The organism is Pseudomonas sp. PAMC 25886, from assembly GCF_000242655.1.
In the GTDB taxonomy this organism is placed as follows: Bacteria; Pseudomonadota; Gammaproteobacteria; order Pseudomonadales; family Pseudomonadaceae; genus Aquipseudomonas.
Window position 1 is genome coordinate 112,585 of sequence record NZ_AHHC01000093.1, and the last position, 53,601, is coordinate 166,185.

Sequence of the window (53,601 nt, forward strand, 5' to 3'; positions counted from 1 at the left end):
CGTATTGCAGGCAATCACAAAGGCTTTGGCGCCTTTTTCGCGGAAAAACTCCGCCACCCGTCGCGAGCGATCCAGGATGAATGCCGGGGTTTTCTCGCCGTAGGGGATATTCCCGCCATCCGCCACGTACAGCAGCGACTCATGGGGCAGCAGCCGCTGGATTTCGTCCAGCACCGACAGGCCGCCGACACCGGAGTCGAACACACCGATTGGCGCGTCCTTAACCATGTTGGCTACCGCAGACGCTGCAACCGGGATCGCGCTTGACCCGCAACTCGCGAAAACGCGTGGTCAGGGCGTCGATCAACAACAGCCGCCCCACCAGTGGCTCGCCGAAACCGGCCAGCAACTTCAAGGCTTCCAGGGCTTGCAGGCTGCCGACCAAACCCACTAGCGGGCCGATGACGCCGGCTTCGCTGCAGGTCAGTTCGGCCTCGCTGCCATGCCCGTATAAACAGTGGTAGCACGGGCTTTCGGCGCGGCGCGGGTCGAACACCGACAGCTGGCCTTCCAGGCGAATCGCGGCGCCGCTGACCAGAGGTTTGCCGGCAGCGACACACGCCGCGTTGACCGCTTCGCGGGTGGAGAAGTTATCGCTGCAATCCAGTACGACGTCGACCGCCGTCACGGCGGCCGCGAGGGAATCCTCATCCAGCGAGCTGCGATGGGCAACCAACTGTATTTCAGGATTGATCGCGCTCAGGCGGCGAATCGCCGAGTCGACCTTGCTCAGGCCGACACTGTCGGTGTCATGGATGATCTGGCGTTGCAGGTTGGTCAGGTCGACGCTGTCAAAGTCCGCCAGATGCAACTCACCCACGCCCGCCGCCGCCAGGTACAGCGCCACCGGGGAACCGAGGCCACCGAGCCCGACGATCAGCGCGCGGCTGTTTTTCAGGCGCAACTGGCCTTCAATGTCGACATGCTGCAACAGAATCTGCCGGCTATAGCGCAACAGCTCCTGATCATTCATCACGGCCGGCGTCCCAGAGTGATGCGTTCGTGGCCGCCCAGGTCGATGCGGCTGTGAACCTCTTCGAAACCTTCGCCCAGCAGCAGGTCGCGCACGGCGGACGCCTGGTCGTAACCGTGTTCCAGCAACAACCAGCCCGCGGCGTCGAGGTGCACAGGCGCCTGGGCGATGATCAACCGCAGGTCGTCCAGGCCATCGTGCCCGGCCACCAGCGCACTGGCGGGTTCAAAGCGCACGTCACCGGCCACCAGATGGGGGTCGGTGTCGGCTATATAAGGCGGGTTGCTGATGATCAGGTTGTAGGTGCGGCCTTCGAGGGCGCTGAACCAATGGCTGTTCAGCACGGTGGCGTTGTTCAGGTGCAGGCGCTGACGGTTGCGTTCGGCCAGCGCCACGGCTTCCAGCACGCGGTCGACGGCGGTGACTTGCCAGGCCGGGCGTTCGCTGGCCAGGGCCAGGGCAATCGCGCCGCTGCCGGTGCCCAGGTCGAGGACCTTGGCCGGGGTGGCCGGAAGCAATTCCAGCGCGGCTTCCACCAGCATCTCGGTTTCCGGACGCGGGATCAGCGTGTGAGGTGCCACTTCCAGGTCGAGCTTCCAGAAGCCTTGCTGGCCGAGGATGTAGGCCACGGGCTCGCCGGTGCGGCGGCGTTGCAGGTAGTCGGCGAAGGTCAGTGCGTCTTCGCTGCTGACGATTTTTTCCGGCCAGGTGTGCAGGTAGCTGCGGGACTTGCCCAGGGCCGCGGCCAGCAACAACTCCACGTCCAGGCGCGCAGTGGGCGAGTCCGGCAGGTCGGCGGCGCGTAACAGGCTGGCAATAATGGTCATTTATTCACCTATCGCCGCCAACTGGTCGGCCTGGTACTCGGCCAACAACGGCTCGATCACCGCATCAACGCCACCGGCAAGGATTTCATCCAGGGAGTACAGCGTCAGGTTGACGCGGTGGTCGGTGACCCGGCCCTGGGCAAAGTTGTACGTACGGATACGCTCGGAACGGTCGCCCGAGCCCACCAGCAATTTACGCTCGCTGGCAATTGCGTTGGCGGCGGCGCTGGTCTGCTGGTCGTTGAGCTTGGCCGACAGCCAGGACATGGCCCGCGCACGGTTCTTGTGCTGGGAACGTTCTTCCTGGCACTCCACCACGATGCCCGAAGGCAAGTGGGTGATGCGAATCGCGGAGTCGGTCTTGTTGACGTGCTGGCCACCGGCGCCCGATGAACGGTAGGTGTCGACCCGCAGGTCTGCCGGGTTGATCTCGATGGCTTCCTGCTCGTCGGGCTCGGGCAACACGGCCACGGTGCACGCGGAGGTGTGGATACGGCCCTGGGATTCGGTGGCCGGCACCCGCTGCACGCGGTGTACGCCAGACTCGAACTTCAGCTTGCCGTATACATTTTCGCCTTCGACCCGGGCGATGACTTCTTTATAACCGCCGTGTTCGCCTTCGTTCTCGGACAGGATCTCGACCCGCCAGCCACGACGCTCGGCATAGCGCGAGTACATGCGGAACAGGTCGCCGGAGAAAATCGCCGCCTCGTCACCGCCGGTGCCGGCGCGGATTTCAAGGAACACGTTGCGCCCGTCATTGGGGTCCTTGGGCAGCAGCATGCGTTGCAGGTCGCCTTCAAGTTCGATCAGCTTGTCCTTGGCTTCACGCACTTCTTCAACGGCCATTTCGCGCATGTCCGGGTCACTGTCCTTGAGCAGCGCCTGGGCGCCTTCGAGGTCAGCCTGAACCTTGAGCAACTGTGTATAGGCGGCCACAATCGGTTCAACTTCCGCGTACTCCTTGGAATAGGTGCGGAACTTGGTCTGATCGGAGATGACCTCGCCGTCGCCGAGCAAGGCGGTCAGTTCTTCGAAACGGTCCTGAAGGACGTCCAGTTTATTGAGCAGTGACGCTTTCATTGCGGTTTTTTATCCGAAGAGCTTTCTGTCGCGCCCTCACCGAGGGCAAAGAGTTCCTGGGCCATGGCCAGCGCATCGAGGCGGCCTTCGGCGGTAAGCTTTTTCAACTGAACACTGGGGGCATGCAGCAATTTGTTGGTCAGGCCGCGCGCCAGTTGCATCAGCACGTCTTCGGCGCTGCTGCCGTTGGCGAGCATACGCTGGGCCTTGATCAATTCCTCGTCCCGCATGCGTTCGCCCTGCTGACGATAGGCCTTGAGCACGTCCACCGCCGCCAGTTCACGCAGGCGCACCATGAAATCGTCGGCACCGGTGCTGACCATTTCCTCGGCGGCCTGGGCTGCGCCCTGGCGACTTTTGAGATTTTCGGCGACCACTTCGTGCAGGTCGTCGACGCTGTAGAGGTAAACGTCGTCCAACTCGCCGACTTCAGGCTCGATATCCCGAGGAACGGCGATGTCCACCATGAAGATCGGCTTGTGCTTGCGCAGTTTCAGGGCGCTTTCCACCGCGCCTTTACCCAGGATCGGCAACTGGCTGGCGGTGGAACTGATGACGATGTCGCTGCGCACCAGTTCTGCCGGGATGTCGGAGAGCAACACCGCGTGGGCCCCGAACTGCTCGGCAAGGATGCTCGCACGCTCCAGGGTACGGTTGGCGACGACGATGCGCTTCACACCCAGCTCGTGCAGATGGCGGGCGACCAGGGTGATGGTCTCGCCGGCGCCGATCAGCAGGGCCTGGCTGCGTTGCAAGTCACTGAAAATCTGTTTGGCCAGGCTGACGGCGGCAAACGCCACGGACACCGGGTTTTCACCGATGGCGGTGTCGGTGCGCACCTGCTTGGCCGAATTGAAGGTGGCCTGGAACAGGCGCCCCAGCAACGGGCCGATCGTGCCGGCCTCGCGAGCCACGGCGTAGGCCGATTTCATCTGGCCGAGGATCTGCGGTTCGCCCAACACCAGCGAGTCGAGCCCGGAAGCGACGCGCATCATGTGACGAACTGCCGCATCCTCTTCGTGCACATATGAGCTTTGGCGCAGCTCATCGAGGCTCAAATGGTGGTAATCGGCCAGCCAGCGCAGCACCACATCCGCTGAAAGATGTTCCTGCTCTATATAGAGCTCGCTGCGATTGCAGGTCGAAAGGATCGCAGCTTCGCGACTGTCGGTAAGCCGGCAGAGCTGCTGCAAGGCCTCAACCAACTGCTCTGGAGTAAAAGCCACGCGCTCGCGGACGTCTACAGAAGCAGTCTTGTGGTTAATACCGAGTGCAAGGAAGGCCATTCAATATCGCTGATGATGTCGGGAAGCCGACAATTGTCCTACTTCGAATGATTCAGAACAACCACCGTAGGCTATTGTCCTAGTAGCTTACGCCTATAAAGGCCATCTGTAGGAGCGAGCTTGCTCGCGATGGTCGTTAACGATAACGCTGGCTTACGGGATAAAACGCGTTGTCCTCTGGTTCTTCGCGAGCAAGCTCGCTCCTACACGGTTATGTTTGGCCGAAGGCTTGTGTCATGATGATCCGACCGCAGGTTAGTCGTCCTCTTCCTATATGAATAGATCTTCCGCGTTGCTCCTTGCTTTTGTCTTCCTCAGCGGCTGCCAGGCCTTGGCACCCGTGTCGCCGGACGGTACGCCGCCGGTAGAAGACAGCACCCCCGCCCCTGAAAAGCCCAAGGTTTATTCCTCGTTCAGTGAAGAGACGGTCTTCAGTCTGCTGAGCGCGGAGCTGGCCGGCCAGCGCAATCGTTTCGACATTGCCCTGGATAACTACGTGACCCAGGCCATCAATACTCAGGATCCGGGGATTTCGGAGCGGGCGTTTCGCATCGCCGAGTACCTGGGCGCCGACCAGGCGGCCCTGGACACCTCGCTGATCTGGGCGAGAAACGCCCCGGACGATCTCGAAGCACAGCGGGCAGCGGCCATTCAACTGGCCCGCGCCGGGCGCTATGACGACTCCATGGTGTATATGGAGAAAGTCCTGCTGGGCAAGGGCGACACGCATTTCGACTTCCTCGCGCTGTCGGCCGCCGACACCGATCAGGACACCCGCAACGGCCTGATGAAGAGTTTCGACCGCCTGCTGCAAAAACACCCGAACAACAGCCAGCTGATTTTCGGCAAGGCGCTGTTGCTGCAACAGGATGATGAGCCCGAGGCAGCCTTGAAGCTGCTGGAGCAACACCCGCCGGAAGACGGCGAGATAGCGCCGATCCTGCTGCGTGCGCGCCTGCTGCAAAACCTCAACCGCGGCAAGGAAGCGATTCCGCTGCTGGAAAAAAGCATCAAGAAGTACCCGGGCGACAAGCGTCTGCTGCTGACCTATGCGCGCACGCTGGTTGAACAGGACCGCATGGAAGACGCCAAGGTGCAGTTCGCCAACCTCGTCCAGCAATACCCGGACGACGACGAATTGCGTTACTCCCTGGCGCTGGTGTGCCTGGAAGCCAAGGCGTGGGATGAAGCCAAGGGTTACCTGGAAGACCTGATCGCCCGCGAGAGCCACGTTGATTCGGCGCACCTGAACCTGGGCCGTATCGCTGAAGAGCGCAACGATCCGCAGGCCGCGCTGCTTGAGTACGCCCAGGTCGGCCCCGGCAACGACTACCTGCCGGCGCAACTGCGCCAGGCCGATATCCTGATGAACAACGGCCGCACCGACGAGGCCGAAAAACGCCTGGCCGCCGCACGGGATGCCGAACCGGACTACGCGATCCAGCTGTACCTGATCCAGGCCGAGACCTTGTCGGCCAACAAGCAGGGCGATCGCGCCTGGAAAATCCTGCAGCAAGCCTTGCTGCAATACCCGGACGACTTGAACCTGCTGTACACCCGCGCCATGCAGGCGGAAAAACGCAATGACCTGGCGCAGATGGAAAAAGACCTGCGCCTGATCATCAAGCGCGACCCGGACAACGCCATGGCACTGAACGCCCTGGGTTACACCTTGTCCGACCGTACAACGCGTTACGCCGAAGCCAAGGAGCTGATTGAAAAGGCTCACCAGCTCAACCCGGAAGACCCGGCCGTACTCGACAGCCTCGGCTGGGTGAACTACCGCCTGGGCAACCTGGATGAAGCCGAACGCTTGCTGCGCCAGGCGCTGGAGCGCTTTCCCGATCAGGAAGTGGCCGCGCACCTGGGCGAAGTGCTCTGGGCCAATGGCAAGCAACGCGAAGCGCGACAAATCTGGGAGAAGTTCCTCAAGGAACAACCCGAAAGCCCAATCCTGCGCAGCACCATCAAGCGCCTGACCGGATCCGAGACCCTTTAATTTTATGTTTTTGCGCCACGTCATCGTTTTCAGCTTTATCGCCCTGCTCGCCGGCTGTTCGGGCCTTGGCACCCGTGAATCTGTCGAAGGCCCGGGCAACCCGGCGCAATGGCAGCAACACAAGGATCAACTGAGCAGCCTCGATGGCTGGCAGATTGAAGGTAAGGTCGGCATTCGCGCCCCGAAAGATTCGGGCAGCGGCACCTTGTTCTGGCTGCAACGCCAGGACTATTACGATATTCGCCTGTCTGGCCCGCTGGGCCGCGGTGCAGCACGCCTGACCGGCCGACCGGGGCAAGTCAGCCTGGAAGTGGCCAATCAGGGCCGCTATGAGGCCCCGACGCCGGAAGCCCTGCTGGAAGAACAGATGGGTTGGAAACTGCCCGTCTCGCACCTGGTGTGGTGGGTACGTGGCCTGCCCGCACCGGACAGCAAGAGCCGCCTGAGCCTCAACGGCGACAGCCGCCTGGCCTCGCTGGAACAGGATGGCTGGCAGGTCGAGTACCTGAGTTATGTGCAACAGAACGGTTACTGGCTGCCCGAGCGCATCAAGCTGCATGGCACCGACCTTGACGTCACGCTGGTGATCAAGGACTGGCAACCTCGCAAACTGGGGCAGTGACATGACCGCGCAACGCTTGACCCTGCCCTCCCCGGCCAAACTCAATTTGATGCTGCACATTCTCGGTCGCCGTGATGACGGCTATCACGAGTTGCAGACGATTTTTCAGTTTCTCGACTACGGCGATGAGCTGACCTTCGCCGTTCGCGATGACGGCGTGATCCGACTGCACACCGAATTCGAAGGCGTGCCTCACGACAGCAACCTGATTGTGAAGGCCGCGAAAAAACTTCAGGAACAATCCGGCTGCCCACTGGGCATCGACATCTGGATCGAAAAAATCCTGCCCATGGGCGGCGGCATCGGTGGCGGCAGCTCGAATGCCGCGACGACGTTGCTCGGCCTGAATCACTTGTGGCAGCTGGGCTGGGACCACGATCGCCTGGCGGCGCTGGGCCTGACGCTCGGCGCCGACGTCCCGGTTTTCGTGCGTGGGCACGCCGCTTTTGCCGAGGGCGTGGGGGAGAAACTCACCCCTGTAGACCCCGAAGAGCCGTGGTATGTCGTGCTTGTTCCGCAAGTATCTGTAAGTACAGCAGAAATTTTTTCAGATCCACTGTTGACACGTAACTCTCCTCCCATTAAAGTGCGCCCCGTTCCCAAGGGAAACAGTCGAAATGACTGCTTACCGGTTGTAGCAAGGCGTTATCCAGATGTACGTAACGCTTTGAATTTGTTAGGTAATTTTACCGAAGCAAAATTAACCGGAACTGGAAGTTGTGTGTTTGGGGGCTTCCCAAGCAAAGCTGAAGCTGATAAAGTCTCGGCCCTTCTTACAGAGACCCTTACAGGGTTTGTAGCAAAGGGAAGCAACGTTTCGATGTTGCATCGCAAGCTGCAAAGTCTGCTCTAAAGGAACCGAGTACTGGGTACTCGTTGCAACAGATACAGGGGCGTCGCCAAGCGGTAAGGCAGCAGGTTTTGATCCTGCCATGCGTTGGTTCGAATCCAGCCGCCCCTGCCATTTTCTATACTCATCCAGGTTACCCTCAGCCTCTAGGTACTGCGCGTGTCCAAGATGATGGTCTTTACGGGGAATGCTAACCCCGATCTGGCTCGGCGTGTTGTACGTCAGCTGCATATCCCTCTCGGTGACATCTCTGTCGGTAAGTTCTCCGACGGCGAAATTACAGCCGAGATCAATGAAAACGTCCGCGGTAAAGACGTCTTCATTATTCAGCCGACTTGCGCTCCGACCAACGATAACCTGATGGAACTCGTCGTGATGGCTGATGCCTTCCGCCGCTCCTCAGCGACTCGAATCACAGCTGTAATCCCTTACTTTGGTTATGCCCGTCAGGATCGCCGTCCGCGTTCCGCACGTGTGGCTATCAGCGCGAAAGTCGTTGCTGACATGCTGACCGTGGTAGGCATCGACCGTGTTCTCACGGTTGACCTGCACGCTGACCAAATCCAGGGGTTCTTCGATATTCCGGTAGATAACATCTACGGCTCCCCCGTCCTGGTGGATGACATCGAAGACCAGCGCTTTGAAAACCTGATGATCGTGTCCCCGGACATTGGTGGCGTCGTGCGTGCACGGGCTGTTGCCAAATCCCTGGGCGTTGATCTCGGGATCATCGACAAACGCCGTGAGAAAGCCAATCACTCTGAAGTGATGCATATCATCGGTGATGTCGAAGGGCGTACCTGTATTCTGGTTGATGACATGGTCGACACCGCCGGCACCCTGTGCCACGCGGCGAAAGCCCTGAAAGAGCACGGTGCAGCAAAAGTCTTCGCCTACTGCACACACCCTGTGCTGTCGGGCCGAGCGATCGAGAACATCGAGAACTCAATGCTGGACGAACTGGTGGTGACCAACACCATCCCGTTGTCCGCTGCAGCTCAAGCCTGTTCGCGTATCCGTCAACTGGATATCGCACCGGTAGTTGCCGAAGCGGTTCGCCGCATCAGCAACGAAGAATCGATCAGCGCGATGTTCCGTTAAGGGTCAGACCTTAGCGACATCAACCTGACGAAAAGCGCCCCGCCCCAGCATTCTGTTGGGGCGGGGCTTTTTTGCCCATATCGCCTTTAGCGCTGGTCGCAAACGCTAGGGCGAATGTGGTTATTTTGGAGATACAACATGAACGATTTTACTTTGAATGCTGAACTGCGTTCCGACCTGGGGAAAGGTGCGAGCCGCCGCCTGCGTCGTCTCGCAAGCCTGGTTCCAGCTGTAGTTTACGGTGGCGAAAAAGCCCCTGAATCCATCAGCATGCTGGCTAAAGAAATCGCCAAACTGCTCGAAAACGATGCGGCCTACAGCCACATCATCGAGCTGAACGTTGGTGGCACCAAGCAGAACGTCATCATCAAGGCACTGCAACGTCACCCAGCTAAAGGCCACGTGCTGCACGCTGACTTCGTTCGCGTAGTTGCCGGTCAGAAACTGACCGCTGTCGTGCCTGTGCACTTCGTTGGCGAAGCTGCTCCGATCAAGAAAGGCGGCGAAATCTCGCACGTTGTAGCCGAGATCGAAGTGACCTGCCTGCCGAAAGACCTGCCTGAGTTCATCGAAGTCGACCTGTCGGCTGCTGAAATCGGCGACATCATCCACCTGTCCGACCTCAAAGCCCCTAAAGGCGTTGAGTTTGTTGCACTGGCTCACGGTGATGACAAAGCTGTTGCAAACGTACACGCTCCACGCGTTGCACCAGAAGCTGAAGAAGGCGCTGCAGAGTAATTCACTCTGTAATGCCGGAGCTTGAGGAAACATCGCGGACCGGAACGTAGCGAGAAAGCGGGCGAGAATGCGAAGTTGGCCTCTAACGGTTAATCAGCGTTTGTCGTCCACTTTCGCCGCACCAACGGCGATGTTATCCACAACTCCAAAGGAAGGGCCCCTGTCGTGACTGCCATTAAACTGATCGTTGGCCTGGGAAATCCAGGCGCCGAATACGAACAGACCCGGCATAACGCGGGGGCCCTTTTTGTTGAGCGTATCGCCCACGCCCAAGGCGTCAATCTTGTGGCCGATCGCAAATATTTCGGCCTGACCGGGCGCTTTTCGCACCAGGGTCAGGATGTTCGTCTGTTGATTCCCACCACCTACATGAACCGCAGCGGCCAGGCTGTCGCGGCGCTTGCGGGCTTCTTCCGGATCAAACCCGAAGAAATCCTGGTGGCCCATGACGAACTTGACCTGCCACCCGGCGTTGCCAAGCTCAAGCAAGGCGGCGGCCATGGCGGGCATAATGGCCTGCGCGACATCATCGCGCAGTTGGGCAATCAGAATACGTTCTACCGCTTGCGGCTTGGCATTGGCCACCCGGGCGTTGCCAGTATGGTTTCAAATTTCGTCCTGGGTCGTGCGCCACGCGCCGAACAGGAAAAACTCGATGCCAGCATCGATTTTGCCCTCGGCGTGCTGCCGGATATCTTCGCCGGTGAATGGAACCGTGCGATGAAAAACCTGCACAGCCAGAAGGCCTGACTCTTTACCCGAGGGGAAACACCATGGGATTCAATTGCGGCATCGTCGGCCTACCTAACGTCGGCAAGTCCACCCTGTTCAACGCCCTGACCAAGTCCGGCATTGCGGCGGAGAACTTCCCCTTCTGCACCATCGAACCGAACACCGGTATCGTGCCGATGCCCGATACACGCCTGGACGCCCTGGCGGCCATCGTGAATCCAAAGCGCATCCTGCCGACCACCATGGAGTTCGTCGACATCGCAGGCCTGGTAGCCGGCGCGTCGAAAGGTGAAGGCCTGGGCAACAAGTTCCTCGCCAACATCCGTGAGACCGATGCCATCGCTCACGTGGTCCGCTGCTTCGAAGACGAGAACGTGATTCACGTCTCCAACAGCGTCGACCCGAAACGCGACATCGAGATCATCGACCTGGAACTGATCTTCGCCGACCTCGACAGCTGCGAGAAGCAACTGCAAAAGGTCACGCGTAACGCCAAGGGCGGCGACAAGGACGCAGTGGTCCAGAAAGCCTTGCTGGAGCAGTTGATTGCTCACTTCACCCTGGGCAAGCCGGCACGCAGCCTGATGAAGAACATGAGCACCGACGAAAAGGCGGTGATCAAGGGCTTCCACCTGCTGACCACCAAGCCGGTGATGTACATCGCCAACGTGGCTGAAGACGGTTTCGAGAACAACCCGCTGCTCGACGTGGTCATGGCCATTGCCGAAGAAGAAGGCGCGATGGTTGTTCCAGTGTGCAACAAGATCGAAGCGGAAATCGCCGAGCTGGAAGACGGCGAAGAGAAAGACATGTTCCTTGAGGCCCTGGGCCTGGAAGAGCCTGGCCTGAACCGCGTGATCCGTGCCGGCTACGAAATGCTGCACCTGCAGACCTACTTCACCGCCGGTGTTGAAGAAGTACGCGCCTGGACCGTCAAGGTCGGTGCCACTGCCCCGCAAGCGGCTGGCGTGATCCACACCGACTTCGAAAAAGGCTTTATCCGCGCCGAAGTCATCGCCTACAACGACTTCATCCAGTTCAAGGGTGAAGCCGGTGCCAAGGAAGCCGGTAAATGGCGCCTGGAAGGCAAGGAATACATCGTCAAGGATGGCGACGTGATGCACTTCCGTTTCAACGTGTAAGCGTCATCTGCGGCCCATGCCGCAAAACAAAAAGCCGATGCAGTGCATCGGCTTTTTTGTGGGCGACGATTTGCCCCAACAAACGACCCGCAACATCCGCTAAAGATATATACCCACAACTAAAAATAAATAACACACAACTATCTACACAAAATAAACGGCAAAACCACAAAAACCACAAGATTTTAAGATTATTCCCAAGCATAAAAGGGCAATTACAAACCTTCGACACTTGAACACTATTCAAGTTTACCAACTTGATTTTTCTCTCACCGCATACATCTATTTCATACTTTCCGGAACAATGACAAACCCGAAAAATTCCGATTTACTTGCCGACATTCGCAAGGACGTCGACGTCCAGTAAAGTGCTACGACACAGCAGGAGCAACAGTAACATGTCGGTTTCCTATCAGGACGAGTTTGGGGCGGATGATCCGTTCACTGAATGCCCGACCATTGAAACCACTATCAATAACACTGCGATATTGAACATCGATATTCTTTTGCTGGGAGAAACAGGGACAGGTAAAGATACCGTAGCCCAGCGAATCCATCGGTTGTCCGGCCGGCGTGGAAACTTTATTGCCGTTAACTGTGCAGCGATTCCAGAAACTCTTGCAGAAAGCCAGCTGTTCGGCGTCAACAGCGGTGCCTATACCGGCGCGATGCAATCGCGGGCAGGTTTTGTCGAGGCTGCCCACTTGGGGACGTTGTACCTTGACGAAATAGACAGCATGCCCCTCACGCTGCAAGCCAAACTGCTGCGGGTACTGGAGTCCCGAGGCGTTGAGCGATTGGGTTCGACCCGGTTTATCCCGGTGGACATGCGCGTTATCGCGTCCGCCCAGCAGTCGCTGCACGAAATGGTAGAGCAAGGGTTATTCAGGCGCGATTTATATTTTCGCCTGAACGTGATCAGCATCAGCCTCCCTCCCCTGCGCGAACGTCGTGAGCAGATTATCCCCTTGTTCCTGAACATCGTCCGCCAGGAAGCCGAACACTTTAAATACCCGATACCCCTGGCATCCAGCTCGCTGCTGCAACAATTGCTATGCCATTCCTGGCCGGGCAACGTCCGCGAACTGCGCTCGACAGCCAAGCGCTTTGTGTTGGACCTTCCGCCGCTTTCAGCGTCGATGAGGGACCACCAGGCTATAGAGATGAACCTCAAGACGCGGCTACAGCAAATCGAGAAATCGCTGATTGAAGAGTCGCTGCGCCGTCACGGGTGCAATGTGGATGTGGTGGCCGGGGAATTGGGGGTTGCCAAGCGCACGCTGTACTACAGGATGAAACAATTGGAGATATCACTGAGCGGAACCGGTTAAACGCAGAACCAGCATTTTTTTCTGGAACTGAACTCTTGATTTGGCCACTCAAGGAAAGGCCATCTACATGATCATCAATGTCGCCGATCGAGCCACCCTCAAACGGTGTTGCCATGTGTTTGATTCAAATACCTGACAGGCAGCGATGGATCTATGTTTCTGGCTAAGCATCAGCGCTTAAAAGCAAACACACAATTTAAATCAAGCAACCCAGAGGTGATGTTATGAGTTCTATCGGTGTTAACACTCCGCCTAGCTCCGGCTCCAGCGGTTTCGGTGGCGGCGACAATTCCGACATTGACGCGGCAAAAAAAGCTGAAATGCGTCGACTAAAAATAGAAGAGGTTAAAAATGAAATATTGACAAAAGAACTCGAAAACATAAACAAACTAAGGTTTTAAACCTTTGCTTCCTCTATTAAACATAGAGGAAGCAACCTGTTTACTCGCATGCCGCATGCTGAACAGTCGAAAAAAAAAACCAACATCTCTCCCAACCCAACAAGAACGTTAATAGCGTCTTGCCGGAGGCCTACATGCGTGTGCTCGCTGACAATTTCACAGACCACCTGGTTTCACGAGCCGATAAGTCGCCAGGTATTAATACCTCTGCTTCCGACATGAATTTTTTCCAGGCCAGCCTGGTTGATCGCGCGCCTTCCCCGGGTGGCCAAAACTCAATCGTCGGTACGAATGCGCTATCCGAACAGTCTTCTCATTTAACGACGCTATCAAAACGTGCGACCAAAGGTTTGCGTGACCTGAGCATTAATAAAAAATCAGCGGAGATGCATCAAATTGCCAAGTCACTTTCAGACGCTCATCGGCAGCTGTCCATGTCAGTCAAGGTAATCAGCAAAACCGTGCAATGTTGCGAGAAAATAACCAACCTGCAGTAGGTAAGTCATGCTCCGCTGGATCACCACCCCATTAGTTTTATCATTAGCATTGCTGCTGGCCGGTTGCGGTGAAAAAGTAGAACTCCATAGCCGACTGTCGGAACAGGAGGCTAATGAGGTTGTTGCGGAACTCGCGGATAAACAAATCCGGGCCCAAAAAGTGCCAACCAAAGACGGTGTCGTTGTGCGCGTCAACGCGTCGGACATTAGCAGGGCGGTCCGAACCCTCGAAGCCGCTGGCCTGCCAAAACTGGCCCGGTCGACCCTAGGTGATATCTTTCGCAAAGAAGGCGTTATCTCAACACCGCTGGAAGAACGTGCCCGCTATATCTATGCATTGTCTCAGGAGCTGGAGGCAACCTTGTCGAACATCGACGGGGTCATCGTCGCTCGAGTCCATGTCGTCCTTCCCGAACGGGTTGCGCCGGGTGAACCCGTACAACCGGCATCAGCCTCGGTCTTCATCAAACATGATCCACGACTTGAGCCTGACAATATCCGCCCCCGAGTGCGCAGGATGGTGGCCAGTAGTATCCCCGGCATGGCAGCCGCTGTAGAAAACACTCAAAAACTAACCGTAGTCTTTGTTCCCGCCGCGCCGTATCTGGAGCAGCAACGCCTGACCTATTTTGGTCCGTTCCTGGTTCAAGATAACGATCTCGGTTTCTGGCGGATGAGTCTTACGGTACTCCTCATGATAATGACGCTTGCGGGGGTTGGCGCGATTATCTGGCGCAAACGGGGGATGAATCGACAACACGACTCATCTGTCGTACCGGCTCGTGCACCACTAAACCCGCCTGTTCATGAGTGATCAGCTGGCGTGGGTTCGATGGTGGGCCCGTCCGTGGGAAACGCCAGAGTGTGACTGGGAGGTCCTCGGCCCATATATCGCCTCGACCGATCTATGTCGCAGCCGGCATGGACGAGTGAGCACCGCCTTGGCTATCCGCCCCTGCCTGCCACCTTCACCCTCCCCTGCCTTGCTGCATCTGGTGCAGGCCTCCCCACAACAGCGCGACCGCATGCTGACGCTGATCGGCAGTGTCTGCCAGCCTGTACGCGACCACTTACTGGAGGAGGATGAATACCTCTGGTGTCAGCGCCTTGCCAAAGCGCTCCCTCCCGACTCACTGATGCTGAAAATAGAGGACCCTCTGCAGTACCTGCGCGCCTGGGTTGAGCCTGCGGTATGGCAACGCCTACGAATTGGCTTTGCGCATCAACGGGTAGTCAACCTGGAGAAATACTCCCACCTGCCCGACAGCCATGGTCGGCTGGACACTTTGTGGCGAGCAGTCATCTGGCGAGCTACCGCCATTACGAATGATCACGCGTGGCCCGAATCGGGAGCAAACAATCTGCATGTTATGCCGACGCAAAATTGAGCTGAACAAAGGCCAAGACCTACCACAAACCCTGATTGCCCGAGAAATGCTTATCGACAGTGCTCAGGCGGGCACATTACTTATTCGCGCCAAAGCCGAGGCGCGCGAACTACTATGCCAGGCCGAAGAGCAGCGCGAAATACTGTACGCAAATGCCTGCCGTGAGTTCTGGGAACGCGCCAACACTCAGCTGCAACGCTGGGAGATTGAGCGCCAGGCCATCTGCGACAACATTGAACCCATTGCCGCCTCCATCACCAGTCTGGCCATTCGGAGCCTGCTGCAGGAAACAGTTCCCCCCCAACGCCTAAGCGCCCTGCTTAAACAATTACTGGCCACCCAAGTCCCGCGAATCGAAGCCACTTTGCTCTGCAATCCATTGGACCGTAAAAACGTAGACCAGTGGCTGAGCAGACACACAGACCTTCCCTGGATCCTGCGCGCAGAGGAGAACATCGCACCTCAAATGCTCATTCTGGAAACGGCCGAAGGTGGATTTCGGATCGACTGGGACTCGATGGTGGAAACCTTATCGAGCTCCGGCACGTCGAGTTCAACCCAATAACACGGAGGGGCCACGGTTCAACGAGCGCTGACATTTAACGAAATACCCGTGGAACTGGAATCACGCGTCGAGCCACACAGAACGTAACATCCTCTGGAGCAAAACCAATGAGCTTTGATTATCGCCTGCAAGCGAATCTCTACAGGCAACTGGAAAATTCGCAAAAGCGCTTTGAAAAGATAGAACGCGACGGATTGAACGACGACGAAGCCATGGCGGCAATGAATGACGAAAAACTCTTCCTCGCGGCCACTTTATCGGCCAGCTCAACCTACACCAATTACATGAGCGAAACAGCCAAGACCGTTATCGAAGGCATACAGTGAGTGGAAGCGTTACTCGTTCGTTGGTTGAGTAGCAGCGAACCGCTGATCTCGTTGTTTGAAGATAATGACGAAATCAACGTGCGGCGCGACCAACAAGCTTTTTTGATCAGTATTCAACTGACCCACTATCGGGTCGACAAAAAAACCTTGGAGGCGTGGATGCGCCTTGGACAAGAAAGTCTGAGGCATTTCCAGGGAGCTTTGGCGCAAGAAGCAATAACTGGCCATCTCTGGCTGCTTCAAAAACTCCCTGGCGACTGTGCCCTGCCCCACCTGCTCGGCGAACTCGAAACCCTGCTCAACCAGCGTGATACCTGGCGGGGCATGGTTGAGCACCTTGCCAGCCCAGCCCGGAAACTCACTCCTACTTCGCTTCGGTCGCTGCGTCACTAAAACAGAGAATTCTCCATGCCTAACAAGATCGACAAGCACATCCGCTTGCGCGTCAATTCGCCTGCCGCCGCCATAAAGCCAGCCCGTTGGCGCTACCTGATCCTCATGCCCTGGTTGTTGGCGCCCCTGGAAAGCACCCTGGCCGCCGTCCCTGTCGAATGGAAAAACACTGCCTACGCCTATGAGGCCGAGCATAAGCCCCTGCGGGATGTACTGGAGGACTTCGCCCAGACCTTCGGTACCCAACTGCAAATCGATGGCCTCCTTGAAGGTACCGTCAACGGCAAGATACGCGCCAATACCCCACAGTCGTTGCTGGACAGGCTCGGCGTAGAGCACCGTTTCCAGTGGTACCTGTACAACAACACGCTGTACATCAGCACCCTGGACCAACAGGAATCGGCACGCCTGGAAGTTTCTTCCGAAACCATCGCCGACCTGAAGCAGGCACTGACCGATATCGGCCTGCTCGATAGCCGTTTTGGCTGGGGTGAATTACCGGAAGACGGCGTCGTACTGGTTTCTGGCCCTAAGCGCTATATTGAACAAATCAAGCAATTCAGCAGCCAGCGCAAGTCGCCGGATGAAAAGCAAAGCGTGCTCAGCTATCCACTGAAGTTCGCCAACGCGGCGGATCGTCAGATTGATTATCGCGGCGAAAACCTCACCATCCCCGGGGTTGCCAGCATGCTGAGAGGATTGCTGGAACCTCGCACCGCCTCGACGCTTTCGGGGATGAGCCCGCGCCCTGCCGCCCACTCACAACCCTCCCCTATAACCCCCACCTTTCCCCGCTTGAACAACCCGATGCTGGGGCAAATGCTCGGCCCGGCAATAAACCCGGGGCAGTTGGACAACGGCATGTCGCTCACGCCCCGGGCACCGGTGCCGACAAGCAAAATCCGCGTCGAAGCCGACATGCGCAACAACGCCATCCTGATCTATGATCTGCCGGAACGGCATGCGATGTACCGCGAGCTGATCGCCCAACTCGACGTGGCGCGAAAGCTGGTGGAGATCGACGCGATCATCCTTGATATCGAGCGCACTCAATTGCGCGAGTTCGGCGTCAACTGGGGCTTCCAAAACAGTCGTTTCCGTGGCGGTGTCAACATGGCACCCGGGACCTCTTCACAACTGTCGATCGAAAATCGCGATCGTTTCTATGCCGATGTACGCGCCCTGGAGCAACGTGGCCTGGCGACCATGGTGTCCAACCCGTCGGTGCTCACCCTGGAAAACCAACCAGCGGTGATCGACTTCAACCGCACGCAGTACCTGACTGCCGGCTCCGAGAACGCAACCATCCTGCCCATCACCGTAGGCACCAGTTTCCAGGTGGTACCCAGGGTGATCACCACCCGCGGCACTCACCAGATCCATCTGGTGGTGGACATCGAGGACGGTAACTTCGATGAGTCCAACCCCGAGCGCATCGGCCCGGATGTACGCCGCGGCAAGGTCAGTACCCAAGCGGTGATGGCGGAAAAACGTTCGCTGGTGGTCGGTGGCTTCCATGTCACCGAAAGCGCCGACAAGCACAGTAAGATCCCTTTGCTGGGGGACATCCCGTTACTTGGCAAAACGTTGTTTTCCTCCACCGAACGCCAGAACAATCGCCGTGAACGGCTGTTCATCCTGACGCCGAGGGTAATCGGTGACCAGGCCGATCCCTCACGTTACCTGCCCCAGGCTGATCAGGAGGAGTTGCAGGCCGCACTCAAACCCTTGGCCCGGCGCTATGCCGAACACGCGCCAGTGATCAAGCGCAGCGACATCACCAGCACCCTGGCGCATCTCGTCACCGGCCATGTGCCTACCGCCTTCAAGGCCGCGCCGATGCCCCTGGGCATCGATACGCTGTGTTCCACCCGTGAGCTGCTGGCGATGAATACCGAGCGCAGCCAATGGTATTCCGGCCCACAGTTCAACGTGGCAGTGGTGGTGCTGCGCAACCAGTTCAATCGCAACGTGCGCATTGATGAAAAAGAATGCAGTAATTCGCAGACCCTTGCCGTGAGCGTCTGGCCACGTGCCTGGCTCAAGCCGGGGGAAGAAGCCGAGGTATTCATCGCCATGCGCCCCGTGGTCAAAGATGAACACATCGGTGTGCCCCGTCCCTCCCTGCTCACCCCTACCAGGAAGACCGCGCAATGAAACGGCTACTCACCCTCCTAGGCATTACCCTGCTTATCGTTGGTTGCACGCCGACGTGCAAGGGCGACTCCTGCTCACGCCCGCAATCGGGCGCCGACAAGCTGGTGGTCTGGTGGCCACCGCAAATGCGCGTAGAACCCGGCCCTGCCGGCGAGCGCTCGGACTATCAAACGATATCGCTGGAACGTTGAGCGCCATGGGACTGCCCAACCATGCTTCGCATCGCCAGGTATTCCTGGATGACCTGGTGGGCGGCAAGGACGCCCACCTGTCCCTCTGCCCGGGCATAGGCGTGTGCCGAATAAAAGCCGGCGGCAACCCTGGGCTGGCGTTGCAGGTCGACCGTGGTGCGCTGAAAGCCGGACAGTTGGAGCAGCTACTGGAGCGGCGTTTTGAACAAGCGCTGGCGTTCGATGGCTGCTTTGTCTACCTCGATGCCAAAGGCGCCCTGGTGATCTGGCACGCGCTGACGGCGGGTGAAGAGGCGGCGGATGACATCATCAGCAAGTTGCTTTCACTGGCTAACCTGGAAGCGCTGGACGTACACCGCCACCGCTAACGCCGCTCAAGCTCCGGCAATTCCAGCGTTTCGCGCTTGGCCTCATCATCGAGTTCACGCAGGGTGCGGTAGATGAACGCCACGGCCTGCAACGCCTCCCGAGGAATGTTCGCCCCGAGCTTTTTCTCGTACAGCATGCGCGCCAGCCACACACACTGGATCACCGGTACATCGGCTGCCTTGGCCCGGTCAATCAGTTTACGGGCCTCGGCATCCGTGCCTTTATCCACCAGCAGCGGCAGCGGCGTTTTACCCGGCCGGTAGTACAGCGCGACGGCAAAGTGCGTGGGGTTGACCACCAGCATGTCGGACTCTTCAAGCTTGGGCAGCTTGACCTTCGGCTCTTCCTGGGCCAATTGATAAGCCAGTTGACGCCGCTGGCCCTTGACGTGTGGGTCGCCTTCCATGTCCTTGTATTCCTTCATCACCTCCACCTGGGTCATGCGCATGCGCTTGGCGAAGAAGTGTTTTTGCAACGTCATGTCAATCAGCGCCAGCACCAGCAGCAACCCAAGGGTGGCGTGCAGCAAATGCCGGAACAAGGTGATCAGCGCCAGGATATAGCTCTGCAGGTCGCTCGTGGCCAGGTTGATCAACGCCGCCAACGACGGCCCGATCACCACATACAACACCAGGGTCAGCAGCAGCGCCTTGCCCAGCCCCATCAAGAGGTTCATCACCGACTGTGCGGAAAACATCTGCTTGACCTGGCTCAAAGGGTTAAGACGGCTAAAGTTCGGCTTCAAGCTTTCCGGTGCGAACAGGAACCCGAACTGCAACCAACCGCTGATCAACTTCACAGCAATGGCTACCCCCGCCATCAACAGGGCGAACGAGAAAAACATCACCAGGCCCTCCAACAGCACTTCCTCCAGGGCACGCACAAAGGGCCGGCCAATGCCCGACATCGCCAGCATCATCAATTGCTGGAGACGCTGCATGCTGGTTTCAGCGGTGAACAGGGCGATTTCACTCAAGGCGGTCAGCACCAATAACTTGCCGACGTCCTGGCTTTGGGCGACCTGGCCTTTCTTGCGCTGATCCTTGAGCTTCTTGGGGGTGGCGGCGTGTTTTTTCTCCCCCGAATCACTCATGGTGCAGCGCCCTGAAACATCAGGCCAATGGCGTGTTTGAGGTCTGCCAACTGTGCCATGCGGGTGACGATCAAATCCTGCAACAGTGGAAAGTACAGCAACAGGATTCCCAGCCCGGCGAGGCTCTTGATCGGCGTTGCCAAAGTCGAGACTTGCAGCTGCGGGCTGTACAGGCCCAACACCGCGAAGCCAAATTCCAGAAACAGCAGCACCGCGATAAACGGCGCGGCGTACAGCATCATGTGGGTAAAGGTGTCGCCCAACACGCCGAGGAAAACACTGAAGCCATTGACCGCCGGCAGCGGCACCCAGGCGGTCGCCGGCCAGATCAGGTAGCTGTCCCAGATTACCTGGGTCAACACGCTCAACCCCAGGACTGCGATCAGTAAGTAAATCACCAACTGTTTGAACAGGTGGCCGATGGGCGTGGCGTCCGGGCCCAGCGAAGGGTTGAGTTGGCCACCCGCCAATGCCCCACGCTGGTTATCCAGCAGCGCGCCCACCGACTCGAACATCCAGAACGGCATGGCCAACAGGGTCCCCAGCAAAAAACCCAGGGCAGCTTCCTTGAGTACCAGGCCGCTGATCATCAGCGCGGAGTAATCCTGGCCTGCCAGTACAGCATGAATACCGGGCGCCGGGATCAGCGCCATGACCATCACGATGACGTGCCGAAGCATGCCTTTTATGTGCTGGAAACAAAACGCCGGCACCAGAATCGCGACAGGATAAATGCGCGCCATGGCCACCAGCAGGCTGGGCAGATATTCAAGATAAAGCAGCACGCGCAGTCCCTCAGTTCAATGCCGAACGGGCAATCATGTCGAACATCAGGTTGATCAGCTGGATCAACTCCAGGCCGATCCAGCGGCCGGTCAATACCAGCGTAATGCCCACCGCCACCAGTTTGATGCCGAAGGGCAGCGTCTGGTCCTGTATCTGCATCAGGGCCTGCACCAGGGACGTCAACACGCCGACGATCACCGCCACGATCAGCGGAGGCGCCGACAACACCACCACCAACAACATGCCCTGCTTGAACAGCACGATCGGTTCCATAGGGCACTCAGAGGTAGGAAAGGAACAGGCTGTCGAGCAACCGCGACCACCCGGACACCATCACGAACAACAGCAGTTTGAGGGGCAGGGAAATGGTCATGGGCGAGACCATCTGCATGCCGAGGGCCAACAGCAGGTTGGACACGATCAGGTCGATGACGATGAACGGAATGTAGATCAGGAAGCCAATCTCGAACCCCGCCTGCAGTTGCGACAGCACAAAGGCCGGGACCAGCAGGACCAAGTCTTCCCGCTGAGTGCTCTGCGCCATTTCGGGCGGCCACATGCGCGCACTGTTTTCCAGCAGGTGGGTCAATACATCGGCGTCGGTGTTGCGCAGCATGAACGCGCGCAACGGCTGTATGGCCTCCTGCCCTGTTTCCAGAAGCGTCTGGACGCTACTCATGTCCACGGGCGATGCCTTGACGTTCTGGGCAATCTGGTAGCCCACGGGCGCCATGATGAACAGTGTTGCGGCCAGCGCTATTCCGTTGATGGCCATGCTCGGCGGCACCTGCTGCACGCCGATGGCGTTGCGGGTGATCATCAGCACAATCACGATCTTCAAAAAGGACGTGCAGATGATCAACAGCATCGGCATCAACGACAATGCGCCGAGGAAAACAGCAAGGACAAGGGGGTCAAGCCCCTGGAGAATCATCGGGAAAAGATCACGCGAGACAACTGCAACCCGAGTCGCCCGTCCACCTCGACCAACTGCCCCTGGCCGATGGGACGGTCGCCGTAATAGAGCCCGGCCATGCCGGGCGCGTACCCGGCGATGCCCAACACCGCACCGGGGGCGAGGTTGCGCAGCTCTCCCAGGGTCAAGGCAAGGGTTCCACACCGCACATTCAGCGCCATGCTCAACTCGTCAAACGGCTCGTGGCCAAAGACATCCACTACCGGTTCATCCAACTCAGACCCTGCATCCCCTGAGTAATCCTGTGTTGCAAAATCCTCGTCCACAGACGTTTCCTCGATTGAAACAAGCGTCAGGCACAACGGCCCGGATTCATCATCAATACATCCGTGCAGCCGGTGCTTGCCCACGTGCAAGCGACCATTACCCTGCACATCGAAAAATGGCTGCTCAAGCATCACCACGTCACCGGCACGTACGCCGCGCAATTGGGTGATGGGTAACGTCAAGCGGCCCAGGGTCACCGCCACTGCCAACTGGAACGAAGCCGGCAAGGGTCCCGCAATCGGCTGCCAGGGACCGGCCTCGCACAGTGCCAGCAAGCTCTCTGGCGTCAGCCACAGATAACCCACGACACGGGACGGTCCCAACGTCACCGTGAAGCGACAACCGAAGTTCATTTTCCGGGGCAGCGGCAGCAACCGCAGGAAGCCGAACAGCGCGCGCACCTGCGGGCTCAGGTGGTGCTGGAACAACTCCCAGAACCATGAGTCCGGATCGTTGCCAGCCTCGGCCAGCGTCACTGGGCACTCCCCCAGCAGGCTGAACAGCGGCCCGGGTTCGGCGAACGCCAGCACCCCGCAGGCGCTCTCGAAAAACAGCGGCTTGACACCTGCCGGGGCGCGGCCCGGCTCCATCAACAACTCCCCGCCCTGCCCCGCGACCTGAAACGCCATGCGCAAGCCGCGACCCAGCCTGCGCCGCGCTGCGACGTTGGCGCCGCTGACCACCGGCAAGGTTAAAACCGGCATGATCATGCCGGGTCCACATAGACCAGGTGCACCTTGACTGGCTGCGACAACGCACCGGCCAGCCCGTCCTCAAGGTGCTGACGCACGCCAGGCAGCCAGCGCGCAGTGCGCTCTTCCTCCGCATCCAGTTCAACGTTCCAGGCACCCTGCTCGCGGCGCACACTGGCGTTGATCCGCCCCAAACGCGGCAGGTAAAGCACGGCCTGCAAAGGCCACTGAACAGCGGCGTTTATCCGCGGTGCCAACTGCTCGGTCATGGCCGCGATCATCGCGGCCTGCGTTGACGCGGGGGCTCCCGGCAGGGAAGAGCCGTAACCGCCCCCCTCATCATCATTGCCAAATATCTGGGCAAATAACCGCCCGTGCTCCCATGGCACGATCGCCCCCGGGCCGGCTTCACGCTCATCCCGTGGTTCACGCAAAGGCGGACGCTCAGGCTTGCTCACTGGGACCTGCGTCATATTTCTTCCTGCGCCGTGTCTTCCTGTACCAACAAAAGGGATAACTCCTGGAGTTTTTCAACCTCACGCAAGCACTGGGTAACGTGCTTCTGCGCGCTGTCGATGTGGGTCAACTGCTCGTCGCGCTGTCCGTGCAGGTCGTGTAACTGTCCTTCTTCGCGGCGGGTGTCGGCGGACAACGTGCGCTCCTCGGTATTCCAGGACTTGAGTTCGCCGAACGAAATCACCTGGCCTTGATGCTTGCCCAACAGCTCGGCGGTCTTGCGGGCTTCGTCCAACCGGGTTTGTTCAAGGGCCTCTGCGGCCTGTCCGATTTGCACCAGCAGCGCTTGCTGTTGCCTTTTGGCTGCACGCAACGCGCGCTCGGCCCGGTCGGCGCGATGTTTGCGCAAACGCCGCAAGGTATCGATTTCAGAAAGGGACATTGGTGGTCAACTCCATCAGTTGGTCCAGGGTCATCGCCATCGGTGCGGGCTCTCGCAGGTCCTGGCGCAGAAACCCGTCGACCGCCTGGCGGCTGTCCACCGCCAGGTCGGTCAGGGCATCACTGCCGGGCTGGTACTCACCCAGCTTGAGCATCAGCTCGATCTGCTGGTAGGCCGACAACAAGCGGCGCAAGGCCGTGCCGGCCTGGATATGCTCGGGCGACGCGACGTTGCTCAGAATCCGCGAAAGGCTGGCCAAAACGTCAACCGCCGGGTAATGGCCACGCTCGGCCAGCTTACGGGACAACACGATATGGCCATCGAGCAGTGAGCGGACTTCATCCGCCACCGGGTCATTCATCGAGTCCTGCTCGATCAGTACGGTATAGATGGCGGTGATGACGCCGTCGCGGGTCAAGCCGGCCCGTTCCACCAGGCGGGGCATCAGGCTGTAGACCGACGGAGGCAAGCCGCCACGCCCCAGGGGCTCACCGGCGGCCAAGCCGATTTCACGCTGGGCCCGGGCAAATCGGGTCAAGGAGTCAATCAGCAGTAATACCCGCTTGCCCTTGCGCCGGAATCCCTCGGCCAGCGCGGTCGCGGTGAAGGCCGCGCGGGCGCGCTCCATGCTTGAGCGATCGGAGGTTGCACATACCAGTACCGCCTTGGCCCGCAGTTGATCATCCAGCTCATGATCGAGAAACTCCCGCAGCTCACGGCCACGCTCGCCAATCAGCCCGAACACGATCACATCACACTCGACGTTACGCGCGATCTCTGCCAACAAGGTGGTCTTGCCACAGCCGGCACCCGCGAACAGGCCGACACGCTGCCCTTCTCCGAGCGTGATCAGCCCATCGATGGAGCGCACACCGGTGGACAGCGCCCGGTTGATCCTGGGCCGTTCGGTAGGCAACGGCGCCTCGCACAACACAGTGCTCGCCTCCGGTGTGTCGTCCTCCACAAAGGCGCTGGGGCCGTCACCCGCAATCGGTCGCCCAAAGCCATCGAGTACCTGGCCCAACAATTCATCGCTGACCCGTACCCGATGGGGTACACCCAGCCGTTGCACACTGGCGCCCACGCGCACGCCTTCAAGATTGCCCAGGGCACTGAGCACGGCATCCTGCTGGTCGAAACCGATGATCTCGGCCAGCATATATTCGCCGGCGGATTTTTCGACCTGGCACAAATCACCGATGCGCGCCTGAGGCAGACGGCATTGCAACAACATGCCGTTCACCCGCTGGATACGACCGCGCACCGACACCGGTGCGAAGCTGGCCAGCGCACTCGACTGGCGCTGCTCCCAGACCTCAAGGCGGGCTTGCAGGTCCTGGGTCACCAGCGCACCTCAAAGCGTTGCAGGCCGTCGAAAACCACCTTGGTGTTATCGATCAGCACCAGCCGCAAGCCATCCACTTCATCGCCGACAAACAGCCGGTTGCCCTGTTCCAGAACCACGTGACCGTTGGGCCCGCCGACAATCTGCAGAATCTTGAAAGGCAGCGTCGAGTCACGCATCTTGACCCGACTGATCACCGGCACTGCCGTATCAAACTGTTCGCCAAAGCGGCTGAGCATGCGCGATACCAGCTCCACGTCGTCCTGGGAAACATTGCCGTCGAGCAGCACCTGACCATTGATCAACTGAAGGCTGATGCGGTTGATCAACTCGCGCTCATTGAGCATCTTCAGCAATTGCTGGCGAACGTCGTAAGACGAACCCAGCTCGTTTTTCCGGATCACCGGTGACATCAGCGATGCCTGAGCCTTGCGTTCCCCGGTAGAGACCATACCCAGCGCCGTGAGGATGACGGCAACCACCACCACGAGGCTTATCAAGCGTTTCTGCTGCGTTCCCGAAATGGACGACAGCTTCAGCGTGGCGGGCGCCTCGACCGCCGGCGTGGGCGCTTGATGCACAGGCGCCGGCGCCAGGGGCCAGGGCTGATCGGCGCGGGTGATGCAGAGCCGAACGTTGCCAATCGAAAACGTTGCGTTAAGCTCCAGGTCAGCGATCTGTGCCAGGATCAGCCCGGTGGCATCCTGCATCACCCCTTCTTCGGCCTGCACCGACCAGCGCTGCTCGATGCACTGCAGCCGCACATGGCGCTCGGCAATGCCTGGATCGTATAGCGCGAGGTCGGCGTCAGGGTGTGCGCCTATGCTCCACTGCTCGCCGAACAACGGCAACGCCGCCCCCTGGTGCAAGCCATCGAGTACGCGTAGCTCAAACATCGTCAGGCCTCATTACCGCGGGAGGCCGCCGGCCCCACGCAGCAGCGTCCGATGCAAGCCCGCGAACAATCGCCAAAAGAGGGGTCATGCAACGGCCCCACGCAGCAAGTCGTCCTGGCTCAGGTCAAACCGTCCCAGCACCTTGACCCTGGATGAACTGCCCAATTCGGCAAACGACAACACCGGCACATGGTTGAACTCTTCCAGCAGCAATGTGCGCAAAGGGCTGCGTAAGTCTTGCGCCACCAGCAGCACACTTTTGCTCTTGGCGCGCACGCTGAAGGCCTGCTTGAGCAAACTCACCAGTACAGCGCTGCTGTCGTTGTCGAGGGAAAAGAACACCCCGGTCTGAGTCTGTCGCAGCGCTTCGCGCAGGGTATTTTCGCTATGGGGTGACAGCAGCCAGGCATGCAGGCCGTCGGCCTCGCTGTACTGGTGCAGGATCTGCGACTTGAGGGCAATTCGCGCGTAGTCGGCCAGGGCGTCCGGCTCACGCTCATGCTGGCCGTACTCGATCAACGACTCGACAATCAACCGCACGGCCCGCAGCGGAACGCCCTCGCTGGCCAGGCGCTGCAACACGGCCGAAAAGCGCGAAAGCGGCATGATCCGCTGCAGTTCCTGAACCAGTTCCGGCTGGTTGAACTCGAGCCAGCTGAGAATCGACTTGCTCTCCTGGATCCCGAGAAACTGCGGCCCGCTCAGCATCATCGCCCGCTCCATACGCTCGATGATCAAGTCATAGGCGGTATAGCGTTCAAGCTGCACATCGTCGAGCAACGGATCATCGGGGGCCAGCCATACCCAGTCCTGCTCGTCACGCTCCGCCAACCCCTGGGTCCCATCTTGCGGCTCACCGCCCAGTGCAGCCCATTCAACCGCCACCCGGTCACCGAATGTGGCCTTGATCATCGGCACTTCATGCACGCAAAAGCGCAGTTCATCGTCGGCCAGGCCGGGCGCGAACTCGACCTCAAACGGCGGCAGCGTCAAGCCAACCTGGGCAACCAGGCGATTACGGACCTGGCGAATCCCATGGATGATTTCCTCCACCTTGCCACTGCCCTGCAAGTGCGGTGGGAACTGCAACAGATAAGGTCTCGACGGGTCAAAACCGCGCAGGTCCTCTTCACCGTTTTTTTCCGGGGGGACGACATCGGCCGTATTGTCGGCAGGCGCATCCTGTCGCTGGCGCTGACGAATGAGGTAATAGCCGAGGGAACCGGTCATCAGGGAAATGAGGATAAAGACCAGCGTCGGCATCCCAGGAAGCGCTGCGAAAGCCAGCATGCCAATCGAAGCAATCACCCAGCTCTTGGGCTCGCTGGTCATTTGCCGGGCGATCTCGGCGCCCATATTGTTGGCACCCTTGTTGCGCCCGGACGGCGCCACGCGGGTGATGATCATCCCGGCGGTCAAGGAAATCAGCAGCGCGGGAATCTGTGCAATCAGGCCGTCACCGATGGTCAACACCGAGTACAGCGCCATGGAATCGCCGGCGCTCATGCCATGCTGGAACATGCCGGTGGAGAACCCGCCCAGCAAGTTGATCACCACGATAATCAGCCCGGCAACGGCGTCGCCCTTGACGAACTTCATCGCCCCGTCCATTGCCCCGAACAACTGGCTTTCGCGGGACAACTGCTCGCGTTTATCCCGGGCTTGCTCGCCATCAATCAGGCCGGCGCGCAAATCACTGTCGATGGACATTTGCTTGCCGGGCATGGCATCCAGGCTGAAGCGCGCCGCCACTTCGGCCACACGCTCCGAGCCCTTGGTAATCACCAGGAAGTTGACGATGGTCAGGATCATGAAGATCACCAACCCCACCGCCAGGTTGCCCCCCACCACGAAGTTGCCGAAGGCCTCCACAATGTCGCCGGCGTCCTGCTCCAGCAGGATCAGACGCGTGGTCGCAATCGACAACGCCAGGCGAAACATGGTGGTCAACAGCAGGATCGACGGAAACGAGGAAAACGCCAGCGGCCCTGGCAGGTACAGCGCCAGCACGATCAGCAGGCACGAAATGCAAATGTTGACGGCAATCAGGATATCGACCAGCCAGGTCGGCAACGGCACGATAAAGATAAACACAATGCCCATGATCACGACCGCACCCAGTACCTCGGCGCGTTGTGCAACCTTGAGCAGCACTGTGTTGATTGCCCGCAATGCACTCATGGATGGTGTCTCGGCGACGCGCCGACATTCCGGGTGCCTCGCTCACTGAGCGCGTATTCATCCATGGCCACCATAAAAGCGTGCAGCGCTTCCTGGCGACCCTTGCTGTCACGCCACAATGCCAGGGGCAAGCTCCCGAACACGGGATAGAGGGCATTGAGCGAGACCAACTGGTCGGATAGCGCCCCACCCCCCAGTTCACTGGCCAGGCGCTGAATCTCGGCAGACGCGATGCCCGTACTCACGTAGCCCAACAAACGCTGCAGCAGCGCGACGGCGTCCCGATCAATGCCTGGATGCACAGCGGCCAGTCGATCAATCAACCCATGGCAACTCGACAACACACTGCCCAGTTGACCGCAACTGCGCAGGCCCATCAGCAAGGTGCGCAACTGAGCAGTAGGCAACGAAGGGCTATGCGCCGCAATGTCGTCAGCCAGGGCCCTGCGCATCAACTTCAACCCGTGGCCAAATTCATTGCCACCGAATAACCCCAACAACGCATTCATCATGCCGGCCAGCGATTGCCGGGCGACCACGCTGGCGTAATACACATGGCGTACCGCCTGACGCAGGTTCGGGTCATCACTGCTCGCCTGCAAGGCCAGCGCGATGTTCAAGCCCGCCTGGATTTGCGGCTTGAAGCGGATCTCCAGCCGGGCAAGGGCGTCGTTGGCCAGAGCCGCCTCGTTAGTGCGCGCTTGCGCTAGCGCCTGCGCAGCCACCTGCTTGAGCACAACAAAGGTACGGGCCGGGTCGTTTCCTGTCAGGTCCAGCAGCTTGTCGACGCTGGGCTTGAGCAACAGTTGAACCCTGACGTTACGGGCGATAGTCGCCAGTGTCGTTTGTGCCGGATGGCCCAGTTGCTCATAGAGTTGGGTCAACTGCTCCACAGGCGTCACGCGCGTACCCAATTGACGCCGGCTCAAGCCTTTGCTGTTGAGTTCGACCTCCTGGCTGAACAGCGCAGCAAGATCATCAACGCCCGATGCAGCGGGCGCCTGGCGAACTGGCTGGCTATCAATACTCGCTGGAACAGGCTGATCCGGGCGCTGGCTTTTTTGCACATCAATGTTGGGATCGAGTTTCATGAAGATGCCTGCACAGGAAGTTTCGTTTCCGTGTGTGGCAGGCAACCCCGTTACGGTTCCATCTTTATCGGCGATACCGGGGCCTATGAAAAGATCGGCGCAAACCCGCGATGCTTTGTGCAAACACTTGCACAAAAAAGCACTGAAACAAGATATTTACCTATTATTATCAATGGCTTATGAGTTTTTTTCGTTTGGCACAAGCAGTGCTAACAGGGTTCCCGTCGAAATCATTTCGACCGTCTACCCTGAGGAGAAAATCATGGATATTCCTATCGATGTTTTAGTTCACCTTACACCTGACCCGCACCGCTCCATCCAGAACCTGTCGGAAGACCACCACAAGAAACTCCGACGATTCATTCATAAACGCGTGCTCAACCCGGAAGATGCAGACGATATTCTGCAGCTGACGTACCTGGAAGCCTGGCGCAACCGGGACCGCTTCAGCGGCCAGGCCACACTCAGCACCTGGATGTGCGGGATTGCCCAGAACCTGATCCGCAATCACTTTCGGCGCATGTACGCCAAACCCGTGCATTGCGAGTTCGATGAAGCCCTGTGGCATGGGCAGGAAGACAACAACAACCTGGACTGGCAGTTCGAGGTCAACCGCAAGCTCGAAAGAACCCTGCGGGCGATCACGCATTTGCCGGTGGAAATGCGCAAAACACTCTACGCCTCGCTGGAGACCGACGGCAGTTACCAGGACACCGCCGACGCCATGGACATCCCCATTGGCACCGTGCGCTCACGGTTGTCCCGTGCACGCGAACAGTTGAAGCGAGCCACCTACAACCCACTGCAGCCGTAAATCAGGGCACCGACGTAACGCCGATACCCTTTGCAGGAGCAACTGATTTACCCGTTTGATGCAAGCGTTGGGCAGCAAGGATACCTGCCCGACTCGATTGGCTTGAAGTCAGGCCTTTTTGGTACGCGGCAACAGAATCGCCAACACCCCGAACAGCGGCAGGAACGAGCACAGCGTGTACACGTACTCGATGCCGTGGATGTCTGCCAGGTGCCCCAGCAGCGCCGCACCAATCCCGCCAAAACCAAACATCAAACCGAAGAACACCCCGGCGATCATCCCCACATTGCCCGGCACCAACTCCTGCGCGTACACCACAATCGCCGAGAACGCCGAGGCCAGGATAAAGCCGATCACCACACTCAGGATGCTGGTCCAGAACAGGTCCACATGGGGCAAGATCAGGGTGAACGGTGCAACGCCGAGGATCGAGAACCAGATCACCGCCTTACGGCCGATCTTGTCGCCAATCGGCCCGCCAAAGAACGTCCCCGCCGCCACCGCGCCCAGGAACAGGAACAGATGCAGCTGGGAACTGGCCACCGACAGGTCGAACTTCTCGATCAAGTAGAAGGTGAAGTAACTGGTGAAACTGGCCATGTAGAAGTACTTGGAAAACACCAGCAGGCCCAGCACCACCAGCGCACTCAGCACCCGCCCCCTGGACAGGCCATGAGTGGCCGCCTGGCCTTGCTTGAGCTTGAACAGGTTCAAGTGGTTGGCGTACCAACGGCTGATCGCATACAGCACAAACAACGCAAACACCGCGAACAGGCCGAACCAGGCCACATTGCCCTGGCCGAACGGAATGATGATCGCCGCCGCCAGCAACGGGCCAAAGGCCGAGCCGGCGTTACCGCCCACCTGGAAGGTCGACTGCGCCAGACCATAACGACCGCCCGACGCCAGGCGCGCCACGCGGGAGGCTTCCGGGTGGAAGGTCGACGACCCGATACCAATCAACCCCGCCGCCAGCAGGATCAACGGGAAGCTGCCCACCTGGGACATCATCAAGATGCCCACCAGCGTGCAGATCATCCCGCAGGGCAACAGGTACGGCTTGGGATGGCGGTCGGTGTAATAACCCACCCATGGCTGCAACAGGGATGCGGTGAGCTGGAACGTGAGGGTGATCAGGCCGACCTGGGTGAACGTCAGGCCGTAATTGGCCTTGAGCATCGGGTAGATCGAGGGCAGTACCGACTGGATCAAGTCATTGATCAAATGCGCCAGCGCCACCGCGCCGATCACACGCATCACCAACGGGCTGGTTTGCCCGGCAGCAGGCGTCGTAGCCACGGAGGGCTGGGAATTGCTCAGAGCCATGGGAGGTTTTCCGTACAGCAGATGGATGCACAGGTGCAGGTGCGACAATGTGCCACTTTTGGGGGCAGGAAGGCTATCCCGTTAGCAGGCTAACGACTAGATGAATCGATGCAGCGGTCATGGTTTGTAAAGGGCCAGCAAGATGAATCCCTTTAATTTGCGGGACGTTTCCTAGAGAATCTTTCGGCCTTGTGCCTGGGGGAGTCGGTGGCTAGTCTTCGGTCCGTCGCTGGTTTTCAGTGATCGGGTTTAGCAGCCTGAACTCAATAGGCACACGCTTTACGCCCCAGTTTATGGTGGCTGTGCGTGGGGCACCTTCGGGTGCGCCGGTTTTCCTATTGACTGGTCTGCTAACCCGCGTACAGCCGCCACCCTTCTCGTTTAGCAGCGACGGTGGCAGCTTCTTCAGGTCAATAGGAGCTACACCATGTTCAAGATCGTCCCCGATCCACCCCGTGACCAAGCCAAAGACCGCGCCGCCTTCAACCGAGCGCTCGACCACTACCTGCCGACCGACCCGCCGCAACCGTCGACGAACTTCTACGCCATCAGCGACGACATCAGCTTCGAAGACTCGCTGCTCTACACCGCCGACCTGCTGCACAGCGCCTCGGCCACCGCGCTCGACTGCGGCGAACAGCTGCAAAGCCCCGAGCGTGCCAAAGTCCTCGCCGTGTGGCACCTGCTGGAGATCGCCAAAGCCATGGTCGACCGCTCGATAGAGTGCCTGCACCCGCGCAAAACCTGACGACCAACACCGAACAAATGTGGGAGCCGGCTTGCCGGCGATAACATCACCTCGGTATCAGGGATACACCGAGGTGCCTGTATCGCCGGCAAGCCAGCTCCTACAGAAGATTTTTGTGAGGCCGGGACCCACGCAAACCCCAACCGCTCGTCACCAAACCCGGTGTTTCCCGTTAAACAGTTGATAGCGTAGATAAATTTTCAAAAAAAGCGCTTGACGCATTCCCGTTCTCCGCGAATAATGCGCGCCACTTGGCTACATAGCTCAGTTGGTTAGAGCATAGCATTCATAATGCTGGGGTCCGGGGTTCAAGTCCCTGTGTAGCCACCAAGTACTAAAAACGGCTTACCGAAAGGTAGGCCGTTTTTTTATGCCTGAAGAAAAGTACACTGCCCCACCACATGGAGGTGACGCATGACATTCCCCGCCACCGGCATCCACACCGACCGGCTTTTACTGCTCCCCGCCCACCCTTCCCACGCACGCGCCGTGCAAGCGTACCTGCTGGAAAATCGCGATTTCCTCCAGCCTTGGGAACCGTCGCGTGATGAAGCCTTTTTCGAACTGACAGCCATCACCGAACGCCTCGAAACCCTGGCCGACAAAACCGCCAGCGATGACGCGTTGCACCTGCTGATATTCAGCCACGGCAACATCATCGGCGCCTGCAACTTCAGCAATGTCGTACGCGGTGCGTTCCAGGCCTGTCACCTGGGTTATGCGCTGAGCGAGTCCGCCCAAGGCAAGGGTCTGATGCAGGAAGCGCTGACGGCGGCGATTGCCCATGTGTTCGACGCAATGCAACTGCACCGAATCATGGCCAACTACCGCCCGGAGAATGAGCGCAGCGCGCGCCTGTTGGCGCGGCTGGGGTTTGAGCGGGAGGGTGAAGCGCGGGCGTATCTCAAGATCAACGGGGTTTGGGCCGACCATGTTCTGACCGCCCTGATCAACCCCAACGATATTTAAACCACTCAGTCGCTGTGGGCGGCATCGCTTGGTGCACCCGGACAAGGATTCACCAACTCCGAATACTCAAACTCCGTGAAGTACGGAATCTTTGTCCCCGGGATCATCCCTCCGCCGTACTTCTTCTTGCCGCTCGGCCTGACTGCTTTCGCGCCGGCACCAATCAACAACGGCTGACCATCAGCCAGCAAATAATCCACCATCTCCCGGTGCAGCGTGCCGTTCCATTGCTTGTCGGCATTCAGCGGCAGCAACACGAAGTTGGAGTCCGCCGTGAACATGTTCAGCGCTTCCGCCGCTTCCCGGGAGGTGGCGGTATGGCCGCACAGCACTTCGGCGGTTTTCAGGGTGTAGGCCGGCACGTACCGGCTGCTTTGGTACTTGCTCAGGATCAGCCCTTTGCGGGTCAGCACCGCTATGCCTTGCTCGGCATGGCAGATCGCCTCGTCGCCATACTTCAGTTTGCAGAAGTTGGTGTAGGAGATGTCGATGATGTCACTGCCGGAAACGCCCAGGTCCTGCTGTATCTGCGCGCGGGCTTCAGGGGTTTGGTAGGGGATGCTGCAGCCGCTCAACAGCAGTGCGGCAACGACGAAAACCAGCGGTAAAGTACGCATGAAAACTCCAAAAAAGATGAGGCGTGGCAATCCATTAAATCTCTACCGGTAAAACCAGGTCCTTTTGCCCCTCCACTGTCACGTCATAAATCTTCTCGCTGCACACCGAGAAGCCCTGCAAATCAAACTCCACCAGATAGGTTTTGTTAGCCTTCGGCAGGAAGCTGCGGGATAACGGTCCGCACTTTTCCAGGGTATAGGACGTGCCGCGATCGTTGCGCCAGTTCGCAACGCCCTCTACCACGGTCACCTGATCCGCCGGCACCAGCGTCTCCCGGAACGGCCGGACCTGATAGAGCCCGTGGGCCAGCCCCTTGTACAACCCGCGGGCAAACGCCGGCATTTGTTGCTCTTGGGCATCATTGTAAACATTCCCCACGCTGCTCAGGTTCCCCGCCGGGCCCACGCTGAAATGCACCTGTGATTCAGTGCTGAGCATTCTGAAAATGACTTTCGCATGATGGTCGTCTGCCGTCAGTACGACCGGCTTGGGTTTGGCCGGCGGTGGGCCTTTATGAGAAGAACACCCCGCTCCAACAGCAGCCACCAGGCACAACGGAATGACCCACGCAAAGGAACGACCCATAGATAAATTCAAACCCGATTAAATGTCAGAAAGGTTAAGCGGCAGATAGCTTAATGCCACTACCCCGGGAAAGTCTCTCTCAACCGTTAGTGTGCCGTCTATTGCAGGGCGAAGTTTGAAACCACTAGAATGGGATTAATTCTCACTTACGAATTTATCTCATGAAGTTGGTTTCGCCCACCGATGCGCCTACGCTCGATGCGCTGTACCGCGGCTACCACGGTTGGTTGTTGACCTGGTTGCGGCGGCGTGTGCAGTGCTCCCATCAGGCGGCCGACGTGGCGCAAGATACGTTCGTACGCTTGCTGGCATCGGGCACGTATGTCGCGCCGGGTGAGCCACGGGCTTACCTGGCCACCATCGCGCGCAGGTTGCTGATGGACAATGGCCGCCGTCGGCGCCTGGAACAGGCCTACCGCGAAGAGCTGGAACGCTGCGCCGCGTACCTTGAACAGGCGCCTTCACCGGAGCAGATCCTGCAAGCTGCGCAACTGCTTGAGGCGATTGACCGGGCCTTGGCACGCATGAACAAGCGGATCCGCGACACCTTCATCCTGCGCTACCTCGAAGGCCTGGACCAGGCGCAGATTGCCCAGCGCCTGGGCGTTTCGGTGCGCACGGTGCAGAACGATCTGGTGGAGGCCTTGCTGGCGTGCGATGCGTGCGCCCAGCCATGAGTCAGCCTCTGCCCCACTCAGTGTTGCGCCAGGCCGCCGAATGGCTGGTGCGGCTGGATCACGAAGGCAATGCCGCCAACGAACAGGCGTTTCGCGCCTGGCTGGCCGCCGACCCGCAGCACCCGCAAGCCATTGCCCGCCTTCAGGGCCACTTGCAGCCGCTCAAACAAGCGCCGGCCCGCGCTGCGTTACGTCGCGCCCGACAGCCTCGCCATGGGGCAACGCTGGTCAAATGCCTGGCCCTGGCGCTGCTGCTGGCGGGTGTGCCGGCGTACCAGTACGAGCAACGTGGCTACCTGTTCGCCGACCTGAGCACCGACCGTGGCGAATGGCAGCAGACGCTGCTGGCCGACGGCAGTGACCTGCAACTGGAAGGCAACTCCGCCGTGAACCTGCACCTGGACGCCACCCAGCGCCGCGTGCAACTGCTGCACGGTGAGATCCTGGTGACGGTGGCCAAGGACGCCCAGCGACCGTTCTATGTCGACACCCCCCAAGGCAGCATTCGCGCCCTGGGCACGCGTTTTATCGTCGAACTGAGCGACAGCGCCACGGTGGTCAAGATGCTCGAATCTTCCACCCGCATCGAGAGTGCCGGGCACACGATCACCCTCGCCCCCGGCCAGCAAGTGCGCCTGGATGCAAACGGGCCGGGCACGCCGAAAGGCGTCGACGTGCAGGCGCAGCAACACGCCTGGACGGCCCATCAATTGCTGGCCAACGATGAGCCACTGGCGGACGTGCTTGAGCGCCTGGCGCGGTATCGGCCGGGCGTGCTGATGTTCGACCGCAAGGCCCTGCAAGGCATACGCGTGACCGTGATGCTGCCCACGGACGACAGCGACCGCGCGCTGCGCCTGCTCACGCGCACCCTGCCGATTGAGGTCAGCACCTACACCCCTTGGCTCACACGTGTGTCGTTGAAAACGCCGGCCAAATAATTTTTGCCTGGCGTTGCGTGTTTTCGGTTTCGCCGCGTCCTTCCCTTGGCCAACATCCAAAGGAGCACCGATAACATGTCTTCAACCCCCACTCGCGGCGGCCTGTTGCTGGCCAGTCGACTGTTGCTTGGCTGCCTGCCGCTGGCGTTGCCCGGCCTGGCCTACGCGCAACAGCAGGTGCAGGCGTTCGACGTCGCCCCAGGCCCACTCGGCGATGTGCTGACGCGTTTCGCCCAGGCCTGCGGCGTGCCGATTTCCTTCCTGTCGCAACAGGTGGCCGGGTTGAACAGCCCCGGCGTGCGCGGCAGCTACAGCGTGGCGGACGGGTTCGCGCAGGTGCTGGCCGGCACCGGTTTCGCAGCACGCGGCAATGCCGATGGCTACCAGCTGGAAAGCTTGCCGGTGGCCGGCGGCACGCTGTCGCTGGGCGCAACCGAGATCACCGCCAACCAGTTGGGCACCATCACTGAAGGCACCGGTTCCTACACCCCGGGCACTATCGCCACCGCCACGCGCATGGTGCTGACCCCACGGGAAACCCCGCAGTCGATCACCGTGATCACACGCCAGCATATGGATGACTTCGCGCTCACTTCGATCGACGACGTGATGCGCCATACACCGGGCATCACCGTGTCGACCTTCGACAGCGAACGTAACAATTACTACGCTCGCGGTTTCTCGGTGGAGAACTTCCAGTACGACGGCATCCCGACCCTGCGCAACTCCGCCTACTCGTCCAGCCAGACCCTCAGCGACATGGCGATCTATGACCGCGTGGAAATCCTCAAGGGTGCCACCGGCCTGCTGACGGGCGCCGGCGCCCCTGGCGCGACGATCAACCTGATCCGCAAAAAGCCCACGCGGGACTTCAAGGCCAGCGTCGAACTCGGCGCCGGCAGTTGGGACAACTATCGCTCCCAGATCGACGTGAGTGGCCCGCTGACCGACAGCGGCAACGTGCGCGGGCGTGCGGTGGCGGCGTACCAGGACAAGCACTCGTTCATGGACCACTACCAGCGCAGCACCACTGTGTATTTCGGCACGCTGGAAGCCGACCTGACCGACGACACTTTGCTCACCGTCGGTTTCGATTACCTGGACAGCGACCCGCAAGGCTCGGGCTGGTCCGGCAGCCGCGCGCTGTTTGATCGCAACGGCAACCGCATCGACGTGAAACGCTCCTACAACAACGGCGCCAAGTGGAGCCGCTGGGAGCAGTATTCTCGCAGCGCGTTCTCCACCCTGGAACACAGCTTCGACAATGGCTGGGTGATCAAGGGCCAATACACCCACCAACTCATGGGCTACGACGCGCCCCTGGGCTCGATCATGAGCGGGCCGTTCCCCGCCACCGGCCTGTCGTCCCTGTACGCGAACAAGTTCACCGGCAACACCCGCGCCGACTCGGGCGATATCTACGCCAGCGGCCCGTTCAGCCTGCTGGGCCGTACCCATGAACTGGTGATTGGCGCGTCGGCCTCCAACTCCCACTGGACCGGAAAAGACTACGGCGCCCCCGCTTACGTCGGTAATAACCAGATCGATTTCTGGAATTTCGACGGCAACGCTCCGGAGCCGAACTGGGGCGCGCCGACCCGGACCATCGATGCCACCACCCGGCAATCCGCCGGCTATATGGCGGCACGGTTCAACCTCACCGATGACTTGAACCTGTTCCTCGGCAGCCGCGTGGCCAACTACAAATTGCGCGGTGACGACGACTCCACCGAGACCGGCAAGCTGGTGCCCTACGCCGGGGTCACCTACGACCTGAACGACAACTTCACCGCGTATGCCAGCTACACCGACATCTTCATGCCGTCGAGCGACAACCGCGATCGCCACAACAAATTGCTGGAACCGGATGAAGGCAAGAACTACGAAACCGGCCTCAAGGGTGAGTTTTTCGAGGGCAGGCTCAACACCAGCATGGCCTACTTCGAAGTGCATGAAACCAACCGCGCGGAGCCGGACGCCGAATACAACGCCGCCCCGACCAACCCGTCCCTTGGGTATGCCGAGAAAGGCATCAAGGCCAAGACCAAGGGTTTCGAGGCCGAGATGTCCGGCGAGCTGGCGCCGGGCTGGCAGGCCCAGGCCGGCTACACCCACAAGATCCTGCGGGATGAACATGGCGACAAGGCCTCGACCTGGGAGCCGGAGGACCAGTTCAGTTTCTTCACCTCGTACAAACTCAAGGGCCCGCTGGACCGCCTGACCGTCGGCGGCGGCGCACGCTGGCAGAGCAGAAGCTGGCAAGTGGTGTACAACCGGCCCAAGGCGCAAAACGAAGAGTTCTCGCAGGAAGCGTATTGGGTGGTGGACGCGATGGCCAAGTATCAGGTCAGCGAACATCTTTCCGCGACGCTGAACGTCAACAACCTGTTCGACAAGCAGTACTACACCAACATCGGCTTCTATAACACGGCCTATTACGGCACCCCGCGCAATGTGATGCTCACCACGCGCTGGGACTTCTAACCGGCCAGGCGCCAGCGCCCCGTTGTGTGGGGCGCTGTTGCATCAAACCCCTTGCCGCACAAAACACTGCTCCACCACCGACTTGCCCCACTGCTGCCCTTCCTGCTCCGACACCAGCACAAAGCCCGCGTTTTCATACAGCTTGCGCGCCACGTCCAGGCCCTTGAATGTCCACAACCGCACCGCCGGGAACCGGTGTTCATCGCAGAAATCCAGCGCTGCTTTCAGCAGCCGTTTACCCAACCCCTGACCATGGGCCGACGGGTCCAACATAAAGCAGCGCAGGATCGCCTCGCCGTTTTCGCCTTCGCCATCAATGGCAATCGAGCCGACGATCTGCGCGCCATCCAGCACCGTCCACACTTCGTTGCGCGGGTTGGCCAGGCGCCCCATCAGCTCGGCCATGTCCGCCGCCACCAGGCTTTCGAATGGCTGGCCAAAATTGGCGTGTTTGGCGTAGTACTCGGCATGCATCTGCGCGATGCGCCCGATTACGCCCGGCCGGTAGCCACGGGCAATGCGGTAGTGCCGGGGTTGCCGGGCGCCGGTGCGCTGGGTTTGCAGCGCGCCGGCGTATTGATCCAGCCCACGGCTGACCGCCTGTTGCTGCTCACTGGACAGGTCGGCAATCGCCTCGCCCACCTGGCGCCGGGCAAACGCTTCGATCTCGCCCAGCGTCTTTTGGCCTCGCGCGGTGAGCCGCAGTTTTTTCGAGCGGGCATCGTCCTCGTTGGCAAACTCTTCCAGTTCGCCCGCCTCGATCAGCTTGCGCACCATACGGCTCACGGACGACTTTTCCAGCCCCAGCAAGGTGACCAGTTCCGCCGCCGTCAGCGCGCCGCGCTCGCCGATTTCAACCAGGGTGTGAACGGAGGAAGGCGGGTAGCTGCTGGCCGCCAACTTCGGCTGCATAAAGCCCAGCTCTCGCACCATAAGGCGCGAGGCACAGCGGATCTGATCGATAAGGTCTGGCATTGAACGGTTCACGGGGACACCCTTTTCCCGAATGAAGAGACAAGTAGTTGTATAGCACAACCAAAGTCAATGCAACGGGTTCGCGACCTTCGGGGCGCGAGGCGTCCGGACTCGCTGGTCCGCCAGATCAATGGTCAATTCAGCGGGCGGTGGGCTTTCCAGCGTATCGTTCAACTTCATCCTCAGAGGCTTATTCTCATCGGCCCCGTACTCAAGTTCGGCATTGACGCGTTTATGGGTATGGCCAAGTGAGGCGTTGCTCGAAAACCCGATATTAGTCATTGAGGGGACCGAGAGGGCATGGGACTGGCTCGCGGTGTAACTGAGGCTCATGGTTTTGAGGCGCAAGTTCTCACGCTTGCCCAAGGCCGTTTTGATCAGCAATTCCGGGTTTTCACCGTCAAGGATTTTGCTCTCGATGGTGCGCACCACATCCGGCTTAAGCTCCAGGCCGATTCCCACCGAAGTCCCCTCGCCGTTCTGCAACTGGTCAAGCACCTGCGCAAACTGCGGGTCATCCTTGAGCCACTGCACAATGTCAGCCTTGTTGGCGGGTGCAACATCGTTCAACCAGGCATGCTGTCCATCATCACGCAAACCGACGTAAGTGGCAGACGCCGTCACCGACACCAATTGGCGAAGCCCCTTCTCTACCAGATTCTGCTGGTGAACGAGCTTATCCAGTGAGTCGTTGAGTGTGTGGTAAGCCTCGGGTTTCGTTGCTGTCGCGGGATGCGTTTCCAGAAACCGTTGCAGCGTGGCCAGTTGTTCTGCCACCGGTTTGCCCTCCAGCTTCAGGGCGCCAAGGTCGCCTTTGAATCCGGGAGCGTAGCGAGAAAGGTCACTGACAAGGCTGTCGATCGCTGACTGAGCCACAGGCTCTGGCCGCTTGAATGAGAAGCTGAACCCCCGGGATTGCCCGCGATCAAACTTCACCATGAACGACACCTCCGGCAGTGCGAACGCTGCGGTGCCCGGGCCTGGACCTCCCGGCATACCTAACCCCACCACATTAACCGGGGCGACGTTGACACCCACACCACCCTGGCGCAGGAGTTGCCCATTCGCCCCGCCCCCCTGAGTGGTGCCTGAGGTGCTGCGACTGGTTGACTGGCTTTGATCCAAATGCACCAGATTGACGTTGCCGACAAGTCCAATGCCCGACCGAAGTACCGAAGCCAGCTCGGCAATGTCTTCTTGCGGGTTGTAGAGCATGCGCAATTGCGCGAGCGCGTCCAAGCTGAGATCAGCGTTGTTTTTCGAGCTTTCACCCGCACTGTGTGCCGAGCCCAGTCGCATCAGGTCAAAGATATTGCCCTGCTCCCCCGTAAGGATCGACATCATCTTGGGAAAGTCAGCTTCCTTCACCTCGAAACCAATACTCGCCCCTTTGCTATTGGCCAGCGCAGCGGTCATTTCCGCCGCCACCCTCAGGCCCGGTCCCACGGCTCCCGTGCCTCGCCCAAGGGTTACCCCCGAAGCCACCGAGGCGGCCAGTCGACGGGTGTCATCCATGCTGATCTCAACCCTGGCACCCTTATCGGTGCGACTGACGCTGACACCGTTGGTGTGGGACTTGGAAACCCCGACAAAGAACTCCACCGGCGCCACCGGTTGTATTCCAGTCACCATAAGGCCCAGGCTTTTGCCCTGGGCACGGCTCGGCGACAGCGTCTGGCTGCTGCCCATCTGTTGGATCTCTTGTGTCAGCGCCTCCTTGATACTCGCATCGGCGGGCAGCCCCAGCAATCGCGAGAGGTGCCAATGCAGGGCCGATCCCGGCGTTCCGAGGTCCTTCGCCAGCAGCTTGAAGTTTTTGTAGAGGGTCTCGGCCTGGTCATAGCTGGCAATGTTCTGACCGGACATCTGGTGCACGGGGCTTTCCTCATAGCCCTTCATCAAGGCCCCGAGGGACTGCTCGACTCTCGCCAAGGCGCTTGGGCTCATGTCTGGGACCCTATCCAGCTCAACCGCCAAATCCGTCAGTTGCTTGAGGGTGTTCGCCTGGTGAATCAGGTCGCCTTCGATCACCGCAGAGGGATGATTGAGGTCACGCTTGCGCTCCGGGTTCCAGGCTGGAGACGACAGGCCCTGCCCCTCGAAGTTGGCCAGCAACGCAGCGGTCTCCTTCTGCGAGGAGGGCGATAGCCTTTTGAAAGCCTCGTACAGTTGATGCAGCGTCGACTCAGGTTGAATGTTCGCCCGACTCAAGCCGGGCTTCGGATCAAACGTTATCCCATGCACATCCCCCAGGCGTTGTGCAGATGACTTGCTGTCCTTTTCCACCTTGGCCAGCGCTCCGCTTATGGCCTTTGCCAAGGTCTGACGCGCCCCCGATTGGCTCAGGGTCTCAAGGCGTGACGTGAGATCGGCAGGCACCGGCCGGGATTGGGAAAGCGGCTTGAGTTGCTTGCGCAGGTATTTGTTCTCGGCGTAGGCACTTTCCAGTCCCTGGCGCCCGGTGAAGTGATGCTGAATGTCCCGGCCCATTTGCTTGAGGCTGTCCAATGGATGAAAATGCGCTTTCACACCCGAGAAGAAGCTGCGCTTGAGCGGAACACCTTCAGTGGTCTGCCCCATCACATTACTGGTGACGGCCAGTGCGCCACCTGGAAACATTGTGCGCAGTTGGGCGCCGGCCAGCTTCTCGGACAATGACGGGCCTGGGGCGAATGATGCAGATTGCACCGGCCCCCACGTCATAGCGCCATCGGCGGAGGTGTCCAGGCGAAAGAAGCGATTGCCCCATTCCCCCACCAGGTGCTTGTCGGCCCCCATGCGCAGAGAGTCCAGACGCTGCCCATTCGGCAGTTCGACCTTGCTCCAGCTCAACGCGGCCTCGGAGCGCCCCTGCCAATCCTCGCGCTTCAACATGAAAAGCCCGCCGTCTTTGCTGTGTGCATAGAGGTTTGCGTCTTTATCCAGCGCCAACGCCTGCACGGCGATGGGCGGGGTAAGTGTCAGTTGGCGGGTGACTCTCCCCAGGTTTGCCTCAAGTTTATTGTCTTGATCGGCCGTCACGAACGTCCTTCCGTCAACCACGGCAAACGCCGTGATTTTCTGCTGGCCGCTCCCTGCCAATACCTCGTCAAGCGTGGCTTGCGTGCGAGGTTTGGGTACACCTGACAAGTCGTGACTCGCGCCTTCGTGGATCGGATCCCGGACTTGCCGGGTCGCCACTGCCTTCAACTGGCCGTCCTGCAGCACATAAGCACGGCCATCCAACCCGCGCTCCAGCACTTGGATATCTGTTCGCGGACCACTCTCCCAGCTTTGCGTCGCCCTGTCCCAAACCAACAGATTGCCCTCATCCAATGCAATCTTTCCACGCTGGCCCAGATCGACCGTACTGGCCAATGCCTGCAAACTCGGTTGCGGCAACCCTTTCTCAATGCCCTTGACCAGCACATCACTCAGGTTCCATTGCGGGCTCAGTGAGTCGTTGCCGGTCAAGGGAGCACTATGCAGCTGCTGGCGCGAGTCACGCACCAGCATGTTGAGCTGCCCCTCATCGTCATGGAAGAACCCCTCTACGCTCACCGCCCCTTTCAACGCCCGCTCCAACGACTCCACCGGTTGCCGGGACATTTTCAGCACGCCGCCCCGCGCCTGTTGCAGATCGGCCTGCAGCAATTCGCCATCGGCCGTGGTTGCATAGAGGGTATTGCCGGACACCCCGATGCGCGTGAGTTGCAACGGGTTACCGGCCTCATCCAGCGCACTTAAAGTCGCCCCTGCCGCGTGCAGGACTGATCCGCTTTGGGCATCGCTCAGAGAAACCGTGACCCGGCCCTCGGCGCTGCTGTCTGCCACACCCTTGGGCATCTTGAGCAACTGCCCTTCACGGCTCAGGCTGATGCGGCTGAAGGCGCGAGTGTCGGGGTCAGGCACCCAGGTGGCGATGGCGGGTTCGAAGCGGAAGAGGCGTCCGCCTTCCAAACGATACTGCTGGCCATCAACGGTGGTTTGTACCTGGCTGATAATCGCCATGTGGGCCCGGCCCGGCGCATTGCCCGGTGGTATTGATGCCCTGTCCTGGGGACGGCTGCTCTTGAATACCGCCGCCGCCGCAGGCGTTGACTGGATCTGAAACCGATAGTGCCGCTCATCCTTGAAACCCAACGTGTGCTTGCCCGCATCGCCGGATGCATCGGCGACATACTGCTTGTTCGCCTGGTTCAAATGATGCGCAATCTCCTGGCCCTCCCGGGTGCCATCCGCCTGCACTTTCCCCGCCTTGAGGGCAGGCGTGAACAACATTGAGGTGGGGGTCAGCGATTGGTAGCGATCCGCTTGCTCAGGGGGTAGCGTTTCCGAGGACACGCCTGGAAGTCCTTTGCGCGGTTGCTTTACACGCGTTTCCTGAGAAGCGTCTTCGGTGGCTGAGGTTATCGGCGGTTCCACACTAGGGCGATACGATCCGGCCAAGCCTTCGGGTACTGAGTTCATTGCAACCTCTTGAGCTATTGTGTTCAAAACCTCCTAGTGACCATTTGTAGGAATTGGTTCCCTTCACCTGGAGAACCCGGGACAGCGAGTCGCATTGTCCCAGCGTGGTCCGATTTGCCCAGGATCGTTTCTGCGCACTGAGGTACATTTACCCCACGGACAACAGATCATTCTCAAATGAACGGAGTCATCGCGTGTTTTCGATTTTCCACCGTCAACGCCTTACCGCCCTCTCACTGATTACCACTGCCCTCACCCTCGCCGCCTGCCACAGCGCCACCGCGCCCGAACTGCCGCCCGCCCCGGAACTCGGCTCGGGCTATCGCACCGACATGAGCACCCGCCACGCCGAGCGCCATATGGCGGCGGCCGCCAACCCGCTGGCGGCTGAAGCCGGGCGCGAGATCCTGCGCAAGGGCGGCTCGGCCATCGACGCAGCGATTGCCATGCAAGCCGTGCTGACCCTGGTGGAGCCGCAGTCGTCCGGGATCGGCGGCGGCGCGTTTATCATGCTGTGGGACGGCAAAAAGGTGCAGGCCTATGACGGTCGCGAAACCGCACCGGCGGGCGCTACCGAGCGGTTGTTCCTCAACGCCGACGGCACGCCGATGGCGTTCCCGCAGGCACAGATTGGCGGGCGCTCGGTGGCCACCCCGGGCGTGTTGCGCGCCCTGGAAATGGCCCACAAAAAGACCGGTCACCTGCAGTGGGCAACGCTGTTCGAGCCGGCCATTCGCCTGGCCGAACAGGGCTTCCCGATCTCGGCGCGCCTGCACAGCCTGATCGCCGCCGACCGTTACATGAGCCGCTCGCCGGAAATGACCGCCTACTTCCTGAATGCCGACGGCAGTCCCAAGGCCACCGGCACGCTGCTGAAAAACCCGGCGCTGGCCAACGTCTTCAAGCGCATCGCCAAGGAAGGGCCGGACGCGCTGTACTACGGCCCGATTGCCGAAGAAATCACCCGCAAGGTGCAGGGCAACAGCAACGCCGGCAGCCTGACCCTGACTGACCTCAAGGGCTACAGCGCGGTTGAGCGGGCGCCGCTGTGTACCGACTACAAGCGCTGGAAAGTCTGCGGCATGCCGCCACCGTCGTCGGGCGGGATCGCCATCGCGCAGATCCTCGGTACGTTGCAGGCCCTGGAAGCCCGCGACCCGCGTATGACGCTGGCGCTATTGAAGCCGGTGAAGAACGACTCTCCCGCAGGCCTGGAGCCAGTACCCGACGCGGTGCACCTGATCGCTGAAGCCGACCGCCTGGCCTATGCCGACCGCGCCCAATACGTGGCCGACTCGGACTACGTGCCGGTGCCGGTTGCCGGGCTGGTGGCGCCGGACTATCTGGCCGGCCGTGCCGCGCTGATTGGTGAGCGCAGCATGGGCGTCGCCAAGCCGGGCAAGCCTGCGGGCATTCAGGTGGCCTACGCGCCGGATCGCTCGCCACTGCGCATTTCCACCTCGCAAGTGGTGGCGGTGGATGACGTGGGTGGCGCGGTGTCGATGACCACTACCGTGGAGTCGGCATTCGGCTCCCATGTGATGGTCCAGGGCTTTTTGCTGAACAACCAGATGACCGATTTCTCGTTCATCCCCGAAGAGAACGGCCAGCCGGTGGCCAACCGGATTGAGCCCGGCAAACGCCCGCGTTCGTCGATGGCACCGACGCTGGTGTTTGATCGCCAGAGCGGCGAGCTGGTGGCCACGGTCGGTTCCCCGGGCGGTTCGCAGATCATCGAATACGTGAGCAAAGCCCTGGTGGCCATGCTCGACTGGAACCTCGACCCGCAAGCCGCCGTCGGCCTGCCCAACTTCGGCAGCCGCAACGGGGCGACCGAACTGGAAGCCGGCTTGTTCAGTGCGCCGTTGAAACAGGCGCTGAAGGACAAGGGCCACGCCCTGAGTGAAATCGACATGACCAGCGGCGCCCAGGCAATCGTTCGGGTGCGTGATGCCCAGGGCAAGGTATCGTTGGTCGGCGGTGCGGACCCACGCCGTGAAGGCGAGGCCCTCGGGGACTGATGTGACTCACTGGAGAGCTGCGCGTGCACAAGGCAAATAACCTCGGCGCCCTGGTTGGCGTCGACCATGGGTTCTGTTCGATTGACGATCCATTGCGGCCTGACGACGTGTTCATCTGCAAGCAGGTGCACAGCACCACGACCATTGAATGGAGCGCGGAGCTTACGGCCAATACGGTTGAGGCCGATGGGGTTTTCAGCCGGGATGTGCAGCCGATCGCGGTGATCACTGCCGACTGTTTGCCGTTGCTGATGGCTTCGGAGAGCGGAGATTTTGTCGCGGCAATTCATGGCGGCTGGAAGGGGCTGCAAGGCGGGATCATCGCCAATGCCATGCAACGGTTCAGCGCCGAGGGAGTGGCGCTGGAACAATTGCGGATCGCGATCGGGCCGTCGATCAAGCCGTGTTGCTATGAGGTGAGCGGCGAGTTTGTCGCGCAGTTGCAGGCGAGTCAGGGTCACTTATGGCCGGACGGGAATGCGCCGTGGACGCTCGAGCAGCCGGAGCCGTTGTTGGCACCGGAGATTCAGCCGCCAGAACCCAGGCAGGCCTTGAGTGCGTGGTTTGATTTGAGTCGTTATGCGCTGATCTTGCTGGAGGCCGCCGGCATAAAGCGTGAGCAGGTCGAGGTGAGCGAGGTGTGCACGTATTGCACCTCGCCGGCGTTTGCGAGTTATCGCCGAAGGACGCATGACAGTACGGAGCGCAAGACGTTGTTGTATTCGTGGATTGCTCGCGCAGAGTGATGGGAAGCCCCCTACAGTTCTCGTAGCTACTAGCCTTGGGGAGCCCATAGGCTGTCATCTTTTGCGATACAACGCTTCTTGAATACCACTCCATCCGCTGACATTTTCTGGCCCCGCCATTCCTTGCCAGAGGCTACGTCAAAGACGTAGAATTTTGCGTGTTAACGATCATCGAGTCGCCACTATTCAGCAAGCTATGGCCCGATTACTGGACCGAAGAAGAACGGGGTATTTTTATGGCTTTTCTCGCCAACCACCCCGGCTCAGGAACTGTCATTCCAGGCTCTGGTGGTTGCCGAAAAGTACGCTGGAGCCTTGAAGGCCGAGGCAAGAGCAGCTCAGTGCGGATCATCTACACAACACAATTGGCGTGTGGTGCACTGGTTGCCCTGCTGATTTATGGCAAAGGTGCCACCGAGAATATTCCCGCGCATGTCCTCTACAAAATCGCCAAGGAAATGAACCATGCCACTCACTGAGAAACAACTTAAGGAACGTGACGCCAAACGCAACATCGGCGAGGAATTGCTGGCTGCCGTTATTGATGTCAAGGAAGGTCGTCATGGCCAGGTCCATCACGTCGAAATCACCCAAGCCGCCGAGGCCCGAAGTAAAACTGGGCTGTCGCAACCCAAGTTCGCCGAATTGCTGGGAGTCTCTGTACGAACGCTTCAAGAATGGGAGCAAGGCCGCCGCTCTCCGTCCGGCGCAGCACGTTCATTGCTGCATATAGCAGCCATCAGGCCGGACGTTTTTCGAGAAGTCCTCAGTAACGCCTGATGGCATTCCTGGGCTACCGGCTGATCTTCAACCCCTTACGCCCCGCATGCCGCTCCAGCGCCAGCTCGATCAACCGGCTCACCAGCTCGCTGTAGCTCATGCCCGCCGCCTGCCACAACTTGGGGTACATGCTGATGCGGGTAAAACCCGGCAACGAGTTGATCTCGTTGATCAGCACCTCGCCCTCGTCCGTCAGAAACACATCCACCCGCGCCAGCCCGGCACAGCCCAACGTCTCAAACGCTTCGATGGCCAAGGCGCGAATGCGCTCGCTGTCTTCAACACTGATGTCCGCCGGCACCACCACCTGGGCCGCCTGGTCATCGATGTATTTGCTGTCGTAGGAGTAGAAACCGTCCCGTACCACGATCTCGCCGCAACCACTGGCGATGGGATTCTCGTTGCCCAACACGGCGCATTCGATTTCCCGGCCTTTTACCGCCGACTCCACCAGCACCTTTTCATCAAACCCGAGGGCCAGTTCTACGGCGGCCTGATATTCAGCCTCGCTGCTCACCTTGCTCACGCCCACGGATGACCCCTGGTTCGCGGGTTTCACGAACATCGGCACTCCGAGTTTCTGCCGGGCTTGTTCGAAGGTGGTTCGCGCCGCCGTGCGACGGTTGAGGGTGATGAACGGTGTCACGGCAATCCCGGCATCGCGCAGCAGGCGTTTGCTGATGTCCTTGTCCATGCACACGGCCGACCCCAGCACATCGGAGCCGACAAACGGCAAGTCCGCCATGCGCAGCAGGCCTTGCAGGCAGCCATCTTCGCCGAGGGTGCCGTGGACGATCGGGAAGATCACGTCGACATGTTCCAGGGTGGCCTGGCTGGCCGTTTCCACCAGCTGCTGGCTGGCCTTGCCCGGCACCACGGCCAGTTCGCGGTTGGATTGGTTGAGGGCGATCAGCGCCGGGTTTTCCTCGTTGAGCAAAAAGCCCGAGGTGTCGTTGAGGTGCCAGTGGCCGGCCTTGTCGATGCCGATCAGGATCGGCTCGAAGCGCGAACGGTCCAGTGCATCGACGATGTTGCGCGCCGATTGCAGCGACACTTCGTGCTCGGCCGAACGGCCACCAAAAATAATCCCTACCCGCAGCTTGCTCATGATCGGCCTCACGTTTGAAAGTAAGGCTTCTTACCATGAGCCGTCAGCGATTCGCTACCAGCGTGGCCCCGAACAGCACATAACAACCACCGGCAAACCGGTCCAGCCACTTGCGCGAGCGGCTGTAGACGTTGGCCATGCGTTCACTGGAAAACACCAGCGCCACGCAGGAATACCAACTGAACGACAGCGTCGCCATGGTGATCACGGCCAGGGTCAACAGCATCGGCGACGGTGACTGCGGCATGGTGGACGCAAAGATCGTCGCGACGAACAACGCCGCCTTGGGGTTGGACAGGTTGCCCAGCAGGCCCAGGCGCCAGGCGGAGAACAACGAGCGACGCGGTTCGTCGGGCAACAGGTTCTGGGCCATCGACGGTGCCGAGCGTTTGAACAGCTTCAACCCCAGGTAAATCAGGTAGCAGCCGCCGATGATCTTGAACGCCAGGTACAACATGGGCGCGGCAGTGAACAACGACTTGATCCCCAAGCCGCCTGCCAGGCCCCACATCACGGTGCCGGTGGCCACGCCAGCCGACGCCACCACGCCATGGCGGCGTGAACAACTGGCGGCCAGTTGCGCGGTGTTGAAGAAGTTCGGGCCGGGCGTCACCACCGCGACGGTCCAGAGCAAGGCCAGCGACAACAATGGCGCGGCATACGGCAGGCTGGGGAAAAGCATCGATTGATCCATCCTTAAGGGAATTAAAAGATCCTTGCCGTTTACAGCTCAGGTTCGGGTTCGTGCACCAACAGGTCACCCGGCTGACACTCCAGATACTTGCAGATTGCGTCCAGGGTCGCCAGCCGTATGCCCTTGACCTTGCCTTGCTTGAGCAATGACAGGTTTTGTTCGGTGATACCAATGGCGGCGGCCAGGTCCTTGGACTTGACCTTGCGCCGGGCGAGCATAACGTCCAACTCAATGACAATAGACATGCTGTTCTCAAACAAACGTGCGGTTTTCAGAATCCACTTCACTGGCCTGCCACAGGATACGCGCGATCACCGAGATGCAGCCGGCGAGAAACAGCGCAACGATGCTGGGCGGGGTGAAACTCAAGGTGAGCAGCCGCTGGCCAACCGGCTCATTCATCGTGACCCAGACACTGAGCAATGGCTCGCACAGAAAATCCAGCAACACCCACAGTGCCACGGCCCGGCCTACTTTACCCAAGTGCTGGGCGGCGGCGCTGGAAAAATACTCGCCACGGGCATAGTTCTGAAACAGCTGGCGCAAATGATTCAAGCCCGACACCAGCGCCATCAGGGGAATGCTGGAGAGCAGGACACCGCCCAGGGTCTGCCACCAAGGGAACGCCGCGACCATCTCGGCCCGCCCCTCGATCTGTTGAGCACTCAAGGCGAAACCAAACCCAACCGAAGCGCTTTGTACCGGGTAAAGCCACGCGGTGGTATTGAGCAGCAGCATCGCGACAATCAACAACAGGGTGAGCAGTGCCATGCGCTGGCTAAGTTGGGCAAGACGTTGGGAATTCATGGGTAAGCCTCGGGGGTTAATGTGAGGCGAAAAATAAACGATAAATTATCGTAAAACAATCATTTTTTAATGATTTGCGATATCCACGTATAAATCGGATCCCTGCCGCCGTCGTTCCGGTGCTGGCACAATCGTTCAAGACCACGGCAGACAGCCCGGTCACACTGGGTTAACGTATTTGCGTCCCGACTTGCGGCTTTCACCATGACCAAACCCTCTCTCGACTGGCTGCACCGCGCGCCCCACGCCAGTGGCCTGGAGCGTATCGAGGCGTATTTTGCCGGGTTTGGCTTCGACCCCCATCGCCACGACACCTACGCCATCGGCCGCACCCTGTTCGGCGTGCAGAGTTTTCACTATCGCGGCGGCATGACCCACAGCCTGCCGGGGCGGACCATGGTGATCCATCCCGACGAAGTGCATGACGGTTGGGCCGGCAGCGAGGAAGGCTTCAAATACCGGATGATTTACGTGGAGCCGGCGCTGATCCAGCAGGTGCTCGGCGGCAAGCCGTTGCCGTTTATTCCCGGCGGGCTGTCCAGCGACCCGTGGCTGTACCGCGCCAGCGAAGTGTTGCTGCAAAGCCTGGATTGCCCGATTGATCCGTTGCAGGAACAGGACGCGATGTTTGACCTGGCCCAGGCGCTGAACAATGCGTCGGGCATCACGGTGAACCGCAAGACCTTCGACTACCGCGCCGCCGAGCGCGCGCGGGAATTTATCCACAGCGCGCTCGGCCGCCCGATCACCCTCGATGAAATGGCGGAATACGCCAACCGCGACCGCTGGGCGTTGTCGCGGGATTTTCGATTGTTGTTTGGTACCAGCCCTTATCGCTACCTGACCATGCGTCGCCTGGACCTGGTGCGCAGCCTGCTGGGCCAGGGCCAGTCACTGGTGGATGCCGCGCTGACCGCCGGTTTCACCGACCAGAGCCACATGACCCGCCAGTTTCGCAGCACCTTCGGCATGCCGCCGTCGCGCTGGGTGAAGATGCTCGGGCGCTGAAAATCCCGCCTTTGGAATACAATCAAAAATGTGGGAGCGGGCTTGTTGTGGCGAGCGGGCTTGCTGTGGCGAGCGGGCTTGCCCCGCGTTGGGCTGCGAAGCAGCCCCATCAATCTGTGGTGAACCCGTCGGGGGGCAAGCCCCCTCACCACAGCAAGCCAGCTCCTACCATTGAACTATGTCGCTGCCGAAATCGTATTCGACGCTGGAGCTCGTTCTTTAAGCGCTAACGCCAGCACCGCTCCCGCCAGGGCAATCGCCGCGCTCCACCACAACGCCAGTTCGATCCCACCCGCCTGCGCCGCACCCGTCGACCCGCCGGCATTCGCCAACGACACCAGCAACGCCAGCCCCAATGCGCCGCCAATCTGCTGGCTGGTGGACGCCATGCCCGCCGCCACGCCCTGCTCTCCTGGCCGAATGCCCAGGCCGGCAGCCACCCACATTGCCGTCCAGGTCATGCCCTGGCCGATACTCAGGATGAAAATCCCCGGCAGCAGCGACCAGAATCCCGCCCCCGTCGGCAACGCCACGCACACCAGGGCGATGCCCACCGCCCCCGCCAACTGGCCGCTGACCAGGGTGGTGCGCAAGCCCAGGCGCGCCAATGATCGTTCAGCCAGCCAGATACCGCCGGTGCACACCAGGGTCGCTGGCAAAAACGCCAACCCCGCCTGCAGCACGCTGTAGCCGTAGACCTGCTGGTAATACACCGCCAGAAAGTAGTACTGCACGCCAAAGCTGCTCATGAATACCGCGGTCAACACCATGGCCATGCGCAACTCGCGATAGCCCAGCAGCCGCAGCGGCATCAAGGGGTCACGGCCCCGGTGTTCGATCCAGGCGAACAACCCCAGCAGCGCCAACGCCACGGCCATGCAGCCGAGGGTCGATGGCGCCGCCCAGCCCCACTCAGGCCCTTGCACCAGGGCGAACACCAGCAACGTGCCGCCCAGCGTCACGGTCAACGCGCCGCTGATGTCAAAATTGCGCCCACGGGCCCGCTCGCCATCGGCGGGGATCCAGTAGCGCGCCGCCAAAGCGCAGGCGCCGGCCAATGGCACGTTCACCAGGAAGACCGCTTCCCAGCCCCAGGCCTGGGTCAGCACGCCGCCGAGCAACGCACCCAAGGCCAGGCCCGCCGCCGACGCCGCGCTCCATACCGCAAACGCACGGTTGCGGGCCGGGCCTTCGGCGTAGTGAGTGTTGATCAGCGCCAACGTGGCCGGGAACAACAGCGCCCCGCCCACGCCCTGCACCGCCCGGGCCAGCACCAGCAACAATGCGCTGCCACCGAGCACCGCCGCCAGGGATGACAGCGCGTACAGCGACTGGCCGAGGATGTACAAGCGCCGCTTGCCCAACAGGTCGGCCGCGCGGCCGCCCAGCAGCAGGAAACCACCGAACGCCACGCTGTAGGCGCTGACCACCCACTGCAATTGCTGGGCGGAAAACCCCAGGTGGCTGCCGATCTGCGGCAGCGCGACAAACACGATGGTCGCGTCCAGGGCGATGATCAGTTGCGCGGTCGCCAGCAGCAACAGCATCCAGCCTGAGGGTCGAGAGAAAGACATCACAGCGTCCTGCCAGAAAATGAGAGGCGCCAGTGTCTTTCATGCTCAACAGATGATAAATAGCCTTATCACTCTTTCAGTAATGACTTTAATCATGGACCTGAACGCTGTTCGCCTGCTGGTTCGCGTCGCCGAAACCCGCAGTTTCACCCGTGCTGCCGGGGACTTGGGGCTGACTCAATCCGGATTGTCCCGGGCCATTTCCCGGCTGGAAAACCAGTTGGGCGTGCGCCTGCTGCAACGCAACACCCGCAGCGTCAGCCTCACGCCCGACGGGCAAATGCTCTATGAACGCAGCGCGCCGCTGCTGGCGGAACTGGCCGAAGCCGAGCAGCAGATGCTCGACCGCCGCAGTTCACCGTCCGGCCTGCTGAAAATCAGCACGCCGTCGTTGTTCGGTCGCAAGGTGGTGATGCCGGTAATCGGCGAATTGACCCTGCAATACCCCGACCTGCGCATCGAAGCGGTAATGACCGACCGCCTGGTGGACATCGTCGATGAAGGCTTTGACGCCTTGCTGCGCACCGGCGATATCCAGGATCAGCGCCTGATCGCCCGGGCGCTGCCGCCGCTGCGCTGGGTCACCGTTGCCGCCCCGGCGTACCTTGCGCGTTTTGGCACACCGCAGACCGTCGATGAACTCAAGGACCACAACTGCCTGACCGTGCGCAACCTGCGCACCAGCCGGCTGGTGGACTGGCAATTCATGCTCGATGGCAAAGTGCAGGACGTAAGCGTCGAAGGAAGGCTTATCTTTGATATCGGCGACGCGCTGGTGGACGGTGCTGTCGGTGGGTTTGGCATCGCCCAGGTGATGGATTTTGCGGTGAGAGACGATCTGGCGGCCGGGCGCCTGGTGCCCTTGCTGGAGGATTTTGCCGGGCGCAGCCGGGCGATATCGCTGGTGTATCCGCCGTCGCGGCAGTACTCGCCGAAGTTGATGGCGTTTGCCGAGGCACTCAACAAGGCGCGGTGGTAACACACCCATTGTGGTGAGGGGGTTTGTCCTGTGGCAGGGGGGCTTGTCTGTGGTGAGGGGGCTGTCCTGTTGCAGGGAGGCTTGTCTGTGGTGAGGGGGCTT

The 53,601-nt window shown here is 60.0% G+C and carries 56 protein-coding genes and 2 tRNA genes (1 of these 58 only partly in view); 32 read left to right on the forward strand and 26 right to left on the reverse strand.

Going from position 1 to position 53,601, the window contains the following annotated elements; all coding sequences use genetic code 11:
- The 5 genes in view from murI to hemA are tightly spaced (each overlapping or abutting the next) and all read right to left on the reverse strand, a layout consistent with a single transcriptional unit that may run on beyond the window.
- On the reverse strand, nucleotides 1–228 hold the 5' end (the start) of the coding sequence (gene murI, locus MUM_RS0131890; RefSeq protein ID WP_010177024.1) for a glutamate racemase. 567 nt of this gene lie to the left of the window's left edge; the window shows 228 of its 795 coding nt (coding positions 1–228); its start codon is at nucleotides 226–228; the stop codon falls past the left edge of the window.
- Nucleotides 221–976: a molybdopterin-synthase adenylyltransferase MoeB gene (locus tag MUM_RS0131895; protein ID WP_010177025.1), complete on the reverse strand. Its 756-nt coding sequence runs from the start codon at nucleotides 974–976 to the stop codon at nucleotides 221–223. The genes murI and MUM_RS0131895 overlap by 8 nt, the downstream gene beginning before the upstream one ends.
- Nucleotides 973–1,800, reverse strand: coding sequence for a peptide chain release factor N(5)-glutamine methyltransferase (gene prmC / locus MUM_RS0131900; RefSeq protein WP_010177026.1), 828 nt, complete (start codon nucleotides 1,798–1,800; stop codon nucleotides 973–975). The genes MUM_RS0131895 and prmC overlap by 4 nt, the downstream gene beginning before the upstream one ends.
- A complete protein-coding gene (prfA, locus tag MUM_RS0131905) occupies nucleotides 1,801–2,883 on the reverse strand; it encodes a peptide chain release factor 1 (RefSeq protein ID WP_010177027.1) in 1,083 nt (360 codons plus the stop codon).
- Nucleotides 2,880–4,169, reverse strand: a complete 1,290-nt coding sequence (gene hemA, locus MUM_RS0131910) for a glutamyl-tRNA reductase (RefSeq protein ID WP_029616187.1) — start codon at nucleotides 4,167–4,169, stop codon at nucleotides 2,880–2,882. The genes prfA and hemA overlap by 4 nt, the downstream gene beginning before the upstream one ends.
- Nucleotides 4,170–4,443: 274 nt before the next feature.
- On the opposite strand from hemA, the gene MUM_RS0131915 reads away from it, so the two are divergent.
- The 19 genes from MUM_RS0131915 to MUM_RS0132000 all read left to right on the forward strand — a co-directional run bounded on the left by MUM_RS0131915 (nucleotide 4,444) and on the right by MUM_RS0132000 (nucleotide 18,970).
- Nucleotides 4,444–6,168 carry a tetratricopeptide repeat protein gene (locus MUM_RS0131915; RefSeq protein ID WP_010177030.1) on the forward strand — a complete coding sequence of 575 codons (1,725 nt, stop codon included), beginning with the start codon at nucleotides 4,444–4,446 and terminating at the stop codon, nucleotides 6,166–6,168.
- A gap of 4 nt (nucleotides 6,169–6,172) precedes the next feature.
- Nucleotides 6,173–6,790, forward strand: coding sequence for a lipoprotein insertase outer membrane protein LolB (gene lolB / locus MUM_RS0131920; RefSeq protein WP_008432261.1), 618 nt, complete (start codon nucleotides 6,173–6,175; stop codon nucleotides 6,788–6,790).
- A 1-nt stretch (nucleotide 6,791) separates the two neighbouring features.
- Entirely contained in the window at nucleotides 6,792–7,643 is an 852-nt protein-coding gene (gene ispE / locus MUM_RS0131925) for a 4-(cytidine 5'-diphospho)-2-C-methyl-D-erythritol kinase (RefSeq protein WP_010177031.1), read from the forward strand.
- A gap of 36 nt (nucleotides 7,644–7,679) precedes the next feature.
- Nucleotides 7,680–7,754, forward strand: a tRNA-Gln gene (locus MUM_RS0131930).
- A 45-nt stretch (nucleotides 7,755–7,799) separates the two neighbouring features.
- The gene (locus tag MUM_RS0131935; RefSeq protein ID WP_003208392.1) at nucleotides 7,800–8,741 is read left to right on the forward strand and encodes a ribose-phosphate pyrophosphokinase; all 942 of its coding nucleotides are present in this window, start codon (nucleotides 7,800–7,802) and stop codon (nucleotides 8,739–8,741) included.
- A gap of 138 nt (nucleotides 8,742–8,879) precedes the next feature.
- A complete protein-coding gene (locus MUM_RS0131940; protein WP_010177032.1) occupies nucleotides 8,880–9,479 on the forward strand; it encodes a 50S ribosomal protein L25/general stress protein Ctc in 600 nt (199 codons plus the stop codon).
- Between the two features lie 165 nt (nucleotides 9,480–9,644).
- Entirely contained in the window at nucleotides 9,645–10,229 is a 585-nt protein-coding gene (gene pth / locus MUM_RS0131945) for an aminoacyl-tRNA hydrolase (RefSeq protein ID WP_003208389.1), read from the forward strand.
- A gap of 23 nt (nucleotides 10,230–10,252) precedes the next feature.
- Entirely contained in the window at nucleotides 10,253–11,353 is a 1,101-nt protein-coding gene (gene ychF / locus MUM_RS0131950; RefSeq protein ID WP_010177033.1) for a redox-regulated ATPase YchF, read from the forward strand.
- Between the two features lie 398 nt (nucleotides 11,354–11,751).
- Nucleotides 11,752–12,684, forward strand: a complete 933-nt coding sequence (locus tag MUM_RS0131960) for a sigma-54-dependent Fis family transcriptional regulator (RefSeq protein ID WP_010177034.1) — start codon at nucleotides 11,752–11,754, stop codon at nucleotides 12,682–12,684.
- Nucleotides 12,685–12,908: 224 nt separating this feature from the next.
- A complete protein-coding gene (locus MUM_RS1000000134535) occupies nucleotides 12,909–13,085 on the forward strand; it encodes a hypothetical protein (protein ID WP_158000322.1) in 177 nt (58 codons plus the stop codon).
- A 134-nt stretch (nucleotides 13,086–13,219) separates the two neighbouring features.
- On the forward strand, nucleotides 13,220–13,582 hold the full coding sequence (locus MUM_RS1000000134485; protein ID WP_141629582.1) for a hypothetical protein: 363 nt from the start codon (nucleotides 13,220–13,222) through the stop codon (nucleotides 13,580–13,582).
- Between the two features lie 7 nt (nucleotides 13,583–13,589).
- Nucleotides 13,590–14,396: a type III secretion system inner membrane ring lipoprotein SctJ gene (sctJ, locus tag MUM_RS0131965; RefSeq protein ID WP_010177035.1), complete on the forward strand. Its 807-nt coding sequence runs from the start codon at nucleotides 13,590–13,592 to the stop codon at nucleotides 14,394–14,396.
- A gap of 115 nt (nucleotides 14,397–14,511) precedes the next feature.
- The gene (locus MUM_RS0131970) at nucleotides 14,512–14,970 is read left to right on the forward strand and encodes a hypothetical protein (protein WP_050543233.1); all 459 of its coding nucleotides are present in this window, start codon (nucleotides 14,512–14,514) and stop codon (nucleotides 14,968–14,970) included.
- Entirely contained in the window at nucleotides 14,948–15,535 is a 588-nt protein-coding gene (gene sctL / locus MUM_RS0131975; RefSeq protein WP_029616189.1) for a type III secretion system stator protein SctL, read from the forward strand. The genes MUM_RS0131970 and sctL overlap by 23 nt, the downstream gene beginning before the upstream one ends.
- Before the next feature lie 107 nt (nucleotides 15,536–15,642).
- On the forward strand, nucleotides 15,643–15,861 hold the full coding sequence (locus MUM_RS0131980; RefSeq protein ID WP_010177038.1) for a hypothetical protein: 219 nt from the start codon (nucleotides 15,643–15,645) through the stop codon (nucleotides 15,859–15,861).
- Nucleotides 15,862–16,254, forward strand: coding sequence for a type III secretion protein (locus MUM_RS1000000134540; protein ID WP_158000323.1), 393 nt, complete (start codon nucleotides 15,862–15,864; stop codon nucleotides 16,252–16,254).
- A gap of 15 nt (nucleotides 16,255–16,269) precedes the next feature.
- Complete coding sequence (gene sctC, locus MUM_RS0131990) at nucleotides 16,270–18,411, forward strand: type III secretion system outer membrane ring subunit SctC (RefSeq protein WP_010177040.1); 2,142 nt, start codon at nucleotides 16,270–16,272, stop codon at nucleotides 18,409–18,411.
- Nucleotides 18,408–18,602, forward strand: coding sequence for an HrpT family type III secretion system protein (gene hrpT / locus MUM_RS0131995; RefSeq protein WP_010177041.1), 195 nt, complete (start codon nucleotides 18,408–18,410; stop codon nucleotides 18,600–18,602). The genes sctC and hrpT overlap by 4 nt, the downstream gene beginning before the upstream one ends.
- Nucleotides 18,603–18,607: 5 nt before the next feature.
- Nucleotides 18,608–18,970, forward strand: a complete 363-nt coding sequence (locus tag MUM_RS0132000) for a hypothetical protein (protein ID WP_010177042.1) — start codon at nucleotides 18,608–18,610, stop codon at nucleotides 18,968–18,970.
- Here MUM_RS0132000 and sctU read toward each other — a convergent pair.
- From sctU to sctW, 11 genes are all read right to left on the reverse strand, one after another.
- Nucleotides 18,967–20,064, reverse strand: a complete 1,098-nt coding sequence (gene sctU / locus MUM_RS0132005; RefSeq protein ID WP_010177043.1) for a type III secretion system export apparatus subunit SctU — start codon at nucleotides 20,062–20,064, stop codon at nucleotides 18,967–18,969. The two genes, MUM_RS0132000 and sctU, sit on opposite strands and share 4 nt — an antisense overlap.
- A complete protein-coding gene (sctT, locus tag MUM_RS0132010) occupies nucleotides 20,061–20,849 on the reverse strand; it encodes a type III secretion system export apparatus subunit SctT (protein ID WP_010177044.1) in 789 nt (262 codons plus the stop codon). Before sctT ends, sctU begins: the two co-directional genes overlap by 4 nt.
- A gap of 10 nt (nucleotides 20,850–20,859) precedes the next feature.
- Nucleotides 20,860–21,123, reverse strand: a complete 264-nt coding sequence (sctS, locus tag MUM_RS0132015) for a type III secretion system export apparatus subunit SctS (protein ID WP_010177045.1) — start codon at nucleotides 21,121–21,123, stop codon at nucleotides 20,860–20,862.
- Nucleotides 21,124–21,130: 7 nt separating this feature from the next.
- Nucleotides 21,131–21,784, reverse strand: a complete 654-nt coding sequence (gene sctR / locus MUM_RS0132020) for a type III secretion system export apparatus subunit SctR (RefSeq protein ID WP_010177046.1) — start codon at nucleotides 21,782–21,784, stop codon at nucleotides 21,131–21,133.
- Nucleotides 21,781–22,803: a FliM/FliN family flagellar motor switch protein gene (locus tag MUM_RS0132025; RefSeq protein ID WP_010177047.1), complete on the reverse strand. Its 1,023-nt coding sequence runs from the start codon at nucleotides 22,801–22,803 to the stop codon at nucleotides 21,781–21,783. The genes sctR and MUM_RS0132025 overlap by 4 nt, the downstream gene beginning before the upstream one ends.
- A complete protein-coding gene (locus tag MUM_RS1000000134860; protein WP_010177048.1) occupies nucleotides 22,800–23,258 on the reverse strand; it encodes a type III secretion system HrpP C-terminal domain-containing protein in 459 nt (152 codons plus the stop codon). The genes MUM_RS0132025 and MUM_RS1000000134860 overlap by 4 nt, the downstream gene beginning before the upstream one ends.
- Nucleotides 23,255–23,683 (reverse strand): type III secretion system stalk subunit SctO, encoded by a 429-nt coding sequence (gene sctO, locus MUM_RS0132035; protein ID WP_010177049.1) that lies wholly within the window; start codon nucleotides 23,681–23,683, stop codon nucleotides 23,255–23,257. Before sctO ends, MUM_RS1000000134860 begins: the two co-directional genes overlap by 4 nt.
- Nucleotides 23,670–25,028 carry a FliI/YscN family ATPase gene (locus MUM_RS0132040; protein WP_010177050.1) on the reverse strand — a complete coding sequence of 453 codons (1,359 nt, stop codon included), beginning with the start codon at nucleotides 25,026–25,028 and terminating at the stop codon, nucleotides 23,670–23,672. The genes sctO and MUM_RS0132040 overlap by 14 nt, the downstream gene beginning before the upstream one ends.
- Nucleotides 25,025–25,924, reverse strand: coding sequence for an FHA domain-containing protein (locus tag MUM_RS0132045; RefSeq protein WP_010177051.1), 900 nt, complete (start codon nucleotides 25,922–25,924; stop codon nucleotides 25,025–25,027). Before MUM_RS0132045 ends, MUM_RS0132040 begins: the two co-directional genes overlap by 4 nt.
- An 84-nt stretch (nucleotides 25,925–26,008) precedes the next feature.
- The gene (sctV, locus tag MUM_RS0132050) at nucleotides 26,009–28,105 is read right to left on the reverse strand and encodes a type III secretion system export apparatus subunit SctV (protein WP_010177052.1); all 2,097 of its coding nucleotides are present in this window, start codon (nucleotides 28,103–28,105) and stop codon (nucleotides 26,009–26,011) included.
- Nucleotides 28,102–29,196: a type III secretion system gatekeeper subunit SctW gene (gene sctW / locus MUM_RS0132055; protein ID WP_010177053.1), complete on the reverse strand. Its 1,095-nt coding sequence runs from the start codon at nucleotides 29,194–29,196 to the stop codon at nucleotides 28,102–28,104. The genes sctV and sctW overlap by 4 nt, the downstream gene beginning before the upstream one ends.
- A gap of 262 nt (nucleotides 29,197–29,458) precedes the next feature.
- Here sctW and MUM_RS0132060 point away from each other — a divergent pair, with 262 nt between their 5' ends.
- Nucleotides 29,459–30,010, forward strand: a complete 552-nt coding sequence (locus MUM_RS0132060; RefSeq protein ID WP_010177054.1) for an RNA polymerase sigma factor — start codon at nucleotides 29,459–29,461, stop codon at nucleotides 30,008–30,010.
- Between the two features lie 108 nt (nucleotides 30,011–30,118).
- Here the strand turns inward: MUM_RS0132060 and MUM_RS0132065 are convergent, their stop codons facing one another.
- The gene (locus MUM_RS0132065) at nucleotides 30,119–31,336 is read right to left on the reverse strand and encodes an MFS transporter (protein ID WP_010177055.1); all 1,218 of its coding nucleotides are present in this window, start codon (nucleotides 31,334–31,336) and stop codon (nucleotides 30,119–30,121) included.
- A 427-nt stretch (nucleotides 31,337–31,763) separates the two neighbouring features.
- Between MUM_RS0132065 and MUM_RS0132070 the strand changes: the two genes are divergently transcribed.
- The 3 genes from MUM_RS0132070 to rimJ all read left to right on the forward strand — a co-directional run bounded on the left by MUM_RS0132070 (nucleotide 31,764) and on the right by rimJ (nucleotide 33,053).
- The gene (locus MUM_RS0132070) at nucleotides 31,764–32,084 is read left to right on the forward strand and encodes a DUF6124 family protein (RefSeq protein WP_010177056.1); all 321 of its coding nucleotides are present in this window, start codon (nucleotides 31,764–31,766) and stop codon (nucleotides 32,082–32,084) included.
- Between the two features lie 253 nt (nucleotides 32,085–32,337).
- Nucleotides 32,338–32,414 (forward strand) — tRNA-Met (locus MUM_RS0132075).
- An 84-nt stretch (nucleotides 32,415–32,498) separates the two neighbouring features.
- Complete coding sequence (rimJ, locus tag MUM_RS0132080; RefSeq protein WP_010177057.1) at nucleotides 32,499–33,053, forward strand: ribosomal protein S5-alanine N-acetyltransferase; 555 nt, start codon at nucleotides 32,499–32,501, stop codon at nucleotides 33,051–33,053.
- 5 nt (nucleotides 33,054–33,058) lie between these two features.
- On the opposite strand, the gene MUM_RS0132085 is transcribed toward rimJ, so the two are convergent.
- Nucleotides 33,059–33,670: a hypothetical protein gene (locus tag MUM_RS0132085; protein WP_010177058.1), complete on the reverse strand. Its 612-nt coding sequence runs from the start codon at nucleotides 33,668–33,670 to the stop codon at nucleotides 33,059–33,061.
- Nucleotides 33,671–33,704: 34 nt separating this feature from the next.
- Complete coding sequence (locus MUM_RS0132090) at nucleotides 33,705–34,256, reverse strand: hypothetical protein (protein ID WP_177325026.1); 552 nt, start codon at nucleotides 34,254–34,256, stop codon at nucleotides 33,705–33,707.
- A 161-nt stretch (nucleotides 34,257–34,417) separates the two neighbouring features.
- Between MUM_RS0132090 and MUM_RS0132095 the strand changes: the two genes are divergently transcribed.
- The 3 genes from MUM_RS0132095 to MUM_RS0132105 all read left to right on the forward strand — a co-directional run bounded on the left by MUM_RS0132095 (nucleotide 34,418) and on the right by MUM_RS0132105 (nucleotide 38,358).
- Nucleotides 34,418–34,933 (forward strand): sigma-70 family RNA polymerase sigma factor, encoded by a 516-nt coding sequence (locus MUM_RS0132095; protein WP_010177060.1) that lies wholly within the window; start codon nucleotides 34,418–34,420, stop codon nucleotides 34,931–34,933.
- The gene (locus MUM_RS0132100) at nucleotides 34,930–35,874 is read left to right on the forward strand and encodes a FecR family protein (RefSeq protein ID WP_029616191.1); all 945 of its coding nucleotides are present in this window, start codon (nucleotides 34,930–34,932) and stop codon (nucleotides 35,872–35,874) included. Before MUM_RS0132095 ends, MUM_RS0132100 begins: the two co-directional genes overlap by 4 nt.
- 75 nt (nucleotides 35,875–35,949) lie before the next feature.
- Nucleotides 35,950–38,358, forward strand: a complete 2,409-nt coding sequence (locus MUM_RS0132105) for a TonB-dependent siderophore receptor (RefSeq protein WP_010177062.1) — start codon at nucleotides 35,950–35,952, stop codon at nucleotides 38,356–38,358.
- A 42-nt stretch (nucleotides 38,359–38,400) separates the two neighbouring features.
- On the opposite strand, the gene MUM_RS0132110 is transcribed toward MUM_RS0132105, so the two are convergent.
- Nucleotides 38,401–39,333: a GNAT family N-acetyltransferase gene (locus MUM_RS0132110; RefSeq protein WP_010177063.1), complete on the reverse strand. Its 933-nt coding sequence runs from the start codon at nucleotides 39,331–39,333 to the stop codon at nucleotides 38,401–38,403.
- 66 nt (nucleotides 39,334–39,399) lie between these two features.
- A complete protein-coding gene (locus MUM_RS0132115) occupies nucleotides 39,400–43,656 on the reverse strand; it encodes an AvrE-family type 3 secretion system effector (protein ID WP_010177064.1) in 4,257 nt (1,418 codons plus the stop codon).
- A gap of 320 nt (nucleotides 43,657–43,976) precedes the next feature.
- Between MUM_RS0132115 and ggt the strand changes: the two genes are divergently transcribed.
- The 4 genes from ggt to MUM_RS0132135 all read left to right on the forward strand — a co-directional run bounded on the left by ggt (nucleotide 43,977) and on the right by MUM_RS0132135 (nucleotide 47,329).
- Nucleotides 43,977–45,803: a gamma-glutamyltransferase gene (gene ggt, locus MUM_RS0132120; RefSeq protein ID WP_010177065.1), complete on the forward strand. Its 1,827-nt coding sequence runs from the start codon at nucleotides 43,977–43,979 to the stop codon at nucleotides 45,801–45,803.
- A gap of 23 nt (nucleotides 45,804–45,826) precedes the next feature.
- Nucleotides 45,827–46,549, forward strand: coding sequence for a polyphenol oxidase family protein (locus MUM_RS0132125; protein ID WP_010177066.1), 723 nt, complete (start codon nucleotides 45,827–45,829; stop codon nucleotides 46,547–46,549).
- A gap of 158 nt (nucleotides 46,550–46,707) precedes the next feature.
- Nucleotides 46,708–47,028 (forward strand): hypothetical protein, encoded by a 321-nt coding sequence (locus MUM_RS0132130; protein ID WP_029616193.1) that lies wholly within the window; start codon nucleotides 46,708–46,710, stop codon nucleotides 47,026–47,028.
- Complete coding sequence (locus MUM_RS0132135) at nucleotides 47,015–47,329, forward strand: helix-turn-helix domain-containing protein (protein WP_010177068.1); 315 nt, start codon at nucleotides 47,015–47,017, stop codon at nucleotides 47,327–47,329. The genes MUM_RS0132130 and MUM_RS0132135 overlap by 14 nt, the downstream gene beginning before the upstream one ends.
- A 13-nt stretch (nucleotides 47,330–47,342) precedes the next feature.
- On the opposite strand, the gene ddlA is transcribed toward MUM_RS0132135, so the two are convergent.
- The 4 genes from ddlA to MUM_RS0132155 are packed head-to-tail and all read right to left on the reverse strand — an operon-like array spanning nucleotide 47,343 to nucleotide 49,938.
- Complete coding sequence (gene ddlA, locus MUM_RS0132140; RefSeq protein ID WP_010177069.1) at nucleotides 47,343–48,437, reverse strand: D-alanine--D-alanine ligase; 1,095 nt, start codon at nucleotides 48,435–48,437, stop codon at nucleotides 47,343–47,345.
- Nucleotides 48,438–48,480: 43 nt separating this feature from the next.
- Nucleotides 48,481–49,119: a LysE family transporter gene (locus MUM_RS0132145; protein ID WP_010177070.1), complete on the reverse strand. Its 639-nt coding sequence runs from the start codon at nucleotides 49,117–49,119 to the stop codon at nucleotides 48,481–48,483.
- 41 nt (nucleotides 49,120–49,160) lie between these two features.
- Nucleotides 49,161–49,376: a helix-turn-helix domain-containing protein gene (locus MUM_RS0132150; RefSeq protein ID WP_010177071.1), complete on the reverse strand. Its 216-nt coding sequence runs from the start codon at nucleotides 49,374–49,376 to the stop codon at nucleotides 49,161–49,163.
- A 7-nt stretch (nucleotides 49,377–49,383) separates the two neighbouring features.
- Nucleotides 49,384–49,938, reverse strand: coding sequence for a DUF2975 domain-containing protein (locus MUM_RS0132155; protein WP_010177072.1), 555 nt, complete (start codon nucleotides 49,936–49,938; stop codon nucleotides 49,384–49,386).
- Nucleotides 49,939–50,142: 204 nt separating this feature from the next.
- On the opposite strand from MUM_RS0132155, the gene MUM_RS0132160 reads away from it, so the two are divergent.
- The gene (locus MUM_RS0132160; RefSeq protein ID WP_010177073.1) at nucleotides 50,143–50,946 is read left to right on the forward strand and encodes an AraC family transcriptional regulator; all 804 of its coding nucleotides are present in this window, start codon (nucleotides 50,143–50,145) and stop codon (nucleotides 50,944–50,946) included.
- Between the two features lie 176 nt (nucleotides 50,947–51,122).
- On the opposite strand, the gene MUM_RS0132165 is transcribed toward MUM_RS0132160, so the two are convergent.
- On the reverse strand, nucleotides 51,123–52,493 hold the full coding sequence (locus MUM_RS0132165; protein ID WP_010177074.1) for an MFS transporter: 1,371 nt from the start codon (nucleotides 52,491–52,493) through the stop codon (nucleotides 51,123–51,125).
- A 121-nt stretch (nucleotides 52,494–52,614) separates the two neighbouring features.
- On the opposite strand from MUM_RS0132165, the gene MUM_RS0132170 reads away from it, so the two are divergent.
- The gene (locus tag MUM_RS0132170; protein WP_010177075.1) at nucleotides 52,615–53,499 is read left to right on the forward strand and encodes a LysR family transcriptional regulator; all 885 of its coding nucleotides are present in this window, start codon (nucleotides 52,615–52,617) and stop codon (nucleotides 53,497–53,499) included.
- Nucleotides 53,500–53,601: the final 102 nt, after the last annotated feature.

Coding starts and splice junctions, on each gene's coding strand:
- prfA (WP_010177027.1), bottom strand. CDS start 2,883: ATGAAAGCGTCACTGCTCAATAAACTGGACGTCCTTCAGGACCGTTTC.
- sctJ (WP_010177035.1), top strand. CDS start 13,590: ATGCTCCGCTGGATCACCACCCCATTAGTTTTATCATTAGCATTGCTG.
- ispE (WP_010177031.1), top strand. CDS start 6,792: ATGACCGCGCAACGCTTGACCCTGCCCTCCCCGGCCAAACTCAATTTG.
- prmC (WP_010177026.1), bottom strand. CDS start 1,800: ATGACCATTATTGCCAGCCTGTTACGCGCCGCCGACCTGCCGGACTCG.
- sctO (WP_010177049.1), bottom strand. CDS start 23,683: ATGTCCCTTTCTGAAATCGATACCTTGCGGCGTTTGCGCAAACATCGC.
- hrpT (WP_010177041.1), top strand. CDS start 18,408: ATGAAACGGCTACTCACCCTCCTAGGCATTACCCTGCTTATCGTTGGT.
- MUM_RS0132150 (WP_010177071.1), bottom strand. CDS start 49,376: ATGTCTATTGTCATTGAGTTGGACGTTATGCTCGCCCGGCGCAAGGTC.
- hemA (WP_029616187.1), bottom strand. CDS start 4,169: ATGGCCTTCCTTGCACTCGGTATTAACCACAAGACTGCTTCTGTAGAC.
- MUM_RS0132100 (WP_029616191.1), top strand. CDS start 34,930: ATGAGTCAGCCTCTGCCCCACTCAGTGTTGCGCCAGGCCGCCGAATGG.
- sctR (WP_010177046.1), bottom strand. CDS start 21,784: ATGATTCTCCAGGGGCTTGACCCCCTTGTCCTTGCTGTTTTCCTCGGC.
- MUM_RS0132105 (WP_010177062.1), top strand. CDS start 35,950: ATGTCTTCAACCCCCACTCGCGGCGGCCTGTTGCTGGCCAGTCGACTG.
- sctC (WP_010177040.1), top strand. CDS start 16,270: ATGCCTAACAAGATCGACAAGCACATCCGCTTGCGCGTCAATTCGCCT.
- MUM_RS0132160 (WP_010177073.1), top strand. CDS start 50,143: ATGACCAAACCCTCTCTCGACTGGCTGCACCGCGCGCCCCACGCCAGT.
- sctU (WP_010177043.1), bottom strand. CDS start 20,064: ATGAGTGATTCGGGGGAGAAAAAACACGCCGCCACCCCCAAGAAGCTC.
- MUM_RS0132000 (WP_010177042.1), top strand. CDS start 18,608: ATGGGACTGCCCAACCATGCTTCGCATCGCCAGGTATTCCTGGATGAC.
- MUM_RS1000000134485 (WP_141629582.1), top strand. CDS start 13,220: ATGCGTGTGCTCGCTGACAATTTCACAGACCACCTGGTTTCACGAGCC.
- MUM_RS0132060 (WP_010177054.1), top strand. CDS start 29,459: ATGGATATTCCTATCGATGTTTTAGTTCACCTTACACCTGACCCGCAC.
- MUM_RS0131915 (WP_010177030.1), top strand. CDS start 4,444: ATGAATAGATCTTCCGCGTTGCTCCTTGCTTTTGTCTTCCTCAGCGGC.
- MUM_RS0131960 (WP_010177034.1), top strand. CDS start 11,752: ATGTCGGTTTCCTATCAGGACGAGTTTGGGGCGGATGATCCGTTCACT.
- MUM_RS0132070 (WP_010177056.1), top strand. CDS start 31,764: ATGTTCAAGATCGTCCCCGATCCACCCCGTGACCAAGCCAAAGACCGC.
- sctL (WP_029616189.1), top strand. CDS start 14,948: ATGTTATGCCGACGCAAAATTGAGCTGAACAAAGGCCAAGACCTACCA.
- ychF (WP_010177033.1), top strand. CDS start 10,253: ATGGGATTCAATTGCGGCATCGTCGGCCTACCTAACGTCGGCAAGTCC.
- ddlA (WP_010177069.1), bottom strand. CDS start 48,437: ATGAGCAAGCTGCGGGTAGGGATTATTTTTGGTGGCCGTTCGGCCGAG.
- lolB (WP_008432261.1), top strand. CDS start 6,173: ATGTTTTTGCGCCACGTCATCGTTTTCAGCTTTATCGCCCTGCTCGCC.
- MUM_RS0132145 (WP_010177070.1), bottom strand. CDS start 49,119: ATGCTTTTCCCCAGCCTGCCGTATGCCGCGCCATTGTTGTCGCTGGCC.
- MUM_RS0132165 (WP_010177074.1), bottom strand. CDS start 52,493: ATGCTGTTGCTGCTGGCGACCGCGCAACTGATCATCGCCCTGGACGCG.
- MUM_RS0132135 (WP_010177068.1), top strand. CDS start 47,015: ATGCCACTCACTGAGAAACAACTTAAGGAACGTGACGCCAAACGCAAC.
- MUM_RS0132110 (WP_010177063.1), bottom strand. CDS start 39,333: ATGCCAGACCTTATCGATCAGATCCGCTGTGCCTCGCGCCTTATGGTG.
- sctS (WP_010177045.1), bottom strand. CDS start 21,123: ATGGAACCGATCGTGCTGTTCAAGCAGGGCATGTTGTTGGTGGTGGTG.
- MUM_RS0132065 (WP_010177055.1), bottom strand. CDS start 31,336: ATGGCTCTGAGCAATTCCCAGCCCTCCGTGGCTACGACGCCTGCTGCC.
- MUM_RS0132155 (WP_010177072.1), bottom strand. CDS start 49,938: ATGAATTCCCAACGTCTTGCCCAACTTAGCCAGCGCATGGCACTGCTC.
- MUM_RS0132025 (WP_010177047.1), bottom strand. CDS start 22,803: ATGATCATGCCGGTTTTAACCTTGCCGGTGGTCAGCGGCGCCAACGTC.
- sctW (WP_010177053.1), bottom strand. CDS start 29,196: ATGAAACTCGATCCCAACATTGATGTGCAAAAAAGCCAGCGCCCGGAT.
- MUM_RS0132045 (WP_010177051.1), bottom strand. CDS start 25,924: ATGTTTGAGCTACGCGTACTCGATGGCTTGCACCAGGGGGCGGCGTTG.
- MUM_RS0131940 (WP_010177032.1), top strand. CDS start 8,880: ATGAACGATTTTACTTTGAATGCTGAACTGCGTTCCGACCTGGGGAAA.
- MUM_RS0132085 (WP_010177058.1), bottom strand. CDS start 33,670: ATGCGTACTTTACCGCTGGTTTTCGTCGTTGCCGCACTGCTGTTGAGC.
- MUM_RS1000000134535 (WP_158000322.1), top strand. CDS start 12,909: ATGAGTTCTATCGGTGTTAACACTCCGCCTAGCTCCGGCTCCAGCGGT.
- MUM_RS0132090 (WP_177325026.1), bottom strand. CDS start 34,256: ATGGGTCGTTCCTTTGCGTGGGTCATTCCGTTGTGCCTGGTGGCTGCT.
- MUM_RS0131980 (WP_010177038.1), top strand. CDS start 15,643: ATGAGCTTTGATTATCGCCTGCAAGCGAATCTCTACAGGCAACTGGAA.
- MUM_RS0132170 (WP_010177075.1), top strand. CDS start 52,615: ATGGACCTGAACGCTGTTCGCCTGCTGGTTCGCGTCGCCGAAACCCGC.
- MUM_RS0132095 (WP_010177060.1), top strand. CDS start 34,418: ATGAAGTTGGTTTCGCCCACCGATGCGCCTACGCTCGATGCGCTGTAC.
- MUM_RS1000000134860 (WP_010177048.1), bottom strand. CDS start 23,258: ATGACGCAGGTCCCAGTGAGCAAGCCTGAGCGTCCGCCTTTGCGTGAA.
- sctV (WP_010177052.1), bottom strand. CDS start 28,105: ATGAGTGCATTGCGGGCAATCAACACAGTGCTGCTCAAGGTTGCACAA.
- rimJ (WP_010177057.1), top strand. CDS start 32,499: ATGACATTCCCCGCCACCGGCATCCACACCGACCGGCTTTTACTGCTC.